The sequence below is a fragment of the Anaerobacillus sp. QJM3NY_32 genome (assembly GCF_056173645.1).
The window spans coordinates 1,322,352-1,380,022 of sequence record NZ_CM149684.1; the positions used below are offsets into that span (position 1 = coordinate 1,322,352).

Genomic DNA, 57,671 nt, shown 5'->3' on the forward strand with positions numbered 1-57,671 from the left:
ATCGAAACGGTTTGGGATTTGTTTAGAGACGAAAATATTCAAACGATCATGCCAAAAGTTGAGGAGCATGTATTAATGGAATTGGAAGAGGATCAAGTCGGAGCGAAGCATCGTCAAACGTATCGGGAAGGAAAAAGACTTGAAACTTACATGGTTGAGACGATCGCCTACGAGGATCGAGAAGAATATAAAGAGAAACGGATTAGTTTTGTGTTAGGAAAGGCGTTTGAAATATCGCTTGGTTTTATACTAGAAAAAGTGAGTGAAAGCGAAACAAAATTCATTTACGAAGGTCAAAATAAAGGCGTGAATTTTGTGGGGCGCGCCATGCTTAAGCTAAGCCGTCAAAAGGATCAAATGAATGTTGTTCAGGAATTTATGGACCGAGTGGAAAGTGAAGCGATTAAACGAAATGAGGTCCAGATTTAATCCGGGTAGTAATTATTGAGACCTTTTATTCAATTTGATACTAAGTGGAAGAGGAGAATGGAGTAAAATCGGCATAATTTTAATCTTTGTACTATCGTAAAGAAGTCAGTTAGTATGAAAGCCGCCAAGGCAAACTGGGCGGCTTTTTTCAATGGTATTGGTGCTCATTATGTGTTTGAACGTTCGCAAGCTTCAGCCACTCTCACAAAATACCCTTTTACTAATTCATCGAGCGTAGCAACGGATTTTTGGTCAAGCGTTCGATCGTCCCTCAATGAACAAAGAACGCTTTCAATGAGAAATTCTCGTGACTTCTTAGAATGAAGAAACTCATCCTGGATAAAATCTAGAAGTTCTATTGATTTTGTGTGTTTCTCGTTCAAGCCCCTCTTCAGGGTTGCGATTGTTTGCTGAAGTTTTTCTTTAAAATCTTCATCGGAATTCGTCGCATTTGGTAGCCAGGTACTCATTTGTTCAGGTTTGTTCAGCTGTTCTCCTGCAGCAGCGGCATCGTTAACGATGTTCACGATACGTTGGACGCTATAGTGTACAACGGGGGAAATGTCTACGCTCGGACCGTTTGCAATCGAATAGTACTTGACATTGTGATGAAGTACGCCCAGAAACATGATCGCCCCATCAAGTAGATATGGTCGCTTATCCTCGCCGAATAGCTCAAGAAAACGAGTGAATACCCACTGAATCATTCTCTTTTGTCCTTCTTTAAGGAAATCCTTCAAATCCTCATCATTCGAGACAAACACTTCTTCAAAAAGTGTAATCAGCTTGTTTTTCTTATTCGTATTCATTTGTAGTTCAATTTGTTTAATAAAGATAGTAAGGTCAGCACGATCCTGGCCGATCATCAATTCATCCCGGCTTGTTTCCATTGAGCCATAAAGGGCTTTGAAAAGAGCAATTAATAACTCATTTTTCGATGAGAAGTAATTGTAGAACGTGCCTTTTGAAATGCCGCTATATTCGAGTATGTCTTGAATGGATGTTGCCTGAAAGCCTCTTTCAATAAAAAGCTGATGCGCCATCTTAATAACGTGCTGTTTGCGATCGTTCATTCTATCACCTTTTACTTCGTTATATTTACATGAAATTTATTGTTGTACTTCCGGTATAAAATTGATCATACCTTATTTCTTGATTAGAAACAAATCCTTTCAAATCAGGAAGAAATAATGATTGCAAAAGTTGAACTCATGGTATATGATATTAGAGATTTGAACCGATGGTATAAATAATTGAACTGAAGGTATATGGGGGAATGATGATGAGTCAATCAGTGAAAGAGACGCCAAAACCTAAGTACGGCATTCTTGCGATTCTGATTGTTGGTGCTTTTATTGCGTTTTTAAATAATACATTGCTTAATATTGCGTTGCCATCGATTATGGCAGATTTACAAATTGAAACGGCTACGGTTCAGTGGCTTACAACAGGATTTATGCTTGTGAACGGTATTATGATTCCGGCAACGGCATTTCTTATTGAAAAATATTCCGTGCGTCGCTTATTTCTTGTGGCGATTGGATTATTTACAATTGGTACAGTTGTTGCGGGGATGGCGGAGATCTTCCCGGTTCTACTTGGGGGAAGAATGCTTCAAGCTTCAGGTTCGGCGATTATGATGCCGCTCTTGATGAATGTCATGCTCGTTAGCTTTCCAATTGAAAAAAGAGGGGCGGCAATGGGTGTTTTCGGTTTAATTCTCATGGCGGCGCCAGCAATTGGTCCGACGCTCTCTGGTTGGATTATTGAAAACTACGATTGGAGAATGCTTTTCCATTTCGTGACGCCAATTGCTATTACGATTTTCCTACTTGGTTTCTTCTTGTTGAAAGATAAAAAGGAAAAGGTAAACATTCGTCTCGATCTCTTTTCACTGATCTTATCAAGTATTGGTTTTGGAGGTATTCTTTACGGCTTTAGTTCTGCAGGGAATAAAGGTTGGGATAGCCCACAAGTTTACTTAACGATTGGAATTGGGGTTATTTCTCTGACGACGTTTATTATTAGACAGTCGAAACAAGAACGACCAATGTTGAATTTTTCGATTTTCAAATATCCAATGTTCGCTCTTTCATCTTCCATTACAATGGTTTTAAATATGGCGATGTTTTCAGGAATGCTGTTGCTCCCGATTTACGTGCAAACCATTCGAGGCATTTCACCACTTGATGCAGGATTGATGATGCTTCCAGGGGCACTTGTGATGGCATTTATGTCTCCAATCACAGGTCGCTTATTTGATAAAATTGGCGGACGCATTTTGGCGACAACGGGTCTAGCTATTACAGTTGTCACAACATACCTGTTTAGTACATTGTCTATGGATACGACGTATAACTACATTATGATTCTTCATGCTGTGCGCATGTTCGGAATGTCAATGGTTATGATGCCTGTATCAACGAATGGATTAAATCAGCTACCAGCTCGTTTCTATCCGCACGGTACAGCGATGAACAATACGTTGAATCAGGTAGCGGGCGCTATAGGGACAGCGCTTCTCGTTACGATTATGTCTAACCGAACAGAATCCGCTGCAGCTGATCTTGCGAGGGAAGCAGCGACGAGCGGAGCGGTAGATCCTACGATGCAGCAACAAATTGCCATGCAGGCGATGCTTGAAGGGATTAACTTTGCCTTCTTTGTTGCTACATTTATTGCAGGTCTTGCGTTTGTGCTCTCATTCTTCATTAAGCGCGCTGGCCGTGAAGAAGTGAAGCAGCCGATAGTGCCAGAATCCAAGCCAGTTGAGCTTGTGACAAATTCATAATGAATCAGCTACAAAAACGGATGAAATCCCTAGGGATCTCATCCGTTTTTATTCGTTAGAAGAAGCTGTTTTGGTTTTATTATGATAATGCTTTTTGGCTTTTGTCCGATTTCCGCAAACCTCCATCGAGCACCACTTGCGCTTTCCCTTCTGGTTGACGAAATAGGCAAGACAGTTTTCACTTTCGCACGCTTTTACCTTATCGAATATACCGCCCGCTTCATGATCAAGCATCTGATAGGCAATGAGTGAGAGTAAACCATTCGTTCCCCCTTCTGTAGGGAGGGGTGTGAGTTTCTTGTCATCGATTGTAAAGGACAGTGGAGCCGCTTTTGTTACATTACTTAGCATTTCGAAAAAATCGGCTTGAGAAAAGTTCGAAGCGAAATATTTACGACACTGATTCCGGAAGTGTTGAATGTCGTTTGTATGAATAGTGTCCTTCTTTATGAATTCTACTTGTTTCTCGTTTAACAAACCCTTGTTTTCCATTAATGTGATCCACTGAAAGACGTTCTCTTCTGTTAATAGCAGATCGGTAGGGTTTTGATTTTGTATTTTTAATGTGTTCATTAAGTTAATAAATAAGAAATTAGAAAAATGGGAAAAACTCGTTTCGAGTATCATATTGAAACACACCTTTTGCTTTATCGTTGACAACGATTATAACATAATGTAGTATTCTAACCACTAAATTAGTTTTTAGTAGTTATAAAAACAAAGTAAGAGGAGAGATATAATGGCAGTACAAAAAGTAACGGACCAAAACTTCGAAGAAGAAACAAATCAAGGACTCGTTCTAGCAGATCTAGGAGCGCCCTGGTGTGGCCCATGTAAAATGATCGCGCCAGTGTTGGATGAACTAGATGAGGAACTAGGCGAGCAATTAAAAATTGTCCAACTTGATGTGGATTCAAATCCAGAAACAGCAAGAAAGTATGACGTGATGAGCATTCCAACATTGCTTTTCTTTAAAGATGGCGAACTTGTTGAGAATGCGGTTGGATTTCGAACAAAAGAAGAATTAGCAGGTATTGCTAAAAATCACGGCTAACTTACTAATAGATAAAGCAGCTGCTCTTATGAAGAGCGCTGCTTTTATTTTTGATTCCGTATGAACTTAATTAGATTTCATTAATTAATATCCTGAGTCCCATAACCTGTTATGGTGAGATTCACGTCTACATTAACAGTGAGGGCAGGGAAAATATCTTCCCAATTTTTCTCGTGTTCCTTCCAATATCGGGGTTGTTTGATTTTTACCCAAGTTCCAATTTTTAGAAAATCGAGTTGTTGTTCTTCCTGTGCGATGGAAAGAACGCGTTCAATGTCTTTCTTGACGACTTGTTGCCCCTTTTCTTGGAGTGGCATTTCCCATCCTTCTTTGAAAACGTCGCGTTCTATCTCCCAATCCTCCGCAAGTCGTAAGGAGCTATCTACAATAATGTCGACGGTTAGCTTTCCGTTTTCTACATTTGGCTTGACGGTTGTGTTCGATTTCATTATCTCAAGGACCACTTGATCTTCTTTAGACTCTCCTGTTTCAATAGTAACGAGCCCGCCCTGAACTTCATCTGTGACCCATTTTAATCCTCCAACCTCTTCTGGTGAAAGCCAGCCAACTAATTTTTCGTTTTTATTTGATATAATCCCGGCCCCAAGCAACCTCAGTCTATTATCATGGATTCCTACTTCAGGAATGACGAAGCTTGCACCTGCTGTAATACTATTGGAGGCTTCTCCGAATTTAAGATTATCCAAGACGTAAAGGCTCCGATCTTTGTTTTGAGTGAGCTCCTTCAGCTGCACAGCAGGAAACATTTCTTTAGTTGGTTCGACATCTAGAATCGAAGCGGCGGGCTCCCTTGAAATAAATAAGGAAACGGTTCTCCTAAATTCATGATCACGCAAAAAGAAGCTGATGAGTTGCTTGATCGGTTCTTTTCGTAGAAGCTCTTCCGAGAGAACCATTGATTTGAGATGTGTATAGTTAGGTGGTCGATCAGTTTCAAGTGAATTTTCTCGAATCACTTCAAAGAAATTATTCCCATTTAAAGTAATGTTCTGATAGGGTTGATCTCCAGTCGTACCGGTCTCTGTTCCCTGAATATTATTTGGAACGACGTATTGATTAGTTAAGGCAAACACTTCCTCTTTTTCTTCATGGTAATCAATTCCAATCGCCATGATCATGCCGAGATCTTCAATTTCGTTACTATCCCAGCATGCCGTAAGTAGGATGAGTGGAAGAACAGCTAGAAATAAGAAAATTCTCTTCATTGAGCAGTCCCCTTTCCAAACGAGAGCGCTAGAAGCAATAGGGGGAGCGCGATGAGAGCGGTGTAGGATAAATAATTCACGTATGTCCCGTATGAAAATAGTTCAGTAATGCCTGATGGTAATAACGAGAGCATCAGAATGATGAACCCAATAATCATAGTCATAGGGAGAGTGTTTTTTACCTGAAACGTTTTCCTCATGCCAAGCACTGCCGAATAGTAATAGGCGGCTAAAGTCGTGAAGATCGTAATGATCCATCCGAATAGGAAGAGAAGTTCGAATCGCTCAAAGAAGAATCCCTGAAACTCGATTGCTTTTGCCATTTCAATTGTCGGAAATGTAATGACTTTTAGCTCCTCGATACTAAGGACACCGATGTTCAGAATGAAGAAGAGGACATAAATCACACAAACACTCCCAATGCTGATGCTGAAAATGGTGAGCATTGGTTTCCATTTCGAAAACGTAAATTTACCTGACAACACCATGATCAGCTCATATCCTACAAATGAAAAAAAGGTTGTATGAGCTCCTTTTAATATTTCGATTCCATCAAAATAGAAGATGGGGCGTAAGTGGGTTGGTTCAATATTTTTGATACTAAGAAGAGTTAAGACAAAAAACATAAATAAGATGATTGGAAAGTACAGTTGAAAAAATAGCATGATATTGGAAAGTCCGCTTGATACAAGATACATACACGAAACGACAAGTACGAGTAAGACAACAAACTTGGGCGTTTTATCAAGCAGGTAGTAATTCACAATCTCGGCCATTGTTCGAATGATGTAGGATGAGATCGCAATCATATAGGCAACAAAAATGAGGTTAATCCCTTTGCCGATCCATTTTCCAGTTAGTTCAGTTCCTATATCAAAGACTGTTTTCATAGGGAAGCGCTTAATGAGCATAAATAGAAAAATCGCATTTATAAATGCAATGCCGGCTCCTAAAATAACGCTCATCCACATGTTAGATTGACCGACGACTGCTGCGGTTTGTCTGGGCAACGTGACAATTCCGACACCGACGATCGTTGATATAATGAAAATGATGATTGGAAGGGAGGTATGGTTATTTTTCATGTAGTTTCCTATCCTTCTTTCCCACACGATAATAAAGACGTACAAACGAATCTTTCCAGCTTTTCAGCTGAATCGGCGCAAATGGCTCCATGTATGGCGTTCCGAAACTTCTAAGTTTAATTAAATGAGTTGTTACGATGAAAATGGCGATTAGCAAACCGTATACACCTAGTATGGCTGCAGAGAACAGGAAGAAAAAACGAATGGTTCTTAACGCCAGGCTGAGCTGGTAATTCGGAATCGCAAATGAACAGATCGCTGTGAATGAAATGACCATGACCATCATTGGACTAACGATGCCCGAACTTACCGCCGTTTCACCGATAACAATAGCTCCTACAATACTAACTGTAGATCCGATGGGTTTTGGTAATCTTACACCTGCCTCCCGTAAAATCTCGATCGTAAGCTCCATAATAAAAGCCTCAATAACTGATGGGAAAGGTACCCCTTCTCTTGTTTTAGATAAAGAAACGGCTAGACTAGTGGGGATAAGACCATGATGAAATGAGACTAAAGCAATGTAAGTTGCAGGCAATAGTACAGAAATAAGTGCAGTAAAATAGCTTAATAATCGAATAAATGAAGCGGGAATCCATTTAAAGTAGTAGTCGTCAGGTGTTTGAAGAAGCATGTTAAGCGTTGTTGGGGCAATCAGGACAGTGGGAGAGCCGTCTGTCATAATTGCGACACGCCCTTCAAGTAAGGCGTTTGCTACCTTCGTTGGATGCTGTGTTGATGTTAATTCGGGAAAGACTGACAGCGGATTTCGCTCAAGGAGCTGTTCAAGTATCCCTGCATCAGTTATATAATCTGCATTAATTTCGTTTATTCGTTCTCTGGTTTCTTCAATTAATTTTCGATCTGCTTTTCCTTGCAAATAAGTTAAAGAGATGTATTTCACAACGTCTTTTCCAATCAGATGTTGTTCAAATAAAAGATCGCTTGTCTTTAAGTGCGCACGTAATAATGCTTTATTGTCTTGAAGGCATTCTATAAAACCATCCCTAGGCCCGCTAATCGTCGGTTCATTGACCGGTTCATCAGGTGAGCGCTTCACAGAATAGGTCGTTTTCACAGCGTAAACAGTGTCGATGTCTTCCTCACGAGCAATAATAACGGTGCATCCATCCATGAGGTGCCTTGAAATGAGGCTATTATCTTCAATGTTGTTAATCGCAGCCATAGGAATAAGATCAGGAAGATCAGCTGCGCTAATCTTTGTTTGATCGTCTGAAATGGTAAGAAGTGGACTAATGATCGTCTTTTGGATGACCATTCGATCAGAAATATCGTCAAGATACACAAGTGTCAGTGTGAGCCCATCGAGTTTAACGGTTTTTAGCTTGAGGTCTTCGGTGTTATGAAACTCCTGTTTTATTTGATCCTCAAGCAATGAGGAGGATCGTGGAAAACGCCTTCTTTTCATATCAACATCACTCCGAAAAGTTATCTCCCTTTATCATTAACGGAATTGGAGAAACTATCCGTTCTTTCCATCATCTATTGAAAACTCTGTTAGGATATATGACCAATTTGTTATTTTCAATTTTCAAACATGGTACGATTTTGCATATTGATACAGCTTTGAAAGAAGGGGATAGTGTGAAGAAACGACTTGTCGTAATCGGAAACGGCCTTGCTGGAATTCAATTTCTTGAACGCTTGCTATCGAGAAAACCGTCAAGTTTTGAAGTAACCGTCATTGGAAAGGAGCCTGCTTATAAGCGATATCTTTTATCGCGCGTTCTACAGAAGGAAATACCCTTTGAAGACGTCAAATTGGAGGATGATGGTTGGTATCTAAAGCGTGGGGTACGTTTGTTTAAGAATGAAACCGTTGTGACAGTTGATCCCCTCGTACGGCATGTGAAAACCGATCGAGGTCGAAAAATGACTTATGATCTTCTCGTATTTGCAACAGGTAGTCATCCGCATCTCCTTCCCGTTAAAGGAGCAGGGAAGGAGGGCGTGATGACCTTTCGAACGATTGAAGACTGTATGACATTAATGAACGCTCCAAATCATTACCAAAAAGCAGCGGTCATTGGAGCGGGTATCCTTGGTTTAGAAACGGCGATGGGACTCGTTCAACGGGGAATAAAAACAACCGTAGTGCATCATCAGCCGAATGTGATGAACAGACAGCTAGACCGGCTTGCGTCTGAAATGCTTCAGGAAGATTTAGAACGAATGGGTATCCAATTTTCATTAAGTAAGCGAGCGAAGGAGTTCATTGGAACGTCGCATGTAGAAGGAATTCAATTCTCCGATGGAACGAGTCTGCCAGCGGATCTTGTCCTCATGTCTGTTGGAGTAAAATCAAATATTGAACTTGCTAAGAAAAGTGGGCTAGATGTTCACCGTGGTATTCTTGTGGATGATTATCTTCAAACGAGTGATCCATCGATTTATGCTATTGGAGAGTGTGCAGAACATCGTGATATGACATACGGTCTCACTGAACCGATTATTGAGCAAGCTGAATATCTTGCAAGAACGCTCGCAGGATATCCAGAGCCGTACACAGGCTCAATCATGTCTACAACCTTAAACATTGAAAGCGTAAAAGTGTTCTCAACAGGGCATGTTCTTGAAACAGAGGAGACAAGAACTTTTCAATGGATTGACCCGATTCGACACATTTACAAAAAAATTGTGACCTTACATGGACGAGTGATTGGAGCGATTCTTTATGGTGATACTTCAGAGGCAGCTTTAATAGCAAAGCTTGTGAATAGCCATGCTCCCGTTTCTGAAATTCCAACCAATCAGCTATTTCCAGAACCAAAAATAACGCGCAATACGTTAGCCCTTGTCCCTAAAGATGGGAGATCATCTAAAACGGCGCAAAGCTAATGATGCATGTGTAAAAAACATTGATTGGGAGGATGTTTCTGATGCCGGTTCATGCCGTAAAGATCCACGTGGGAAGAACGCGTGATTTTACCCCTAATTCTAGTCGAGCGATTGATTTACTCCAGCTTTCGATCGCCGTTATTTGCTTGTCGGATGGCACGTTCCATGCTATTCACAATCGTTGTCCATATGGTGGAACGGTTGTGAGTGGGAAGGTTTGCGATCATTCTATAATTTGTACAAACCATGACTGCCGAATTGATGTTAGGACAGGTAAACTACTTTCACCTCATAATGGCGAGGTAGAGACATTTCCGATTGAAATAGAAGATGGCTTGATCTACGTAACGCTTGAGTGATTTGTAGTTGATCATCTCATTGAGGTGCTGTACGCTCTATTTACGTATAAGTGAAGGAGATGGTACAGTCGTGGACTTATTGAACAAAACCATAGCGGTTACCGGCGGACGAAAAGGGGAAGAAATGCGCGCACTTATCGAAAAACAAGGTGGAAAAGCGCTCATTCGACCTGCACAGGGGACTGTTTTTACGAATGAAGATCATGTCGTTCAATCTTTACGAGAAATAATTGAAAACCCCCCAGATATGTTGATTTATACGACTGGTATGGGAGAAAAAAGAATGGCTGAGCTTGCGGAATTAGCTGGGCTAGAAAAAGAATACAATCACTTGCTTCGCTCGATTCCAATCGCCGTTCGCGGTACGAAAACGCTCCAGCATTTTAAACAAAAGGGCATTACGCCACAAACGGTGGCGGATCGTGGAACGATGAATCAATTGGAGAATGCCTTAACGATTGAGAATCAATCGGTTGTTCTCCAAATGCATGGTGAAAATGTGCCAGGGTTTATTGAGTCGCTTGAAGCTGCGAACAATGTAGTTACGACAATTTATCCATACGAGCATACGCCTCCAGAGCAAGCGGTTCTTCAGCAGTTAATTGAGGAGATAGAAAATGGACAGCTTGATGCGGTGGCGTTCACAAGCGCCATCCAGGTACGGTACTTTTTTGAATATGTTGATAGGGTTAAGAAAAGAGAAAGGATCCTAACTTCTTTAACAGAAACGATTCTTCCTGTAGCTGTCGGAGAAGTAACAGAAGAGCATCTAAAAGCTCAAGGAATCGAGCATGTTCTCACACCAACTACACCACGTATGGGCGCGATGGTGATGGAAATGGCTAAGTATTATAGAAATCTAGCATCATCATAAAAAACGCCGCCATCCTTTCAATAAGGGTGGCGGCGTTTTGCAATTTAATCATTTAGTTCGTTTGATCTGCTAGTTTTACGAGAACATGTGCCATATGCTTACGTTCTTCTTCGTTTGCTACGTTCCAAAGCTCGTTGAGTACTTTTTGTTCACGGTTACGCGGATCTTCATGCTTGGCAAGATAATCTCCAACGCGCTTAGCACCTTTTGATAGTCCTTCTTCACCAAGACCGAGCTTCTCACCTTTGTTTACTTGATCTCCAAGATAGTCTTTAAACGATTGGAAGTTCTGCATGATGTCTTCTTTCTTATCCTCGCTCATGTTAGCTACTGCTTGTTTTGGATCTTTCTCTGCCATTTTCATTCATCTCCTTTTTGTTAAGTACATAGGGTATGTAACCGGAATTGAGAGGTAATAAACTCATTAAATGGCTTGTGAGCACATTGGATGTGCTGACATGTTTTTAGTGCATATCCAGAGAACTGTCAAGCTGAAGGTTGAAAGAAAAAGGCTATGTAAATGAACGTTGTTGATTTTTGGCTCATTTACGCTCTGTGATGACCAATCACTTCGAGCAAATTCATTTGCTCAGGCGATTGGTCATCACAGAGCGACCTTTCAGCAGAGCTGAAAGGCGAGTGAGATAAAGACTTCACTCGAATGAGCCAAAAATCGAGAATCCACAGCATAAGCGAACAAAGCTAAGAAAAAAGAAGAGTGGTATTCACTCTTCATTCATCATTCATCGTCTATATATTCCAGTAAATCTCCAGGTTGGCAATCCAGAGCCTGACATAGCGCATCTAAAGTCGTAAACCGAATGGCTTTTCCCTTTTCATTTTTTAGAACCGACAAATTCGCTGGTGTAATCCCAACAAGTTCAGACAATCGGTTCAGCGACATTTTCCGCTCTGCCATCATGACATCTAGTTTTATTCGAATCATCGTAAATCGCCTGCTTTATTGTTAGATTGTTTGTTTATTTTCTTCCACAGCGCTAACCGCAAATTTAAGAGCAGAAGCGATGAGAAGAAGAACGACGCCGCCTATGATGGTGTCGAGATAGGCACCAGTAGAAAGACTAATTTGAGCGTTGGTGATTTTCAGTAGATCGAGAACTTTTAAAGCTAATCGTTCTTCAGTATAAGTTGATAAGGTCCCCAAGAATAAGATTGTATATCCTAATTTTGATATAAGAGAGACATTTTCGTATAGAAAGAGATTTTCTTTGTAAATATTCATTAATAGTTTTTGAAGAAACCATAAAAATAGCAACAATAAGCTACAAAAAGCAGTTGTTGAAACAAACGATAAAATTAAGAAAGAACTATTATTGAACAGCTCTGGTTGCTTATTAAAGGAGAGATCAAAGTAAGTAAATATAGGTTCATATACACCGAATGATTTTTCAAAACTACTTCCAGAAAACCAAATTCTCGTTATATGTTCCATTGTGGTAAAAATAGTTAAAAAAGCAATTAGGTAAAACAAAATCAAACAAATCCTAGACAATAGCTTAAAACCATATTTCCATTTCATCGTAAAACTCCTTTATAGATTATTTCAGTGTGGCTTATCTAAGATCTTACTATAAAAACATCCCTTTATCGATACTTTTTTATTGATAAACAATAAAAATATATTGAAACTAGAAAGTTTAACTGTTATTTTTGATTTAGGAAATATAAGGAATATCATTTAAAACATGGAAGTGGAAGTATGTGAGTTTCTAATTTAGGAGGTAAACAATGTGACAAATGTAAAAAGAAATGGACTTGTGGATGCATTAAGAGGATGGAGTCTTTTCGGGATATTGTTAGCAAATCTATTAATCTTTCAATATGGGATATTTGGAAAAGAGGAGATCTCGTTTTTTAACCTGTCACCAGTAGATTATGGTGGCTATTTTGCCATTAAAGTCCTTATAGAAAATTCATTTATGCCGATCTTTACATTTCTATTTGGGTATTCTTTGATATTGATGAGAGATCGTTTGAGGCAAAGAGAGCGACGAGTAAAATGGCATTTATTTCGGAGGTTTTTGGTTTTAATTGGTTTGGGTGTGCTACATAGTACTTTTCTATGGGAAGGCGATATTCTTTTCCTTTATGGGATGATGGGCATGCTGCTTCTTTTCTTTGTTAATCGAAAGCGGAAAACGATTCTTGTCTGGTGTGTGATCCTGTTCTCAATCGTAACGTTTGTTAGTTATTTAGGAGGCGGGGAAGAAGTGCCTCTAATGAGTGAAGCGGAGATGACTGTTTACATGAACGATATGGTGAACATTTATAGCAGTGGGAACTATCAAGAGATCAAGAATCATCGGCACAATGTTGATCCAATGGAGTTAAGTGTGGGGGAAGAGATTGCTATGATGCTCTTCGTTCCTATTCTCCTTCTTCCTATGATGCTTTTGGGGATGTATGCAGCACATGCTCGTTGGCTCGCTCCAAGTAAGTTAAAACGGTTTTGGTACGTGTCAGTTCTTTTTATTCCGCTTGGTCTTCTCTTAAAAGCCTCATTGTATTTATCGAGGGAGATTAGTGGGGTACCGGATATGAGTTTAATCGGGGGAAGTGTGCTTGCAATTGGATACATCGGTTTATTTGGGTACATATACTGCCGTACTCAAGGAAGTCAATGGATGAGAGGATTTGAAAGTCTTGGGAAGCTATCTCTGTCCAATTACATCTTACAAACGATAATTTGCACAACGATTTTTTATGGCTATGGGATTGGTTTATTTGGAAAGACGGGCGTGGTGGTTTCAATTTTATTCGGAATCATTCTATTTATCTTCCAAGTAATAGGAAGTACGTTCTACTTGAAACATTTTAAACAGGGGCCGCTTGAGAAAGTGATGCGTTTGTTAGTTTATTTGGAAAATCCTTTTCGAAGGAATCAAAAGCGTCCGATGAATGATGAAATCAAAGTAAGTTAGAGGAGTGGCAGTATGTCGACAGAAATTAGCAATCCAAACCGCCAGTTAGCAAAGGAGGCTGTGCGTGTATGGACGATAAATGCAATCATTGGAAACAGTATTGGTTTTCTTGTCTTGGGTCTTCTTTTTTATCTTGATAATCGGTTCACCTGGTGGGGATGGGTAAGGTGGCTATTAATGATAGCGTTGATTATTACGATAGTCATGACGATGTGGGATGTTTTTATTCATCCTAAGTTGAAATATAAGTACTGGCGATATGAAATAGATGAAGAGTACTTGAAGCTTAGACATGGGGCAATCAATGAAGAGCATCAGCTTGTGCCAATGAGCAAAATTCAAGCGGTTGCCACTAGTCAAGGTCCCCTATTAAGGAGATATCAGTTATATGCGCTATCGATTGAGACGATGGGTTCATCACATATGATTCCAGCGTTACCTAAAGAAGAAGCCTTTCAATTGCGGAATGAAATTGCCCGATACGCGAAGGTGAAGGAGGAGGGGGAATGAGATCTTTGCAAAGGTATTCCCCATGGCTACTCTTATTTGATACGTGGAAACTTGGAAAGAGCGCTATTTTCTTTCTAGTCTATTTCTTTCTGATCAAAGGTGGTTCAGATTCCTTTTTCTTTGAATACGGACGCCCCGCAGTCCTTATTCTACTTGGATTATCGCTCATTCGGATTGCACTGAAATGGTTATCGAAAAAATATCGTCTTGATGACGCATTCCATCTTCATGAGGGGATCTTTACGAAATCAAAACGAACGATTCCGTTCTCGAAAATTGAAAACATAAACGAGCACACGTCTTTCTTTCATCGCTTAACTGGGACCACCTCCTTGACCTTTGAAACGGGTATGAGGGGAGATGAGGCAGCGGTAGAATTTGATGTTGTTTCACGAAACCATGCTGAGGAGTTGAAACGGTATGTTTCACTCCAATCAGTAGAAGACTCTGAAGCAGGGCCAATGATTGAAACAGTATCGGAAGGAAAGGAAGACAAACAGCAACCAGATCGGATTGTTCATTTTCGGGCTCAAAAAAAAGATTTGGTTAAAGCTTCGTTTACATCTTTAAGTTTTCTTTTCCTTATACCTGTTGTTGGAGGGTTTTATACTAAACTTGACGATATTTTCGGTGTGGAAAAGGATGCGGAAGGTTTGATTGGCTTTCTTCTTCAGTCAGGTTGGGTGATCGGCACCATCGCCTTCGCTGCTGTGATCATATCCATTGGTTTTGGTCTAACTCGTACGTTTCTGAAGTACGGTGGTTTTGAAATTTTATCAGATAACGAGCGGATCTACATTCAAAAAGGGGTTCTTGACACTACGAAATTTTCGATATCAAAACATCGCGTTCAGGCGATCGAAATTAATCAAACATTTCTTAAACGTTTGTTGGGCCTTGCGGAGGTGAAGTTAACGAGTGTTGGTGAGTCACGAGCGGAAGAGGAAAAGCTTGAAAGCAACTCACTCTACCCATTTCTACCTGTTCAACGAGCTTATGAGATGATCGAAGAACTATTGCCAACGTATCAGGTGACAGAAAAGATGGATCGATTGCCACGATCTGCCCTCTGGATTCGCGAACTGCGACCAAGTTTTCTGTGGATGATTGGAACGGGATTATTGTGGTACTTTAAGCCGGATGTTCTGAATGTCCCCTGGTGGATTTTCTCAGTATTGCTTCTTGTGATCGTCGGTCTTGTGAGGTACTTCGATTATCGCAATACGAAATATACTTTAAACGCTTCATTCGCTCAATTCAAAACGGGAGGGTTGTCCACTTCTTTATTTGTATCAAAAAGAAGTAAAGTGATTGAAGTTAATGTAACACGAGGCTTTATTCAGAAAATAGCTGGACTTGCATCAGTTGGGATGATTAACCGATCAAAGCCTGTTCATCATTCGGGAATTGATGATGTGCCGCTTGAAATAGCCGGTTCTTTTTATAAATGGTATCTAGCTAGAAGAGATGAAATAGATTTGGTTAACAAATAGAGGGGAGAAACAATGGGTGGATTTCAGTAGTTATCTAGTTCCTATTGAGGTAAACGTTGATTCAAATTACTACTTCTTCAAAGTGGGAGAAAAATGGGTACATGGGTACAAAATATATTTATAACATTGAAAGCGCTATAACAAAAAGTCTAAATATTACCTTTTCCTTTACCTGAATGATAGGATAGCAGTATCAATTAAACGAGGTGATTGCTTTGAAAAAGATTAAACTAGGTACGAGTGATTTAGAAGTTGGCGAGATTTCACTAGGTTGTATGCGCATGAACGAACTTAGTGAGAAGGATGCAGCTTACGTGATTGAGAATGCGATGGATCATGGAGTGGATCTGTTTGATCATGCTGACATTTACGGTGGCGGGAAATCGGAGGAAGTATTCGCAAATGCGATCTCTGCAAACGATGATCTTCGTGAGAGAATGAAGATCCAAACGAAGTGCGGTATTCGTAAAGGCTTTTTTGATTTTTCGAAAGATCATATTCTTGAATCGGTTGATGGAAGCCTAAGTCGACTAAAGTCTGACTACGTTGATACGTTGCTTCTTCATCGCCCGGATGCCCTATTTGAGCCTGAGGAAGTAGCTGAGGCCTTCTCTCGTTTGAAAGAAAGCGGAAAGGTGCGTCACTTCGGCGTAAGTAATCAAAATCCGATGCAAATGGAACTGCTGAAAAAGTATTTGAAGGATGACTTAATCATCAATCAGCTTCAATTGAGTATCGTACATACGCCAATGATTGATGCTGGATTTAATGTGAACATGCAGAATGATCCAGCGGTCGTTCGCGACAGCAACATTCTCGAGTACTGTCGTTTGAACGATGTTACGATTCAAGCGTGGTCTCCATTCCAGCACGGCATGATTGAAGGGCCATTTGTCGGAAACGACGCATTTCCAGAAGTAAATGCAAAGCTTCAGGAACTTGCTGAGAAATACAATGTGACTGATTCAACGATTGCGATCGCATGGATTTTACGTCACCCTGCTAACATTCAGCCTGTTGTAGGCACGATGAATACAGAACGATTAAAAGATATTTCAAGAGCTTCTGATATGGAGCTTACGAGAGAAGAGTGGTATGAGCTTTATCGTGCAGCTGGAAATAAGCTTCCGTAAGATAAAATGATTGTTAGTTTTAGAGCGTAATTCTGATGAAAAGGAATTGCGCTTTTTTAGATTTTCTATGTTACTTAACAGAAAGAGGAGAGTTAATGATCAGGGGAATTACTTTTGAGGTGCCAAATAAACGGGGTTACACTCTGAGGGATATATTGGCCCCAATCGATGTGTCAGCTTTTAATTGGCTGATCGAGAATGAAGAGGCTTACTATGTAGTTGATGATGAGTTAGGTGAGCCGCTGTTTAATCATAGAATCTTGCATTTGGAAGGTCAGCTTCTTCAAAAGAAAATAGAAGAACAGATGTCCTATGTGATTTTTGCTGCTCTAAAAGCTTTTCCGAAAGGTTCGGTACCTAAGGAATTAGAGACGTATAACGATTTTAAGGAAAGCGATTGCGAGCTTGTTCTACTTATCGTTGATGGCACTTTTGTTACCGTATATTGTAAAGATAACGTACTAAGTGAAACGTTATTCTATCATGCTAAAAGAAAGGGATACCTGGACGTAGCCTATATAACTGATGAAAATGATGAGAGAACAGGACTTTCTGTATGGTAAGAACGAAAGCGTAGTACAAAATAACGATAAACAAGCTAGAATTCCTTTAGTAAAAGGCGTTCTGGCTTGTTTTTTATATGGAGTTTTATTTATGGACGAGTATCTCGACCGGACATTTGCCATGGAGAGCCAAAGGTACATTTTAGGGTTTTAGCTTCAAAAACCTATCCCTTTTGACGCGAAATGAATATAACTATACAAGGTGGGACATGCAAAAGCTTTTTACTAGATTAAGAAAGGCGGCTAGATATGTCATTAGGCATAGGAATACCCATATTTGTGTTCGTCGTAACAATGATGGTCATATTTTGGAGACCGGGTGGGATAAATGAAGCGTGGCCAGCCTCGATCGGAGCCCTCATCATCTTAGTAACTGGAACTGTGTCCCAGGGAGATATAGCAGATATCCTTAGTAAAATAAGTGGCGCATCCATTACGATTATGGCGACGATTGTCATGGCTGTTATATTAGAAAGCTTTGGTTTCTTTCACTGGGCAGCTGCAAGACTAGCTGTACTATCGAAGGGATCGGGCTATCGTTTATATTGGTACATTCAGTTACTCTGTTTCTTAATGACCCTTCTTTTCAATAACGATGGGAGCATCTTAATTACAACTCCAATCTTAATATTGCTACTGAAAAACCTTCGTTTAAAGCCACATCAAATGATTCCTTATTTGTTAAGTGGTGCACTCATCGCGACAGCTTCCAGTGCTCCGATCGGTGTGAGTAACATTGTTAATTTGATCGCTTTAGAAATTGTCCATATGACGCTTTATATGCATACGGCCATGATGTTTGTGCCTGCAACATTAGGATTGATCTTTATGTCATCATTTATGTTTTTCGTCCTGAAAAAGAAGCTTCCTAAAGAACTTCCGGGCGCGGCTTATGACATTGAAGAGATGTTCTTTTCGAAGCATTTTCATCCGTTAAAAGGGAAGATTTCCGTAGAAACGAAAAAGAAACGCACGCAGTTTATGATCAAGCTTCTCCTATTTGTTTTCATTATGCGCTGCCTTCTCTTTGTTGCTTCTTACTTCGCGATCCCAATTGCGTTCGTCGCGGTTCTTGGATCAGTCGTATTACTAGTGTGGAGGTGGTATGCACTCGGCACAAATCCGATTGACATTATTAAAAAGACCCCGTGGCACATCTTAATCTTTGCTTTCTCCATGTACGTGATTATCTACGGACTTCATAATGCAGGGTTTACCGCGCTACTTGTGGACATGTTAAATCCGATCGTTAATCAAGGATTGTTAGCAGCGAGTTTCATTATGGGAGGGTTGGTCTCCGTTCTTTCCAACCTTTTTAATAACCACCCGGCTCTTATGGTTGGAACAATTGCGTTAACGGAAATGGGGTTAGACCCGATCACATTAAAAACAATTTACCTAGCCAATATTATCGGAAGCGACATGGGGTCATTGCTATTGCCAATCGGAACGCTTGCATCCTTGATTTGGATGCATATTTTGAGACAGTATCATATCAAAGTGACGTGGAAAGATTACATGAGCGTATCTTTTATCGTCATCCCTCTAACGACTGTTTTTACACTGTTTCTACTATTCTATTGGGTGCAGCTGATATTTGGGTAAGAATCTTGGAGAGGAGCCTGTTTGAATGGATCGACTAGTTAATTTATTAGGAAAACATGTGGAAGTGAAAATTTCTGGAGGCACAACGTTTATCGGCATTCTAACCGATATTGGACCAGACATTCTCGTCCTTTTCAACGGGGAAAATTATCTCTACTTACCGCTGCTGCATGTTCACAAAATATATCGCTATACGAAATCAGATGTGATCGAAAGTCCAAGTACATCTTCGCTATCTGATGACATCGATTCGATTTCGTATCGGAAAATACTCATGAATGCGAAAGGGATTTTTACTGAAATTTATGCGACAGGAAACTTATCTTTCCATGGATATATTACGAACGTCTTGAGTAATTACATCTCATTTTATTCCCCAGTTTATAAAACAATGTATCTTCCATTAAGTCATATAAAGTGGATAACCCCATACAGTCAAAACAATACACCCTATACTCTTTCAAACGAAAAACTACCTGTTAATCCATCCAAAATCCCATTGCTTCGATCGTTTGAAGAACAGCTAAAGAAAGAAGAAGGGAAGCTCGTTGTGTTTGATGGTGGGAGTGACCCGAATAAAATTGGCTTATTAACAAAAGTAGAAAATAATTTCGTTGAGTTGGCTAATGCCAGTGGAGAGACTGTTTATTTAAGATTAAACCATATTAAATCTGTGCAATTGCCTTAAGGGGGTCAGGTTCGTACCTGGCCCCTTTTGTTCGTTTAGAAGACAAACTTCCTATGATGGATGGTCTAGTATGAGGGGAATGAATAGGAATTCCCCTTTATTACCTACGAAATAACTAGATAATTTTTCCATAAATGAGTCGTTCGTTTCAAGGTAACCACTCTATAAATCCAGAAATCCTTAAGTGAAATGACTAAGGAGGGATTTGTGTGAAGGGAAAGCGATTGATGAAGCAGCTTCTGCAGGGGGTTGCTGCAGGTAGTTTATTAATGGGGCTTGCGCTACCGGCAAGTGCAGCTGAGCCTGATACGAAGGAATTAATGCTTGATGGGAAGGGGGCTTACGTTCCTACTGATTCGCCTAGCGTTCAATTACCGAAGCAGCCGTTTCAGCTTCAAAAACCATCGAAGCAAGAAGGCGTACTTGGCCCAACAAAGCCTTCGTATGTGATGGATGTGGATTATAATGCCAGGACGCACAAAGTAAAAGGAACGCTTGAAGTAACGTTCAAAAACAACATCAAAAACAATTTAAGTGAGTTATACTTCAACCTATGGGGAAATGCGGAAACATTTGAAGAGAATGGCGGAAGTATGGATGTTTCCAAAATCAAAGTAAACGGTAAGAAAGCAACGTTTGAGGTAAACGAAACGGCACTACATATTCAAGACCTTTCGCTACCAAAAAATAAAAAATCAACCGTTACGATGAACTTCCAAGTGAGTTTACCAGAACAGCAGGATCGCTTTGGCTGGTATGGCGATACCGTTTCAATGGGGAACTGGTTCCCGATCTTAAGCGTTTACGATGATGAAGGCTGGAATGTCGATCCGTATTATCCGTACGGTGAAGCGTTCTATTCTCTCTCTGGAAAGTATGATGTCACCGTAACGACTGATAAGGAACAAGTTATCGCGGCAACAGGAGAAGAAGTTGGAAAGCCTGTTATTAAAGGAGATCAGGCGACGCATCGCTATAAGGCAAAGGATGTTCGCGACTTTGCGATGGAAATGAATCCGAATTATCGTGTCATTTCTTCGAAAGTAAATGGCATAAAAGTGAATGTCTATTATTCTAGTGAACACGCGAAGTATGCTGCGTCCCTACTCGAGTCTGGTGTTGATAGCCTCGCACTATTCAGTGAGAAATTCGGTAAATATCCGTGGCCAGAGCTTGATATCGTGACGATGGAAGGCTGGTTTGGTGGCATGGAGTACCCTCAGCTCGTGATGATTAGTCTTGCAGGAGATCGGCCGCTTGATTGGGCGAAGTCAGTGAATGCTCATGAAATTGGACATCAGTGGTTCTACGGAATTATCGGAAACAACGAATATGATGAGCCGTGGCTAGACGAATCATTCGCAAGCTTTGCGGCGGCACTTTATGATGGCGATCTAGATGAGCTAGATGTCGCTCCTCATCCGGATCAAGATTATCACCTATCCAGTCAGATCGCAGACTTCACTGCCCGTGCTGATGAAGGAGGGATCAGCGCTTATTATTATATGATCTATAACTATGGATCAAGTACGATCAACGACCTTCGTCAGGAGCTAGGAGATGAGACTTTCTATGACGCAATGCAGCGTTATTTTAAGCAACAGAAATTCGGCATTTCGACTACTAGAGACTTTATTTCTTCAATGGAAAAATCAACGGATCGGGATTTGATGCCGTTCTTCCGAGATCATCGGGTGTATTTATCCGATCAGGAATAAAGTAGATAAGGAAAACCCTCCCATCAACATGGGAGGGTTTTTGCTTTTAGCTGACTCAAGCTTTGTACTAGAATGAATCTGTACGCTTAAAAACTATTGTTGCTGATTGTGAGCTTAGTTTCATCAATAAAGGAGGAGCAAATGAACATCATTTCAGGGCAAGAAATCGAACAAAACCTATCTATGCAAGAAGTAATCGAATCAATTGAAACGTATTACTTAACAGAAGAAGATCAAAAGGAGAAGACACCAGAGCGAATGCATGTAGAAGATGGCGACAATACGTTTCTACTTATGCCCTCATTCTACGGGGACTACCAGGCTACAAAACTAGCGGGCGTTGCTCCTGACAATTGGAAGCATGGGAAAGAAACCATTCACGGAATGATGATCTTAAATGATCGCAAGACCCTTGCGCCATTGATGTATTGTGATTTTATGAAAATCACAGCTCTTCGCACAGGAGCATTAGGTGGGCTTGGAATGAAATACTTATCAAGACCAGACGCGACATCACTGGGCATCATTGGCCTCGGTACGCAAGGATGGAGTCATCTTCAAGCGGCCGTGGCGGTTCGACCGATTGAGAAGGTGTACGTGGCAAATCGAAGCAAAGAAAAAGTAGCGTCGTTTATAGAAAAAGCTAAAGAAGCGTATCCTCACTTAATGGTAGAAGAGGTTCAGATTGAAACGTTAGTCAAACAGTCAGACATTGTCGTCACAACGACAACATCAACGAAGCCTGTGCTACCTGATCTTGAAGCTTCAGAGTGGAATGGTAAATTGGTAGTGGCAGTTGGATCCTTTAAACCAGCGATGCAGGAGCTTCCGGATTCATTTCTCAGGTCTGCTGACGCTCTGTATGTTGATACGCGAAGAGGCTTTCATGAATCCGGCGATTTAATCCGTGCGCGGGAACTCGGCAGGCAGGAGTCTGTTTCTCTGGCGTTAGAAGAGATCATTCAACAGAATCATCGACCAGACAATCTGAATGAAAAAGGATTACTCTTTAAAACAGTGGGCATCGCGATTTTTGATTTGATCGTGACGAAGGCGCTTTATGAAAAGATGAATGCAAAGTGAAGATGAGAGCGACAGTGCCTGGAAGGGTACTGTCGCTTTTTAAATAGATTTAAAGTTTCAGAAATTCACCAGACTTAATCGCATGTTCTTCAATCGATCCCTTCGGTAATTCAAGAGTGGTCTTTGCCCCTTTAACCGGTGCTATAAAACCCCAGGGTTTAAGACTTTGAACAACCTTTACAACCTTGTTCTCTTCGTTTAAAAAGACAACATCGATCGAAAAGAACATAAAACACATGTGAATGGAATTGCAAGGCGTGATCAGAAGCGCCTCGTGTTGAAGAGGCGTTTTTCGAAACATGAGTCCTTTTAGTCTTTTTATAAAAGTATCAGCCTTCAGCACTCTCAGTGGAAGTGTTCGATATAGTGTACCTTTATTACTCTCCAACATGACTATTCTCCTAAATTATGACGTTATCTATACTATAATAGATGTCTATTTAATACTCAATAACGAATATATTACTATAAAAATTGTAAAAACAAGAAAAAATCTAAAAAAGGACTTTACAAATTCTCTATAACGAACTATTATGTAATTAAGGTTGTTCGATAAAAAGAACAAGTTAATAATTAATAGACACTATAGTGAACAAAATCTTACTTTAGATAATGTTCGCCGTTTTGAAAGGGGGAACCAGAGGATGAAAAGAGTCAGCTGCTTTCTTAGAGCAAGAGGAGGTTAACTGAAGTCACTTCGCGATCATCTATTGTAACTGGTTTCTACTACTAAACAGTTTCTTGAATGCAGGTATTTATGATTTCTTAAATATAACGACTAAAACAAAACTCTAAGGGGGAAATAAGAATGTTGAAGAAAATGGGACAATTCGTAAGAGAAGAAGAAGGACAAGGTATGGCGGAGTATGGATTGATTTTGGCTGGGGTAGCGGTTGTGGCTATTGTTGGGATTAAAGCGTTAGGTATTAAGATTGATGAAGTGATAGACACTGTAACTGGAAAGTTATAAGTAAAATCATGGCCCCACTTACCCAAGTGGGGCCAAATTTAAAAGCAAAGAGGGACTGCGATGCTATACAGTATCCTGGGCATTGTTTTACTCATTTCATTTATAACGGATGTGCGCAAACGACGCATTTTAAATATCGTTACATTCCCTGCAATGGGAATTGGTTTATTTTACTACACGTTAACTCTTGGTTGGAAAGGTTTTCTATTTAGTGGTGCTGGACTTCTTGTCGGATTCGCACTTCTTCTGATTCCATATTTGTTAGGGGGAATGGGGGCGGGAGATGTGAAGTTGCTTGCGGCGATTGGCGCCTTAACGGGCACTTCGTTTGTTCTTCACTCTTTTTTTTATACAGCATTAATTGGTGGAGTAATTGGTCTTATTTTAATTATGAAAAGAATGGAGTTTTGGAAGTTCATCAAATCTCCAACCTATACGCTATATTCTTTGATGAATCTGAAAGGTTATAAATTTAATAAAGAAAGCAATCTAACCTATCCTTACGGCGTAGCCATTACGTTCGGAACCTTGTGTGCTGCTTTTTTAGGAGGGATGACATGAGGTCTGAAAAAGGTCAATCAATGGTAGAGTTTGCGCTTGTCCTTCCAGTTCTTGTAATGCTTTTGTTTGGCATTATCGATTTTGGTCGTATTTTTCATACGTATCTTGCGATTGACCATGCAAGTAGAGAAGCGGCAAGGACGGCAAGCATCGGAGAGAACGATGCGACGATCGTCTCTACGGCAGTTTCGAGCGCCTCCAGTATACACCTCACTTCTGGTCAGGTAGCGGTTTCACCAGGTGGTGCGAAATCTTCAGGAAGTGATGTGACTGTTACGATCACCTATCCGGTTCGTTTTCTTACACCAGTTGTTTCAAGCGTAACCGGACCGATTACCTTATCCAGTTCAACTGTTATGAGGGTTGAGTGATGAAAAAGACTCGCTTCTTTTTCACGAATGAAAGAGGGAATGTGGCCGTTATGCTAGCGCTGAGTTTAACCGTTTTACTTGGCGTAACCGCTATGGTCATCGATGTTGGGCGACTATATCACGAGAAAAGAATTCTTCAAAACGCGATGGATGCAGCGGCACTTTCCGGGGCTCAAGGATTGTTAACGAGTGAGGTAAGTGCTGCTTCTATTGCAAAGGAACTTGCTAGTAAAAATACATTTCCAGTCGACGATGGTGATCTAACGATTACAAGTCAGTCGATCAAAGTATCAAAACAGTCGATTGTTCCGATGACGTTTGCACGTGTATTTGGGATCCAAGAAGCTTCAGTCAAAGCTTCAGCCAAAGCTGAGGTCGGTTTGTTGAAGTCTGCTAAGCGCGTTACACCTATTGCGATCGAACATACCGCTATTCCGAATGAGACAGAGTTAAAATGCGAAAATACTGGAAAGCATCACGGGAACTGTGGGTACCTTGATATCAACAGTAATGGGGCAAGCGGTTTAGCTGAGAATATCATCAACGGTGTAGAGCTTGAAGTTGGGACGAATGTCCAAACAGAACCCGGGCAAAAATGGGGGCCAGTCAAGAACGCGATTGAAACACTCATTAGTAAGGATGCTGGAAAAACAAAATGTCAGGCAGCGGCCACAGCAGATTATTCCTGTGCGCGTATCGTTATCATTCCGCTTATTGATTCATGGGATGGCGTGAATGGAAAGTCGACGGTTAAGGTTGTCGGATTAGCAGCTTACTGGATTGACCGATTAAATGAACCGAAGCGAATTGTTGGCAAATTTAAAAAGGTTGTTACTACTGGAGAAATAGGCGGCTCTGGGCCGGGTAATTTATATGGCGTGAAGCTGGTTGAATAGGTTGAAGAGAAGTGAGGGAGAAGGGTATGAAAACAAAAAGAATTTGGATGTGGTCCATCGTATTTGGAGCATTCGCAACAATCATTGTGTATGTTGCCCTATTCACGAATCTAACTACAGACGCAGAAACTGAGGTTAAGAAAGTAGAGGAACCTGAGGTTGCGGCAGAGACGACGATTTCGAAGCGAGAAATACCGAATTCAATGGTTGAAGTGAGCGAGGGACATCGCGCGATCTCGCTAAATGTTGAATTAGCGAGCGGAGTTTCAGGTTATGTACAGCCGGATGACTTCGTTGATGTCATTGCTTATGAAACAAAGATTGATGAAGAAAAGAAGGAATTTAAATCTGCGGTCCTTATACTGCAAAGTGTAAAAGTACTAACGTCAGGTAAGGCGCCTGACACCATGGAAGAAGCTCTCCATTATGAAACAGTCACTCTTGAAGTCACACCTGAGCAAGGAGTGAGCTTAAGTCTAGCCGCTAAGGATAAGGACGGATTTTACCTCATGTTACGGAATGGTGAAGATGATGGAACAGTGAAAGAAGGACTAAAAGAAACAAGACAGGTTTATAAGGAGAATGAATGACAATGGACCTAAACTGGTATTTTTACTCTGACACAAATGCGCGTGCAGATGAATTAGAAGCGCTACTTATGAAGAAGAGTCATACTTTAAAAAGCTTTCAACTGTTAGAGGATCTTTTTCATCAGCTTGAGCGAATGCCTCATTCTATTCTTTTTCTTAAAGCTAATACGACTTACAACGTATATGATCTTTGTCAGGAAATTTCAGTTAAATTCCCTTCCACCTATTTGATTATTATCGTACCTGAAAATATGGAAAATACTAAAAAAGCGATGCGAGTTGGAGCTTCAAATATGCTAACGTATTCTTCTGATTCAGAAGAGGTCAATGAAGTGATCATCCAAGCACAAACATTTGTGAAACAACGTGCTGACCAGAAAGGAAACACTCATCCTCATCTCCAAAAGAAAAATAGTCGAGTGATGTCAATATGTAGTTCTAAGGGTGGGGTTGGTAAAACCACATTATCTGTCAATCTAGCAAATGCTTTTGTGAAAGACGGAAAGAGCGTAGTGATTTTAGATGCGAATTTTCAGTTTGGAGATGTTTCGATGTACGTGGACTTGAAGCCGAAAAGGTCGGTTTATGAATGGGTAAAGGAGGGGGTTGAGCGAGAACGCTATGGAATTGAAAATTATTTAACGCATCATTCAAGTGGTGTTGCCATTCTTTCCACACCTCCTAGACCGGAATTTTTTGAGATCATAACCGAGGAGCATCTGGAGCTTGCCGTTAGTGAACTACGTAAAAGCTATGACGTTATTCTGATTGATACCCCTACGTACATTTCCGAGATTCATCTCAAAAGTCTTATGCTGTGTGATGATATTCTCTTAGTCACAACGGGCGATTTACCAGTACTAAGAAATACGAAACTTTACTTGGATATGCTGGAATCCCTACAACTAAATGAGAAGGTTAAGATTATTTTAAATAGAGACTCCAAGCACCGCGTCATAGAAGCGAAGCGAATGGAAAGCATTCTTCAAGAGCCAGTCTATGTTTCGTTGCCAGACCAAGGAGTACACATAGCTACAACGATTAATGAAGGTCTTCCACTAGTGATGAAAAATGGGCGGAATGCTTTTTCTAAAGGTATGTTCATCCTTGCGCTTCAATTAATACCTGTTAGTAGTGAAGTAGAGAAAAAGCCAAAACGATTCGCTCTGAGTCGATGAAGGGGGAATTTCGTTGTCACTTTTCAAACGATATGCTGAAGAAGAGTCATCAATAGTTGAAGAACGAAAAGAAGTGCCGATCGTGAATACGGTTGAATACAAGCAAGTAGAAACGAAATTGCAAGCTTTTTTGCTAGATGAACTAAAAAAGCACCAGTTTCAAGCTGAAGAAGAATCGAAGAAAATTCGAGAGTGGGGGAAGCTCTTTTTAGATAACGAAGCTGAAAGGCTTACCTTTGAAGAAAAGAAACGAATACTTGAATCAGTAGAGCACGAATTGCTCGGGTATGGGCCGATTACGCCTTTATTGGAAGATGACACTGTTTCAGAAGTGATGGTGAACGGGGCGGAGGCCATTTATTATGAACAGTATGGAAAATTGAAGAAAAGCTTTCTAACTTTTCGCGATGATGATCATTTAAGTCGTGTGATCGAACGAATTGTTTCTCCTCTCGGAAGAAGAATCGATGAAAGCTCTCCGATGGTAGATGCGCGACTTCCTGATGGATCACGTGTAAATGCCGTTATTCCACCCCTTTCCTTGACAGGGCCGTCCCTTACGATAAGAAAATTCTCTGCTACGCCTCTTCAAATGCACGATCTCATAAATTATCAGACTCTAAGTGAAGACATGGCGGAGTTTCTAGAAATTTGTGTTCAATCGAGATTAAATGTTTTTATTAGCGGGGGAACCGGCTCGGGAAAGACATCAACACTTAATGTGCTTTCTTCCTTTATCCCGAATGATGAGCGAATTGTAACGATTGAAGATGCAGCGGAGTTGAACTTATCTCAGGAGCACATTGTTTCATTAGAATCGCGGCCTCCTAATATTGAAGGCAAGGGGGAGATTTCGATTCGAGAGCTTGTCCGGAATGCGCTGAGAATGCGACCTGATCGAATTGTTGTTGGTGAGGTCCGTGGGGCGGAGGCGCTTGATATGCTTCAGGCGATGAATACAGGGCATGACGGCAGTCTTAGTACAGGACATGCCAATTCACCAAGAGATATGTTGTCACGACTTGAAACAATGGTGCTGATGGCTGGGTTTGATTTACCTTTACGAGCCATTCGAGAGCAAATTGCTAATGCACTGGATCTTATTGTTCAACAGGCTAGAATGAAGGATGGATCGAGGAAGATCACCCGTATTACCGAGGTGATTGGTATGGAAGAAAACATCATTGTTCTTCAAGATTTGTTTGTTTATAAGGAAACGGGACGAAACAGCGATGGTAGCGTAGAAGGGCATTTTGAAACAACCGGGGTAAGACCGAATGTATCAGAACTTCTTGAACAAAATGGCTACAAGATTTCATCATCTTGGTTTAAAGAGGTGTGGTGAAATGAATGATTGGGTTCTCCTTGTAGTGATTTTTGTTTCAGTGACCTTACTCTTTTATTTGATTTCCAAAGGGGTTATGAGAAAGAAAAAAACCAATGAGCGTATTAAGAGGTTTATCCCACAGGCCGTCGCTGTCACTGAGGTTAAGGAAAAGCAAAAGAATGAAACATTTAGAAAATGGATTGGTTCATTTGCAAAAGCATTTTCTGGCATACAGTTTAGCCAAAAAACAAAGAAATCTCTTGAACAATCGGGAAGTTCATTAAAAGCAGAAGAGTTCTTTGTTATTCGCATTTTAAGTGCGATGGCAGTGGCTGGATTGCTCTATGTCCTTGGTGTACCATGGTTTGTTAGCATTCTATCGCTTTTGATCTGTTTTATTATTCCTGGTATCTATATCACGATTAAAGCAAAGAAGAGAATCAAGCTACTATCCTATCAGCTTGTTGAGGCGCTTGGTACGATGTCCAACTCGATGAGGGCAGGGTTTAGTTTCGTGCAGACGATGCAACTCATTGGGAAGGAAATGCCAGATCCGATTGGTCCAGAATTTGATCGTACTGTTCGTGAAATTGGAATGGGTATACCTATGGAAACCGTGTTTCAAAGCCTGTTAGAACGTTTACCAAATAAAGAGCTTGAAGTTGTTATACAAGCTATTCTCGCACAACGTAAAAGTGGTGGGAACCTGGCGCAGCTTATGGATACGATGGAAGATACTATTCGAGGGAGGATCCGGATTCTCGAAGAACTAAAGACGCTGACGTCACAAGGAAAGTTATCATCCTGGATCATTACTGCTCTCCCTCTTGTGATGGGAATCTACCTCTATTTTGTAAGTCCTGAATACCTTGAACCAATGCTTACCTATCCATTGGGCTGGTTTCTTCTAGTAACAGGGGCGATTTCACTATTCATCGGATGGTTTTTAATTCAAAAGATTGTTCGGATTGAGGTGTAACCAATGATTGCTATTCTGTTTATGCTTTGTACGATGGTTTGTTTCGTATTGTTTATTGCTGCCCTTCTTAAAACCGTTTATCGAAAAGAACTTGCTCTTGAATCTCGCGTTGAGCACTATTTTGGCAAGGAAGAAAAAATTCAACGTAAAACCGAAAAAAGAGAAAGTGGATCTTACCATCCACTACTTCGTAAATATTGGGGAATGGGTATTGAACAGGTGAGTAAAACATTTGCAAGAAAGGATCGAAAGAAGTTAGATATGCTCCTCCATGAGGCTGGATATGGAAACCGTTCGGCAGTTGAATTCCGACTTATTCAACTTCTTCTCAGCATCGGTGGAGGGTTCTTAACTTACTTGCTTATGGTGCCTGTGACGGATGGAAATGCTTCTATGACACTTGTATTAGCACTTGGGGTTGTTTTCTTATTTTATCGATATCCTTTGTTTTACCTAGCGAAGAAAAAAACGCAGCGCGTTAAAATAATCGATATGGAAATGTCCGATTTCTTTGATATGGTAAGTCTACTTCTTGAAGCAGGCGTAGGACTTGAAGGGGCGATCAAAAATGTATGTGCAAGAAAGTCTGGCCCACTTGCGGATGAGTTTAGTCAGGCATTAGATGAGATGAAGCGAGGGAAATCGCGACGAGAAGCATTTTATAATCTGAAAAAACGTGTTCCTTCAGATTATTTTCAAAGTGTGATGATGTCGATTATTCAAGCCGATCATCTTGGAATCGGAATGTCAAAAGTTATTAAAAATATTACGGCACGCATTCGTGAACAGAGACGTGAACGAGCACGCGAGCAAGCGATGAAAGCTCCAGTGAAAATGCTCATACCTATGGTTCTCTTTATTTTTCCACCCCTCTTTATCATTATCCTTGGACCGATGGTAGTGAAAATCGTCGTGGATGGCTTTGGTTAAGAGAAGACGAACACCTCCATTTCTACTGCAATGCGAAAAAATCACCTTTCCTAAACGACGCTTCCATTTGGAGGTGTCTATTTTTGTATGTAGTAGAAAAAATACGAATACAAAACTTCAAAATGATAAAATGGAAATAAGAAATTTCATCGAGGTTTGTATTTTAAGGAGGACAATAAATGCAACAGATTAAACAAATTGGCAATCGCTTTTACTATCAAACACCAGTTTCCGAAACGGACCGACCGATTCTAGGAATGGTGATTGGAGATAGAAAGTCTCTGATGATCGATGCTGGGAATTCAGAGGACCATGCTCGTTATTTTCTAAAAGAACTATCGGAAAAAGGATTCAAGGAACCGGACATGGTCGCGCTCACTCATTGGCATTGGGATCATATCTTTGGACTATCAGCGCTGAAAGATGCTGTCTCCTTATCCTCGCATCAGACGAAAGAGGAAATTAGTAAGCTTATTCCATTAGGATGGTCTGATGATGAGTTGGATGAGCGGGTGAAAGAAGGCACTGAAATTGAATTTTGTGCAAATGCGATCAAGAAGGAATTTGTGGATTCTCGAGACATTACGATTACGCTACCAGATGTAACGTTTGGTGAGAAAATGGAGATTGATCTTGGTGGTGTCACGTGTATTCTTCAGCCTGTTGGGGGCGATCACGCGGCTGATTCGGTTGTGATTTATATGAAGGAAGAGAAAATCCTTTTTCTTGGAGACTGCTTTTATCCTGATATTTTTTCAGAAAAAGTCAACTACACTGTTAACATAACAAATCGACTGCTTGATCAGTTAGAAAGCTTTGAGGCAGAATGGTTCATCTTATCACACGGGGAGGCAATCTCTAAGGAGGATTTTAAGAACGAAGTGAACCTTTTACGTGCTGTTGCTTCTATTACTGAGGAGTGCAATGGTGATGTTACACGTATGCAAAAGTTGTATGAGCATAACGTTGGCAGAGACTCACGCGAAGAGGAGCTTGAAGTGATTCAAGAATTTGCTAACGGGTATACGATGTAAAAAGCGCTAGTTGGAATGACTTTCTTCAAAGAACGGAGTGGGATGTATGGCAATCATTCATGTAGAAAATGCTTATTACACACGTGAGAAACAGATGATTTTATCCGATATTTCTTTTTCCGTAGAGAAAGGCCAGCATCAGGCCATTATCGGATTAAATGGATCAGGTAAAACGACACTACTTCAGTTAATTCACGGCTCGATCTGGCCACTGCTTCGCTATGATCCCGTCGTTGAAGTATTGGGGTATCGTCTTGGAAAAACTGATTTGAGTGAACTTAGAAAATCTATTGGCTGGGTGAGCAACGCTTTCACTGAGCGTATCTCTCCGATGCAGGAAGTGACAGATGTTGTGATTAGCGGGAAGTTTGCCTCAGCTGGACTTTATGAGCAGGTGACGGAACAGGAAGAATCGCAAGCGATGAAGATGATGCAGGAATGGGGTATTGCTCATTTACGCGGTAAACCTTTTCGAATTTGCTCTCAAGGTGAGAAGCAGAAAGTCCTGATAGCGAGAGCTTTGATGTCTTCGCCAAAGCTTCTTATTCTAGATGAACCGTGCAACGGACTTGATCTGTATTCACGCGAACAGTTATTAGCTCAGGTTGAACGCCTTGGAAAAGAGGAAGAGGGTCCAACCATATTGTATATCACTCATCATATTGAGGAGATTTGTCCCGTATTCACTCACGCTATGATTATGGAAAATGGTCGAATTGCAGTGAATGGCAAGAAGAAAGATGTGTTAACAGCTGAACATCTTAGTAAAAGTATGGGCGTCCCTTTAGAAGTGACGTGGAACAGAGAGCGACCTTGGGTTCAGGTGATTTCAAATGAGATGAAGCCAGCTTATCCATCTGCATAAGGACCGTGTATCTCAAAAATGGCCAAATTCGTTCATCGTCAAAAGGAGGTATGTATTGAAGGATTTTGCTTCGCTAACCCATAAAGAAATTGCGATTCGATATACGGTATTGACGCTGTTTCTATCGTCTACCATTTTTATAGTGAGTTACGACCTTCCACTCTGGGCGTATGTCATATGCATGCTTCTATCGATATTTGGTATTGCGGTGAACTTGTTGAAATGGAAACGTGGGAAAAAAGTTAACGTCACATTTAAAGATCATGTCATTCGCTCCTGCGTTTTTTCTTTCATAGCTTTTCTCTTGTTGGTGCTGCCTTTTGACTACTCCAGTTGGTTGATGATTCTTATGATTCTATCTCTTGTCATGGCGAATACGATTGATTTCATGCGCATGCGGAATAGGATACAAGAGGGACAACGGCAGGGATAAAAGACCTGAATCATTTGGATTATTTTTCATGAAGATGGCTGGTGTTATCGCCATTTAGTTAATTGAATGATGATAATTTTCTAATAATATATTGACTTTTATTCGATCTCGAGATAACATTTGAACCAATCATTGTCATATACAATTTGATAGCAACATTTCTTATCAAGAGAGGTGGAGGGACTGGCCCTATGAAGCTTCGGCAACCGATGAGATGATCCTTCATCTCATACTGTGCCAAATCCAGCAGGTTTATCCTGAAAGATAAGAAGACTGGCTTCGTACTTACAAACCTTTCTTCTTATGTTTTGAGAAGAGAGGTTTTTTGTGTTGAATGGGTTAGGGGGAATGCAGACGAATTAATTTGCTATTAATTCCGAGTAAACTACTTTAATTACATTGAATTAAATTTGAGTATTGTGAGGTGGATAGTATTGCAGTTACAGGTTGTGAATAGCCCTTTTGACAAAGAACAAACGGAGCTTTTAAATCGTCTCTTACCAACATTAAATGAGACGCAGAAAATATGGCTGAGCGGATACCTTTCCGTACCAGGTAGCTCTGAAGCTGCGGCAGCTACTGAGACGGTTGCTCAAGGTGTTTCTGCTTCAGAAGCATTCTCTAAACAAGAAGCAAAAACACGTGAGCTTACGATTCTCTATGGCTCACATACTGGCAATTGTCAGTCACTAGCGGAATCTTTCTTTGAGCGATTGGAAAACGAGAAATACAACGTTACCCTTTCATCGCTTGATGATTTTAAGCCAAAGTCGCTTAAAAAAGTAGAAGATTTATTATTGATTACAAGCACCCACGGAGATGGCGATCCTCCTGATAATGCGTTAAGCTTCCATGACTTTGTTCAAAGTAAGAGAGCCCCTGAATTAAATGGTCTCAGATTCTCAGTCTTATCACTTGGTGATAGCTCCTATGAATTTTTCTGCCAAACCGGGAAAGATTTTGACAAGCGCTTTGAAGAATTAGGTGCAACAAGGCTCTATCCTCGTGTAGATTGTGATCTTGATTTCGAAGAGCCGGCAGAAGAGTGGTTCGAAGGCGTGACGGGAGTATTGAAAGAAGATCAGTCTACGAGAGAATCGACTTCTGAAACAAAACCTGATGAGTCGAATCAGACGTATTCCAGAACGAATCCATTCAAAGCCGAAATTCTTGAGAATGTTAATTTGAATGGACGTGGATCGAATAAAGAAACACGGCACATTGAGCTTGATCTTGAAGGATCGAACCTTGATTATGAGCCGGGTGATAGCCTTGGTATTTACCCGGAGAATGATACTGCTCTTGTCCGTCAGCTAATCGATGAACTGAACTGGAAGCGAGAAGAACAGGTTATGGTGAACAAAAAGGGTGACGTTCAGCCACTTGAAGAAGCTTTAACGAAAACATATGAGATTACGAGTCTCACAAAGCCATTGCTCAAGAAGATTGCAGAGCTGACATCAAGTTTTGAGCTTAAGCGCATGGTTGAAGCGGAAGGCGAAGAACTAAGAACATACCTTTACGGTAGAGATTTAATTGATTTGGTGAAGGACTACGGACCGTGGACCGTCTCGGCACAGGAGTTTGTAAACGTTCTGCGCAAAATTCCGGTTCGTCTTTATTCGATCGCAAGCAGTTCAAAGGCAAATCCAGATGAAGTTCATCTCACAATTGGGGCACTAAGGTATGATGCACATGGTCGAGCTCGTACGGGCGTATGCTCTGGCCAATGCGCAGAGCGCTCACAAGCGGGGGATACACTCCCAGTATATGTGCAGCGAAATCAAAACTTTAGACTTCCGGATCATCCTGACACCCCTATCATTATGATAGGCGCAGGTACTGGCGTAGCGCCGTACCGGGCATTCTTACAAGAGCGAGAAGAAAGTGGCGCAAGTGGAGAAACGTGGCTATTCTTTGGTGAACAGCATTTTGTCACAGACTTTCTTTATCAAGTCGAATGGCAGAAGTGGTTGAAAGATGGGGTGCTTTCTCGTATGGACGTGGCGTTTTCTCGTGATTCAGAAGAGAAAGTGTATGTTCAGCACCGCATGCTCGAGCGAAGTAAAGAACTATACGAGTGGCTGCAAGAGGGTGCGCACGTCTACGTATGTGGAGATGAAAAGTATATGGCAAAAGACGTTCACGTGGCACTCGTTAACATCTTAGAGCAACAGGGGAATTTCAGTGAGTCAGAAGCAGAAGCTTATCTTGCAGATCTACGTAACGCGAAACGCTACCAGCGCGATGTGTACTAAGCGCATCAGGGAAGGAGATTGATCATGTCGAAAAAGACGGTAACAGAAGACGGCAAACCGAGTGAAATGGAGAAAATCAAAGACGAAAGTGATTACTTACGCGGATCGCTTGTGAAAAGCTTTGCGGATCCCATCACCGCTTCCATCCCAGACGCAGATACAAAACTATTAAAATTTCATGGGAGCTATATGCAAGATGATCGCGATATTCGTCAGGAGCGAAAACAGCAGAAGCTTGAACCAGCTTATCAGTTTATGGTTCGAGTGCGACTACCTGGTGGAGTAGCTAACCCAGAGCAATGGCTAGTAATGGATGATCTTGCGAATCAATACGGAAATGGGACGTTAAAGCTAACGACGCGCCAAACGTTCCAAATGCATGGGATCTTAAAGTGGAATATGAAAAAAAGCATTCAGGCAATGGACCAGGTTCTGATGGATTCTCTTGCGGCATGCGGTGACGTGAATCGGAATGTGATGTGTAATGCCAATCCCTATCAATCGGATATTCATGCCGAGGTGCATGGATGGGCACGGAAGTTAAGCGATGATCTCTTACCGAGAACGAGAGCGTACCATGAAATCTGGTTAGATGAAGAAAAAGTGCTTGATCGAAAAGAAGAGGAAATTGAGCCGATGTATGGCCCACATTACTTGCCAAGAAAGTTTAAGATTGGGGTCGCTGTCCCTCCATCAAACGATGTGGATATTTTCTCACAAGATCTTGGCTTTATTGCGATTCTTGAAGATGGCAAGCTACAAGGATTTAATGTCGCGGTAGGCGGCGGCATGGGTATGACGCATGGAGACACAAGTACGTATCCTCAGCTATCCCGAATGATTGGATTTTGTACACCCGAAAAGATTGTTGATGTTGCTGAGAAAATCATTACAATTCAGCGGGATTATGGCAATCGGTCAGAGCGGAAGAACGCTCGTTTCAAATATACGATCGATCGAAGAGGACTCGACTGGGTTCGGAACGAATTGAATAATAGACTGGGCTATGAACTAGAAGAAGCTCGTTCTTATCACTTCGATCATAATGGTGATCGCTATGGATGGGTGAAGGGTGACGGCAAATGGCATTTAACGCTCTTTATCCAAAATGGTCGTATTGTGGATTTAGAAGATTATCAGATTATGACAGGGCTTCGTGAAATTGCAAAGGTTCACGAAGGAGATTTCAGACTAACGCCGAACCAGAATCTCATTATAGCGAATGTATCAGAAGAAAAGAAAGCAGAGATTGATGAGCTTGTGGCAACATACGGTCTTACAGATGGGAAACAAAATTCAGCACTGCGCCGTAATTCGATGGCTTGCGTGGCGTTCCCAACATGCGGTCTAGCGATGGCAGAAGCAGAGCGATATTTACCTTCTCTCATTGATAAGATTGAAGAGATCGTGGATGAAGCGGGACTGAGAGAAGAAGAAATCGTGATCCGCATGTCAGGTTGTCCAAATAGCTGCTCACGTCCGACGCTTGGGGAGATTGCCTTTATTGGGAAAGCACCTGGTAAGTACAATATGTACATGGGAGCAGGGTTCGTTGGGGATCGTCTCAGCAAGCTTTATAAAGAAAACATTGGCGAAGAAGAAATCCTTGCGTCATTAAAACCGATTCTATTTAACTATGCGAAAGAAAAAGAGGTAGATGAGCATTTCGGTGATTATGTGATTCGAGCAGGATATGTTGAAGAAGTGCGATCAGGACTTGATTTTCATAGCTAGTTATATCGAAATGAAGCCCGAAGTTCATCAGCGTGTGAACTTTGGGTTTCAACACGTCTTTTACTAAATTGTCGGAGGTGCTTCAATGCCATATAGTATGGTTTGTCATTTATCATGTCCAAAGTGCAACGAGACATATGATTCAGATACGATTCAACAGCTTTGTGTTTGTGGTTCACCACTTCTTGTCGAATATGATCTTGATGAGGTGAAAAAGTGTCTTACAAAGGAAATGATTGCCGGACGAGAACAGTCGCTCTGGCGCTATCATGAATTACTTCCGGTTAAAGAAGAAAAGAATAAAGTTAGTTTTGAAGAAGGGATGACCCCTTTCCTGCCACTACCATCCCTTGGTCAGAAAATGAATCTCTCAAACTTATACATAAAAGACGAGGGAATGGTGCCGACGGGTTCATTTAAAGCTCGGGGAGCGGCAGTCGGCATTTCGAAGGCAAAGGAGCTTGGCGTTCAGAACCTTGCGATGCCGACAAATGGAAATGCTGGAGCTGCCTGGTCACTTTATGCAGCAAAGGCTGGGTTGGACGCTCATATCGTTATGCCTGTTGACGCACCTGAGATTACGAGAAAAGAAGTGAGTATTTCTGGTGCTCATCTTTATCTAGTCAACGGGTTAATAAGTGACGCTGGTAAAATAGTTGGTGATCTCGTGAAAGAGCAAGGATTTTATGATGCATCTACCCTAAAAGAGCCCTATCGCATTGAAGGTAAAAAAACGATGGGGTATGAAATAGCGGAACAGCTGAATTGGGAGCTTCCTGATGTAATTCTTTATCCAACAGGCGGTGGCGTTGGTCTTATTGGGATCTATAAAGCGTTTCTTGAGCTTCAGAAGCTTGGTTGGATTAAGGATCAAAAGCTTCCAAGATTAGTTGCTGTGCAATCGGAGGGGTGTGCCCCTATTGTGAAGGCATTCGAAGAAGGAAAAACTGAGTCTGAGTTCTGGGAAAATTCAACGACGCATGCGTTTGGTATCAATGTACCTAAAGCGATCGGAGACTTTCTTGTATTGGATGCGATCTATCAAACAGACGGGTGTGCCGTTGCTGTTTCTGAAGAAGATATTCGAATCTCTCAGCGAGAAGTTGCTGCGTTAGAAGGGCAATTTATTTGTCCCGAAGGAGCGAGTACATTCGCTGCTGCGGAAAGATTAAGGGAACGAAATTGGATCAAAGAAAATGAACAGGTTATTTGTTTAAATACGGGCCTTGGTATTAAATATCCAGATGCTTTTGAAGTAAATGTGAAAACAATGGAGACGAATGAAAGAATCAACGTCTAATATCTTAGCCATACCAAAGGTAATGCACCACTCTGAGATTTTCTTAGAGGGGTGCATTTCTATTTAAGCTAAATATTGTTTTGAAGTGAAAAATTCTTCTTCCATTAACACGTAAGGGTGAGTTTCCATCAAAATGTTAATGAGGTAATCAGGCATTCTTTCTCCATCGTATGCACAAATAAGAGGGAAGGAAAGATCGTTAACTGCTTCGTCTACAATTTTTTCGAAGTCTTCTATAAGGTGAAGAGGGTCTTCCATCGAGGCCCATTCCACATGTGCCCATGAGCGGAAGGAGAGATTAGATTCCACATAAGGTTGAACGGTCTTTTTGAAATATTCATGAATAGCAGGAGGATGATAACTGCCGCTAGAAAAGTAAAAGTCGAAGCTGTTCACTCTGTGGACAAACTTCATTTCGTTAGCCGTTAACCTTGAGGTTAATTCTTTCTCAATCATCGGATACAGGCGATCATTTTCGATTAAGATGACGTAATCTCCGTTCGCGACTCCTTTTTCAGTATAACTAACGACTTGTTCGAGGTAATTCTTCATCCCATGGTAGGCATAAAGCACATGAACACTTTTTTGCTCCTCGAACAGCTGATTCATCTTGCTAGTCAAGTGATCACCCCTTCGTTTTCTTCTACTTTTATTTTACTACAATTCTTCGAAGAGATACATGGCGGTATGAGTAGGCATGAGGTTTTTATTTCGGTAAAGGTGAGAAAGATGGTGCGATATGAAAAAAAGCCAGATTCTGTGTGAGAACAGAATTTGGCTTTTATCCTTTACGTTTAATCAATTGGATCGACGGATTTTCCGTATCGAAGAACATCGAATACGGCCATCCCATCACTAGGTCTGCCATTGTCATTACGGAAGGGCATAAGTGAGAAGAAAATAAAGTAGATAGAGAAATATGTGAACTGATAGAAAAACAGCGTTACAGGTATTGTGTTTGAGGTAATCAAGTAGTTAATGATTAAAATCACAATGAGATTAAATAGACTGCCACCTAAATAGATCGCAACGTGTGCCCACGTTTTGTTGTAGGTTAATTCTTCGTATTGGCACCAGCCTTCCATGAAATACTTTCTTCTAATTTCCAGCGGTCCTATATGAAAGAGCGTGCGTCCTGTACCGATGCAAAATTTCACTTTGCCTCCAAATAGCCGCGCTATGAGCACGTGACCCGCTTCATGGACAAGAGTGACAATTGGTAGAATAATGAAGAAATTCACAAAGAACATGGGAATATCATTTAAAGTAAACATGGTTATACCTCCGAGATGTAAGTATCAACTAAAGTTTGGTATGACTATAAAAAGGAACGTTCCCGATTTACTCGTTTCCTAACTGATTTTCGATAAGAAACATGAAACGGTAATAAAAGAAATGCTTTTGATACATCTTTACTTGTAAGGGCATAGCAGTAATAAGCTTTCGAAATTTGCGATTGTTGAACTAAGGAAAATAAAAAGGAATTAACGAAAGGGCGGAGTAAATAGTAAGTGAAAGGTGAAGAAATAAAGGGGGTATTTTGATGTATGAACTGAAAACGAAAGAAACGGATAACAGTGTGATTGAATTCATCGAAAGCGTTGATCATCCAAAGAAGCGGGAGGATGGCTATCGTTTGTTAGATCTTTTTACTGAAACGACAGGGTATGAAGCGAAAATGTGGGGACCAAGTATTATTGGGTTCGGAAGTTATCATTATAAATACGCTACGGGACATGAGGGGGATGCACCGCTCGTTGGATTTTCTCCTAGGAAGGCTAAGATTAGTTTGTATCTCGCTCAAGGAGAACCAGAGCGCGAGGATGCTTTAGCTCGATTAGGAAAACATACAACAGGGAAGGCCTGTGTTTATGTAAATAAGCTTGCGGACATTGATCTTGAAGTACTTAAAGAGCTAATATGTCAATCAGTCGAATATTTGAAAAAGCTGTACCCAGAAAAATAAGGTAGATATTGCATAGTAAGGCGGAAACATAATAATTTATATTGCTAGAGAGAATGGTACGATGAGCCAATTGGTGAAATATCAACATAAGGGTCAGGCGCAGATGTGCCTGACCCTTATGTTGGTTTCAAAACCTTTAGATTATTGTGCTTGCACGGTTTCAAGCGCTACTGCTTTAATGTCACCTTCTTTTGATTCTGAGACGAAAGAAAGTCTGTTTTCACCAGTATGATATACATGCAAATATTCGTTATCCAGTTCATTAAAGACGACCTCATCAGGTTCTCCAAATTGACAAACGACATCTGTGTAAGGGATAGCGGGTCCTTCTGATAACGCGTTATAACGTAAATGACTTACCGTTTCGTTTGCAGTTAAGTAAGCGTACTTTTCATCATAGAATCCAGGTGTTCCTTCATAGAACGTTTCATCATAAGTCATCTCTGGCTTTATTTTCTTTAAGGCTTCTTCAGACATTCCAAGAAAAATGGAGGCATCCTTCAGGTGACCTTGCTCTGCAAAATTCAGTAATTCTGAATGGAACGGAGCTTTTTCACAGGAAGTAGGGGTATTCTCGGCTGATGTTAATGGTTTTTCATCTGTCATCGTATAATCACCATTAAACCCAACAGCTGCGTCATGGTAACTAAGACAGGCTTCTTCAATAAATGTAATGACGTCATTCGTTCGAATAAACGTACCGGAACAAGACGGATCTTCCGTATCCTCAAACGTTGCTTCATCACCGTTTATTGTAGCTGTACCATTCAATTTCCCAACATCCGATCCACTACTTACGTCGATCGTAAACTGAAAGGATTCCTTCGTCACGTTTGATATGCTTAAATTCCCCTGATCGAACGCAGGATCAATATAAAGTGCTTCTTTCCATTCAGAAGAACTTTCTTCGTTCGCTGCTTCATCTTTCGGATTGGATTCCAGTTCAATTCGAGTGTATACGCCTGTAAAAGAAGCGCTATTCTCATTCATTGATTCACACGCTTCACTCGTATCGATGGCTAATCGGTCCTCCTTCCAACCAAACGAGGCTTTGCAAGCATCGTTATCAGGGTGTGTGAAATGAGCCATTTCTCCGTCGACTTCAGCAGTTCCTGAAAGCTCTCCAACATTTTGACCATCATAGGATTGAAGCATAAACGTAAATGAAGTAGAAGCTGAATCTGTTATATCGAGACCCCCATGGATTTCTCCATCTTTCTCCCACTTGTACGTGCCATCTTGAAAAAGAATGTCTTTTTGTACGGTTTCCTCTGCAGACTTGTCCACCGTTTCTTTCTCCGCTTCTACCTTTTCCGATGAGTCAGAAGTAGTTAAGAAGTTACATGACGTGACGATGAGTAATAAGATAAACACCAATACGTGACGAAGCGTTTTCATAAGATTCCTCCCTACTGAAGTAAGTTGATGCCATCATTATACATAACGTTCCGTAAAAGAATGGGATAATGGTGTCGAGCGGGGAAAAAATTCCTTGTCTAGTTTAAGCGAATTCTTTTGTAATTTAGTTGACCATTTCCGGGGAAATGAATGGAAGAAGTCGAATGCAACATTACTTTTCGTTCCGATGGGGAAGAATGTGTTGAAAATAGGGAGCAAGGTATAATATCTAAATATTCTATTGCCAATTGAGCGAGTGGACGATTATGATGAATTTAAATGAGACAAGTTCGTCATGTCATAACAACTGGTGGGATGGAATGAAAACCTTAACAAAACAGCTCATTCGTTTATTTGAATCAGTTCATGGAAGTATTTTAAGAAAATCTGTCATGATTTTTGTTTTCATTCTAGTTATTCCAACGTTAATGATCTATCAGCTGATCATCAACTATGCGGAAGAGATGATTGAGCAGGACATTATTAGTGAAAATGTCGCGAACACGGAAAGTATCGTGAAGCGCGTAAATAATGAAATTTCCAGTGTTGTTTTACAGCTGCATTTAATGGCAGGAAATGGAGAAGAAAACGAAATTAACGCGGAACGTATGTATGAGCGATCCAGACAGGCGATTGCCCAGAGCTCTATTATTCGGTCTATCTATTATCTAGATGACACTAGTAACGTCATATTTGAATCTCCTTTTGCCCCTGAGCTTGAAGGTGTCTCCTATCACTATCCAGAGTTTGATCGAATTCAATGGACGCACAATTATGCTGTTTCTAGTGTTATTCAAAATTTTAGCGGTGAGGATATTGTTTCGGTGGGGATTCCAGTCTTTGACGACAAAAATGATTTTCAAGGTGCTTTAATTGCAGAATTTAGTCAGGATTATTTATCTGAAATCGTCAGAAATATCAGCATGAGTGAAGGACATTTTGGGATGATGGTTGATCCAGAAGGAATTGTCGTGGCTTCTACTAATGAACAATCAATCGGATCAGCTATTTCAAGTGATCTGCCTTCTGAGCAAATATTTGAGGAAGTTTCAGGGGTTGCACGTTCATCTTATGGAGGGGATCAGAGCATCATCGCTTATCAAACACTGCGTGATGAATGGGGTCTCGTTTACGGAGTGTCAGAAGATATTGCCTTTGCCCCCGTTCGAAAACTATCGCTAGTGCTTACGTTATCTTTTCTCGGGATTCTCATTCTTTCTTTCTTTTTCATCGTTGCCGGTATTCGAAATATTGTTTATCCCATTATTCGATTAACAGATTATGCAAAGGATTATAGGAAGAAGGTTTTTTATCAGGAGCATGATCCATCTCAAAATGTCCGAAAAGATGAAGTGGGAGAATTGACTCGAACGATCATTTCCGTCGGCAATAGTAATTATGAGAAGCAGCATCAGCTAGAAGAAAGTGAACGCTACTTAAATGACATGATTGAAGGAATCCCTTATGGCATGATTACGATTAATGATCACGCGATCGTAACGCATGTGAACAAACAATTCGAAAACCTTATTGGGTTTAGTAGAAATGATCTCGTCGGAAAGTCATTATCAGAACTTCCAATTAAAAGTACAGATGAAGACTTTATGTTGTTAAAAGCCTTAATCTCTGAGGAACCTAGCATCGAATGTGAAAGCTACATTATCGACGCAAAGGGAAGGCGTCACATTGTGAATATCGCTACGTCTCGTTTCTACAATGCTCAGAATGAAATTATTGGCAGCATTGCTGTGCTACAGGATATTTCACAAATGAAGATGCTAGAGTCACGGTTGAAACAAAATGATAAGCTTGCATTGATAGGGCAAATTACCACGGGTATTGCTCATGAAATCAAAAACCCGCTTGCGATTTTAACAGGATCTTCTGAGATGTTAAGAGAAGAAGTGGAGGAAGCCAATAGTTCAGAAGAGATTCTTGAATTATCGCGTGATATTGATCAAGTCGTGAAACGAATGAAGACGATTGTGAATAATTTCTTGAATTTTGCAAAAGTGAACAAAGCCGATGCTCGACCAATTCAGTTGAAGAAAGTGACTGATGAAGTCCTACATCTAGTGAGATTTAAGCTAAAAGAATTAAATATAGAGGTCGTAAAGCACTATGAGACAAGCGGAGACCTCGTCGGTTTCTATGATGAGTTAATTCAAGCCTTTTTAAATATCATTCTTAATGCAACAGACGCAATGAAAGAGGAAGGAACATTAACCGTTACGATTGAAGAGGACGAGAAATATGTTCATGTCGCTATCGGAGACACAGGAACGGGCATTATGACGAGTAATCTTGAATGGCTTTTTGATCCATTCTTTTCGACTAAGGAAAAAGGGAATGGACTTGGATTAACGATCGCGAGAGATATCATTAAAGAAAATAATGGCGATCTTACGGTTGAGAGCGTAGAGGGTGAGGGGACAACAATTCATTGTTGGTTCCACCGATAGAAAAGGGGTGGCGTTATGGAGAGAACCGTTTTGATCGTAGATGATGAGATGCAGCTTGCGAAGCTAATCGGCAGGAAATTAACGAAGGCAGGCCTATCGTCAGTTTTGGCTCATACGGGAAGTACTGCTATCGACTTATTTAAAAGAAAAGAAATGGCAGTCGTGATTCTGGATTATATGCTACCAGATATGACGGGTCTTCAAGTATTGGAAGAAATGAAAAGGCTGAAGCCAGATGTGCCGGTCATTATGATGACGGCTTATGGAAATGTCGAGAGTGCTGTCGGGGCAATGAAACTGGGCGCCGTCGATTATTTGAACAAACCGATGGAGCTCGAAGAAGTAAAAGAGTTGGTTATGAAACAACTCGATACAAAGGTAGAGGCTCCGCCAAAAGAAAACGATCCATTTGTATTTCAAAGTCCTGAGATGAAGCGTGTGATGGCATTTCTAGGTCAGGTGAAGGATACGGATGCAAGTATATTAGTGCTAGGTGAGAGTGGCGTTGGCAAAACGGCTCTTGCTCATTGGATTCATTCAAATAGTTATCGTGGGGCGGGCCCAATGCTATCGATTAACTGTGCGGCTATACCTGAGCACCTTCTTGAAAGTGAGTTGTTTGGCTATCAGAAGGGAGCATTTACGGGAGCTGCAACAACGAAAATCGGAAAATTTGCTGCTGCAGATAAAGGGACGATTTTTCTAGATGAGATTGGAGAGATTTCTCCTTCCATGCAAGCGAAGCTTCTTCATGTCATTGAAGATAAAAAGGTGATGCAGCTAGGTAGCAATGAATATCGCACAGTAGATGTACGAATCATTACAGCGACGAATAAGGATTTAAAAAAATCCGTTGCGGAAGGTACGTTTCGTGAGGATCTTTACTATCGTCTAAATTTAATCGAAATTGAGATCCCTCCCCTACGTGAAAGGATGGAAGATATCCCCCTTTTCATTCAATCACAAATGAAGAAATTAAATGGAAAGTATAAGAAACAAATTTATATAGCAGAGGAAAGCATCAACCTTCTCCTCCGTCATACGTGGCCAGGTAACATTCGCGAGCTACTCAATATGCTTGAACGCATTCATATCGTAAAACGAGAAGGAACAATTATGCCAGAAGACCTTGCGCATGCATCTCTTATGTCGATACCAAAAGATGAACCAGTAGGATCACAGGACTTCAGTGGAAGTCTTTCCGAGGTGCTAGAAGATATAGAGGAAAAGATGATTCGACAAGCGCTTGGAGAAACAAATGGCAACCAGACGAAAGCAGCAGACCGACTTGGAATTGCCAGGCATACGTTAATTTACAAAATGAAAAAAATCGGCATCAGTCTATGAGAAGGTTTCTTCTAATCGTTGGATGCCTTACTTTCCTTATTTCTTGTCAGTCAAAAGAAGAAATAAAGCAGGAAGATGCGAAAGTGAACGCTCATCTGACTATTAAACTTGGATCCAAAGCATTTACCGAACAATACCTTTTAATGAAAATGACTGCCCTTCTTTTAATGGAAGAAGGATTTGATATTGAAGAAATGCGCTTTCTTGATAGTCCTTCCATTCGTGATGCATTTGAAAACAAAGTAATTGATTTGTATTGGGAATACACGAACACTGCTAAAACGATTTATCATAAAAGTGGTCCAGGTTATGATTCGCTCGAAGCTTATGAATCTGTTAAAAAAGAAGATGAAAAAAGCGACATTATTTGGTTAGAGAAAAGTGATTTTAATAGTTCATGGGGGCTCATCATGAAAGAGTCCTTTGCTAAGCAGCATCAACTTGATTCGGTCAGTGATCTTGTCACGTATATGAGCAATCAGGAACACCCATCATTAAAAATGGCGACAAATGACGAATATTTAATAAGAGAAGACGGTCTCAGTCATTTAGAAGATGTGTATCAATTTTCGGTGAACAAAGATCAGCTTCTTGCGGTTGATTCAGAATTGCTGAGTCTCGCTGTAAAAGAGTCTCGAGTACAGGTAGCTGTTGGAATGATCACAGATAGTCGCATTGAAGACTACCACCTCGTTGTATTAGAAGATAATCGCAAAGCGTTTCCACCATATGATGCTGCTCCAGTCGTGCAACGGAAAATGATTGAGCAATATCCAGAGATTCAAGAGCCACTTGAAAAGCTTTCTGCTTCCATTACAAACGAAGAAATGATTAGTCTAAACTATCGAGTGGACGTTTTGCACCAGGATGTAGGAAAAGTCGCGAAGGCTTTTCTACAAGACCAAGGGTTGTTAAGAGTGGACTAGAGGGTAGAGCTTCCAAGTGGCTCTTTCATCATCAAAAAGACAGCATCCTCCTTCTCTCATGGAAGGCTTACTTTGTGGTAAGCTGTTGTTAGATGTTGATTATGATAGAAAGGTAGTTGAGTGATTCTGGACTTTATATCAAATAATATTGTGTTGCTTGGCATCGCCTGTATTATTATTGCGCTGCTATTAGCGAAATTCACAAAGAAGAAGTAAGGCGCTGTTCAATGGAACAGTGCTTTTTTTGTGTGAAAATGCGACACTGTAGGAATTTTCTACAGTTAAAGTGTAGTATTTTTCTACACTTTTAGTAATTGTGGGGAACAATTCGCACTGTTATAAGGATTTAAAAGTTGGCACAATACTTGCATTATATAACAGTGAGAAATTCAAGTTAGATTCAAGGAGGATTTAATGTACTTTTAAACTTATTGTTCGCGTGAGTGTGAATGTCCTTAACGTATAGCGAAATGAAAACGCTTTAATTGATTTAGCATAAACATTATTTGTTTCTATCGCATTCAGTCAGTCTCGGGTAGATCCAACCGCCTATTCGTGAAAGAGGGTTTTCAGATGAGATATGAGCAAGATGAGTTTGGCACTGTCAAGATTCCAAGCGATGCTCTCTATGGGATCCAGACAGTTAGGAGTACTGCAAATCTAAGCTTTTCAGAAAAAAAGCTTACAGATTATCCTGATTATGTGAAGGCACTAAGCATTGTAAAAAAGGCTGCTGCGCTTGCAAATGGTGAGGCGGGAGTGCTACCGAAGCGAATTCAGGATGCCATTGTTACAGCATGTGATGAGCTTATTAGCGGAAAGCACGTAGAACATTTTCCAGTTGATCCTTATCACGGAGGAGGTGGTATTGGATCGAACATGAACGTGAATGAAGTAGTATCGAATCGAGCGAATCAAATTCTTGGATACGAGATTGGTAGCTACGAAGAAGTGCAACCCAATGATCATGTGAACGCTTCCCAATCCACTTCGGACGTTTGTCATACGGCGATTCGTCTTACGATTGCAAGGCAACTGGAGAAGCTCCTTGCTGTTGTGAGATCGTTGCAACAAAGCATAAGAGAAAAAGCGAATGAGTGGTCGGATGTAATGACCATTTCGCGCACCTGTTTACAGGATGGAATGAGGGTACCGCTCGGAGATTCGATGTCAGGTGTTGTGGCGTTACTTGATCGCCGCATGGAGTCACTACAAAAAGCTACAGAACAAATGGACCGCATTAATCTAGGAGGAACGGTTATCGGTTCTGGGATTGGAGCGTCTGAGGGATACCGGAAAAACATTTTGCATTATTTAAGGGAAACGACGAGTCGGAACGTAATGTATCGTGACAATTTATTTGATGCAGCTCAGCATCTTGATGACCTTGGAGATGTATCAAACGAGCTGAGGCAGCTAGCTAGTGGTTTGATTAAATTCGGAAAAGATCTACGCATTCGCGCTTCTGGTCCTGAAACAGGTTTTGGAGAACTATCGCTACCGGCAGTACAGGCGGGCTCATCGTTCTTCCCTGGGAAAGTAAATCCAGTAATACCTGAAACGCTCATTCAATGTTGTTTCAAGGTACTTGGGTGTGATCGTACTGTCCAGGCAGCACTAGAGCATGGAGAGCTTGATCTTAACGTGTTCGAAGGCGTAGCCGGGATGGCGATAATAGATGCGATCCAAATGTTGACAAATGTGCTGCCAGTTTTCGAAGAACGTTGTGTAAAAGGAATAAAAGTGAATGAAGCAACTTGCAGAGATTATGCAAACACCACAATTCCGCTAGTTGTTGATTTAAAAGAACGCTTTGGTTATGAAGCTGTCTTAAACGCAATGAAAACAGATGGTAAAGATGGGTTACTTCAACTACAAGCAAATGGGGGATATTGATATGAAAAACATTCAAACGAAATTTGAAGGCATTAAGCAGCCAAAGTTAGAGTGGGCGAGTCATTGGCTTGAGAAACCAAAAAAGCTTTATATAAATGGACAGTGGGTGGAAAGCAGTAGCGGAGAAACGATTGAATCCATTAATCCTTCGACTGGAAAACGAACTGGTTCAATCCATAGCGCCAAAAAAGAAGACGTCGATCAAGCAGTTTCGGCAGCTAGAGAGGCGTTCGATCATGGCACATGGAAAGAAACAACGCGAAAAGAAAGAGCAAGGATTCTACGCGAGATTAGTGCTCTTATTATTGAACACCAGGATGAGTTAGCAACGCTTGAGTCTCTAGATAATGGAAAGCTTTATACGGAAGCTTATAACGATGATGTTCAAGAAGCATCAGATCTCTTCCAATATTACGCGGGATGGACGGATAAGTATTATGGAGAAAACAATCCGGTGGAAGGGAATTTCTTAAGCTATACAACGCGAGATCCGATCGGCGTTTGTGGTCAAATTGTTCCATTTAATTTTCCAATTGGTATGGCTGTATGGAAGCTATCGCCAGCGCTTGCGATGGGGAATACGGTTGTTTTGAAGCCTTCTAGTACGACATCTTACTCAGCGATTCGTCTCGTTGAAATCATTCATGAAGCGAAGCTATTACCGCCAGGCGTTCTAAATCTAATTCTTGGTAAAGGCTCGATTGGATCTTACATTAGCACGCACATGGATGTTGATAAAATTTCCTTTACAGGAAGCACGGAAGTTGGGAAAAAGCTCGTTCATGACTCAGCGGATTCGAACTTGAAGCCAGTCACACTGGAGCTAGGAGGTAAGTCACCAAATATTATTTTTGCAGACGCACCAAATCTTGAAGGGGCGATTGAACGTTCATTCTATGGGTTGTTTACCCATAAAGGCGAGAAGTGTTCTGCACCAACACGACTTTTTGTGGAGCGCCCAGTTTATGATGAGGTAGTTGAAAAAATCGGTGAATATGCAAGCGTATACAAGTGTGGTGATCCATTTGATCCTGAAAGTGACCAGGGACCACAGGTTTCAGAGGCTCATATGAACAGTATTCTTCATTACATTGAAAGTGGAAAACAAGAAGGGGCACGGCTTGTCGCCGGAGGAGAGCGTGATATTGAGGGTGAGAAAGCGAATGGATTTTATATTAAGCCAACTATTTTCGCTGACGTGACAAACGGTATGACGATAGCACAGGAAGAGATATTTGGACCTGTCCTTTGCATCCTGCCATTCGATTCGGAAGAAGAGGTTATTCGAATGGCGAATGATACGATTTATGGTCTTGCTGCTGGTCTATGGACGAATGATGTCTCTCGAGCGCATCGCGTAGCGAAAAAGCTTGAAGCTGGTATGGTATTCGTAAACAAATATGGCTGCTACGACTTTGCTAGTCCATTTGGAGGCTGGAAACAAAGTGGTTGGGGCAAAGAATATGCCGTGCACTCGCTTCAATCGTATACAAAAACAAAAGCAATCTGGGTTGCTTACTAAAAGAGCGGAGGAAAGAGTATGAAAATGAAAGCGGCTGTAATGACGGGTCTAGGTGCACCACTTGAAATTCAAGAAGTGGAGTTAGCTTCACCGAAAGCAAATGAAGTCCTTGTAAAAATTGCGGCGACTGGGGTCTGTCATAGTGACCTCAACGCCGTACAAGATCCATCGACCCCGTTCCCAACCATTCTTGGTCATGAAGGCGCTGGTACAGTTGTTGAGGTAGGTCCTAACGTCAAGACGGTTAAACCTGGTGACAAAGTAGCGCTAAGCTGGGTTCCCTACTGCGGGACGTGTGAGTTTTGTGTCACTGGTGCTATTCATCTTTGTGAGTCAGCCTTTGGCCCAATGTTTAACGGTACGCTTCTCGATGGAACTTCTCGACTTAGTAAGGATGGTCTTCCGCTTTTTCATAATTCTCTTCTTTCGACATTTGCTGAATATGCCGTCGTTCCTGATATGTCTTGTGTGAAATTACCAGATGCGATGCCGCTGGCTCAAGCATCGCTGATCGGATGTGGCGTTGCCACTGGCTATGGCGCAGCGGTCAATGCCGCTAAAGTAACTCCCGGTTCAACCGTTGCTGTGTTTGGCATCGGAGGTGTAGGGGTGAATGCGATTCAAGGTGCGAGAATCGCCGGTGCTTCGAAAATCATTGCCTGTGATATGAAGCCAGCGAACCTTGAAATCGCGAAGCAATTTGGGGCTACACATACTGTGAACGTGAGCGAGGGGGATGCACCTGAAATGATTCGTGCGATAACGAACGGATTTGGTGTTCATTATGCGATCGACTGCTCAGGACATACAGCTGCTACCGCTAACGCCTGGAATGCAACTCGTAAAGGGGGAACGATTGTAGTTGTTGGTGCATTTCATCCTGAAATGTCACTTAGTCTGCCTGCGGGTGGTTTTCACCGAGTTGGAAAAGTGATCAAAGGAAGCTTCTACGGAGATACCCAGCCATATCGTGATTTTCCTAAAATTGCTGAGCTTTACCTCGATGGTAAGTTTATGCTTGATGAACTTGTAATTAATCGCGTTTCCTTGGATGAAATCAACCAGGCCTTTGACTCATTTCATGATTGCAACTGCGTGAATGTAGGTCGATCTGTGATTGATTTTCAAAGAGAACCGGTGATCAATGCAGAACGTTATACAGAATTGATTTAAGGTGTAAAAGGCCGTTCGATTACAATGCGGACTCGTCCAAAGAGAAATATCAAAAAAAGGTGGATGCAGTCAAGAAACAACAGTTTTACTTGCGGTAACGGTTAATTGAATAATCTCATGGGAGGGGTTCATGTTATGAAGAGTTTTAAGCATCCGGTTTTTTGGCCACCGTTTCTTCTATTACTTGCAGCTGCCATTGTTAGTTTTACAAATAAAGAGGCCTTTATTTCGACGGCCACTAATATGAACAACTGGGTGATTGCCAATCTTGGCTGGCTATTTAGTATCGCAGGGTTATTAATGGTCGTAGCCTGTGTTGCTGTATACTTCTCACCACTAGGAAATATCCGAATTGGCGGAGACAAAGCGAAGCCGATGTTGAAACCAATGACTTGGTTTGCCATCACCTTAACGACTACGATTGCGGCAGGTCTGACGTTTTGGGGAATTGTTGAGCCACTATACCATGTATCGGCACCTCCAGAATCGCTTGGCATTGATCCGAATAGTCCAGAAGCAGCCATCTTCTCACTTTCTACAATGTACTTGCATTGGACGATTACACCATATGCGATTTACTGCTTACCAGCGATCGTCTTTGCATTTGCTTATTATAATATGAAAAAGCCTTTTAGCTTAAGTTCAACATTAGCTCCCCTATTCGGTAATCGCATTTCGGGTAAATGGGCGAATGTGATTGATGCTCTTTGCCTTTACACTCTTGCTCTTGGGATGGCGGCATCGATGGGAACGAGCTTATTAAACCTTGGCGGTGGCGTTAACTACATTAGTGGAATTGCGAGTTCGCCAACCTTATGGGCTGCGATTGCCATTGCGTTAATGGTAACGTTTATAATTTCAGCGTCTACAGGTTTAATGAAAGGGATTCGAGTTCTTTCCAATATCAATATGAGACTTTTTATAGGTATTATCATCTTTATGTTTATCGTGGGACCAACTTCTTACTTATTAAATTTAGGAACAGAATCAGCGGGGAATTATTTTACGAATTTCTTTAACAAAAGTCTTTTCACGGGTGCATCTGCTGGCGATCCATGGCCACAATCGTGGACGACGTTCTACTGGGCAAGCTGGTTCTCATGGGCAGCGATTACGGCTTTATTCCTTGGAAGAATTTCATTTGGCTACAAAGTGAAACACATGATTATCGTCAATTTTGTTCTACCGGCATTTTTCGGAGGATTATGGATGACGATCTTTAGTGGAACAGCAATTAACATGGAGATGACGGGTGCTGGACTTGCTAATATCATGAATACAGTAGGTGCAGAGGCTGCTCTCTATGCGGTATTTGATGCTCTACCACTTGCTGCAATTGTGATTCCGATTTATGTGTTTATCGTCTTTATATCCTTTGTTACTGCAGCTGATTCAAACCTTGCAGCCATGGGTGGTATTTCTTCAACAGGAATTACACCTAGTAGTCCTGAACCAAGCGTGCTCATAAAAGTTGTTTGGGGGATCACAGTAACGCTAGTAGCGTGGATTATGATCAGCTATGCGAATATTGATGGAATTAAAATGTTAGCCAATCTCGGTGGTGTTCCGGCCCTATTCTTATCCCTATTCGTTCTCGGTTCTCTTATGAAAATCATTCGTAATCCTAAGAAATTCGAGAAGTTTGATGAGTCAGAAGAAGTTGGAGGATTAGAAGAACAAAAGCCAAAAGATAAAGCTGTATAAACGTAAAGAACAGACAAACCGTCTGTTCTTTTTTACTTGAATGGACTACCGCGTGAATGAATCGTGCTAAACTAGTAGTATAAGAAGAGAGGAGTGAAGGCAAGTGGGGAAATGTACAATCGATCACTCGTACGGAGACGTTATGACAAAGCTTGAGACCCAGTCACCTTATATGCCAGATGAACTTGTGCAGGATACATATCGCTTCTTACAACAAACAATTACACAAGAAACATTGAACGAACTGTTTCACCTGTTGAAGAAATATGATCTCGCTTCGGAGGAAGTGCGCCAAGAACGGAATGCCGGGCTTCAAAAACTGATGAGGTAAACGGTTCAAACTTATATTCGATTTTTCTACGAAAACTTCATTCATTCCGCGCTATTTCAAATAACTTTTTTAACGAGATTGATACAGCGGCTCTCAAATTTGATAAATGATAAGCTAATCAATAGTAACTTATTTACTAGTACAGAAAGAAGTGAAATGCAATGACGACTAAATTATTCTATCAAGACCCATACATAACAACCTTTACCGCTGAAAAGTGGGAACAGTTCACAGATGATGCGAATCGCTCTTACGTTGTTCTAGATCAAACGGCTTTTTATCCAACTGGTGGAGGTCAGCCATATGATAGTGGAACGATTAATGGTGTACAGGTTCTTGATGTAGAAGAGGTAGATGGAGAAGTCCGTCACTATGTTGACGGCAAGCTTCCTGAGGCAGAACATATTCACGGAGATATCAACTGGCCTCGAAGGTTTGATCACATGCAACAGCATGCAGGGCAGCACATCCTTTCGGCAGCTTTTGAAGACCAACTTGGATATAGTACGGTGAGCTTTCATCTAGGTCAGGAAGTTTGTACGATCGACCTTAACGTTGCCACTCTTGATGATGATGAAGTTAGAGCAGCTGAAAAATTTGCGAATAACGTTGTTCAGCAGAACTTGCCGATTGAAACGAAGTGGGTAAGCGAAGAGGAGCTGGCGAATTATACCCTTCGAAAGCAGCTAGCCGTCTCGGAAGACATCCGTCTTGTAATGATTCCAGACGTAGACTATAGCGGATGCGGAGGGACACATCCTTCTTCGACAGGCCAGGTACAGGCGATATCTATTTTAAAAATAGAAAAGCAAAAAAAACAAATGCGCGTCCATTTTGTTTGTGGCGAGCGAGTAACTGATGAACTTCGGAAGAAACAGGGAATCATGCTTGGGCTCACGAACGCTCTTAGCGTTCCTCAATCACATTTAGTAGAAGCGGCAGAACGAGTGCTCCTTCAGTCGAAAGAATATGAAAAAACGATTGAAGAGCTAAATGAAAAACTACTTTCTTATGAAGCAAAGGAATTACTTCATGGTGCTGATACCATTCATGACCAAAAAGTCGTGCAGATGATTTCCAAACAACATGGAATGAAAGAACTGCAAAAACTAGCGAAGATGGTGCTGAAAGAAGATCCGCATGTGATCGTCTTTTTCATAAGTGAGGGAGAAGATAAGCTACAAATTGTTTGTGGAAGAGGAGAAGCTTTATCTTATGATATGAACCTTAGTTTAAAAGAAGTTCTTCCATTCATTAATGGAAAAGGTGGAGGAAAGAAAGACTTTGCGCAGGGCGGGGGAGAACCGGTTCGTTCTGCAGAAGAGGTTTTGATTGAACTTGTGAAAGTAACGCTACATTAAAAAAACGAGCGCCCCTAAGCATTGCTGGGGCGTTTTTTCTATTTTGGTAAAAATATGAATATAACTCTTGTCATACAAGATAGCTTAGCATATACTACATATATACCTTGCTTTACAAGGTAGCTGAATGATTTCTATAACTCTTGTATAACAAGGGTTATAGGTTGGAAAGATTGGTGAAGCACATGCAAACAACTCAAATGTTAAAAGGAATCATTGATGGCTGTATTTTATCCATTATTAGTGAAGGAGAAGTATACGGATATGAGCTTGCCTCAAAGCTTGATGATTATGGCTTTGAAGCATTTAGTGAAGGGACGATTTACCCGATCCTTATCCGTTTACAGAAAGATCAGCTCATACAGTCAACGTTAAAGAAATCAACAGCAGGACCGAAGCGGAAATACTACGCGTTAACGAAAAAGGGAGAAGAAGAATTGAAGGGTTTTAAGAAGCGGTGGATTCATTTAAGCACAACCGTAAATCAGATTTTAAACAAGGAGAGTGAATGAGGAGATGACGAAAGAAAGCGAGAAATTTATTCAAGATATGCGTATTTATCTGATTACGAAAGGAGTAGGTGAAGAGGAAATCGATAGCTTCTTAATGGAAGCAGAAGATCACTTAATGGAGGGGGAGCGCGACGGAAAGACAGCGAAAGATATCTTTGGAAAGGATCCGAAAGCTTACGCAAAAGAACTGATTGATTCGATGGATCAGTCGCCACATGATAATCGGAAATTAATTGCGCGTATGATTGCAGGAGTCTTTGGTATCTTTTTAGTATCGCAGTTTATAGATGGAAATACATCATATTCTTTAATTGAAATCATCGGTTACCCTATTTCAACGATTGTATGGTTAGTTGCTCTTATATGGGCCCTTCGGATGACTTCTTTCCATACAGGTGTAAAGAGCTTTCTGATTGTTTATGGCATCGTTATGGTTCCAATGATCTTTACCGTAGGGGTTACGATTCTTCACATAGAATTTGGCAGAGACGTGTTGTTTCTCAGTCAACCAGTTGCTTTAACTGTAGGCGGTATCATTATAATTGGTCTAATTGCTAACTTCAATTCTCTTATTGGTTTGTTATCGAGTCTTGTCTTAATGCTGATTCTTTTTGGAGCTCAACTGCTGTTTAGTTTGCTTCATTTGGAAAGTTTCGCATGGGAGATGGGCGCTTATGTTATTAGCGTCGTTGGGCTTATCGTGATGATGAGTTTTCGGAAGCAATTGCCTAAGACGATCATAAAGGGATAGAGAGTTTGAAGAGAAAAAGTACATGACACTTAATAAAATGACCAATCATTAGGAAACGACTGGTCATTTTATTTTAGTAGGAAGCTTTTCTATACCGTTTTCTGTTGATCTACTTGTCGATGATCGGGAGTGCTGGATTCGTTCAGCTTTTTAACATTAAAGCTATGAAGAACGATGCCGACAATGATGAGGGCAATGCCAACCCATGCGATGTAGGTAGGAAGTGGGCTCGATAGAAGCAGTCCCTCTCCTGCGATCACAAACAATACCTGTGTTGACTGAGTCGCTTCAACAGAGGCAAGCTTTCCCTGGTGAAGTCTGACGCGATCTGTTGCGATAAAAAATAATGTTGTGGCAATAACGCCTGAACAGATGGCAACGATCAGCGATTGAGTGAGCTGTTCTCCTGAAGGAATGCCAACCTTATTCCAGGCGATAACACTTAAAATAATCCAGAACGGAGTGCTCCCAAGCGTCATGCCTAACACTCGTTGAAAGGTATCGAGTCGTCCATCACAAAGCTCCATCATCTTTCGGTTTCCGAGTGGATAAGCAATTGCTGCAAAAAGGACAGGAAGAATGCCAACCATCACTTCGTTTACAGTCATTTCATTTGCTTTTTGCCACTGAATTAACATGACACCAGCAAGAATCACGATGGAAATAAGGAGGGCTTTTGTTTGAATGCGGTGCCGTTTTTTTATCGGTCCATTAGACGTTTGAACGGTTGAGTAAAAAAGAGGAGCAACGATAATTCCACCTACGATCGTCATTTGCCACGTTCCTGCCACTAGCCACCCTGCGCCATAAGCGGCAGCATAGGTTAAAGGGGCATAAAATAAAACGAATCCAACAAAACTCCAGAGTAACCACTGAAAAGGGTTCCTTCGCATTTCAATAAAAACTTGTTTCATATTCCGTCTAACGAGTACAATTAATAGAAGAAAAGGAATCATGAAAAGGAATCATGAAAAGGAAGCGGAGGGAGGAGCTCCACATCCAGCTTCCTCCGGCTAACTCCATTGAACGATTCAAAATAAATGTAACTGCAAAAAACATTGAGGCGAGAATACCGATCGCAATTTCCCTCATATTACTTAAACACGCCCTTTGTTAAGTATAGTATATTATGTTTTGTGTATATTATAATATACTATAGGGTGTGGTGGAAATATACAAGAGAAAGATAATGGAGAGGATTTATTAGTGGATGAAAAAAAGATAACAGCTGCAGAAAAGCTTGCTCAGCAGGTTGGTATGACGTTAAGAGCCATTCGAAAAAAACGTGAGATAAGCTTGCAGGATCTAGCAACGTTAACAGACGTGAGTAAGCTTACGTTAGGTAAAATTGAGAGAGGAGAGGCGAATCCTTCTTTAACGGTGATATGGAAAATAGCGAATGGTCTTTCCATCCCGATCTCAAGTCTACTAGCAGAAAAGGAAGAAGTCGTCATTTCAAGGAAAAATGAGGGCAATAAAGTATTGAGTTCAAATGAAGCTTTAACGTTAGAACCCATGTTTACAGATAGTGGCTATGGCTCTCTTGAAACGCACCGTGCTTTTTTAGAACCTATGGGAGAGTATTACGCAGATGCTCATCAAGAAGGGGTCATTGAGTATGTAACAGTGATGGAAGGAAAGGCAACTGTACAAGTTCAGGAACAAACGTATGAATTAAATACGTATGATTCGATTAAGTTTAGAGCGGATCAGAAGCATGGTTACTTAAATCTTCACAGCGAAGGTGCTGTCTTACATTTCGTTATGATCTATACAAACGCATAACATAGAAAAAAGCCACAGCAGTGGCTTTTTTCTTGCGCTTATTTATTATAAACAGCTAAGCGGTCGATAAGCTGTGAACTTTCCTGGTTAACACCAGTCACTTTCACATCGATCTCGTTTTGTCTGAATTTCATGATGGCTTTATCAACGGCGCCAACACCTGAGTCATCCCAAACGTGAGCATCTGATAAATCAATCTCGACCGTTTTAATACCTTCTTCTTTATAATTAAAGCTATTCACAAAGTCAGTAACAGATGCAAAGAACAGCTGACCATGAATGTGGTAAATCTTTTTCTCCGCGTATTCGTCGATCTTTTCTTCAACGCGTACTTTTGAAATCTTAGAAGCGAAGAATAAAGCACTTAGAATAACACCGGCAAGTACACCTTTTGATAAATCATGCGTTGTGACAACAGTAATGACGGTAACGACCATCACGGCTGCGTCAGATCGCGGCATTTTATGAAGATTTTTAATGGATGACCAATCGAATGTTCCAATGGATACCATAATCATAACGCCAACTAGAGCTGCCATAGGTATTTTAACGAGTAAATCGTTTAATACTAAAATCAGAATCATTAAGAAAACGCCGGCAACGAAAGTGGATAAGCGTCCACGTCCACCTGATTTCACGTTAATAACGGATTGTCCAATCATCGCACAACCAGCCATTCCTCCGAAAAATCCGGCTACA

56 protein-coding genes, 1 pseudogene and 1 riboswitch (2 of these 58 cut by a window edge) are annotated in these 57,671 nt (G+C 41.0%); of the genes and pseudogenes, 43 read left to right on the forward strand and 14 right to left on the reverse strand.

Annotation, left to right across the window (positions count from 1 at the left end; translation table 11 throughout):
- On the forward strand, positions 1-429 hold the 3' portion of the coding sequence (locus AC0VYH_RS07145; protein WP_194220919.1) for an SRPBCC family protein. It extends 39 nt beyond the left edge of the window; the window shows 429 of its 468 coding nt (coding positions 40-468); the start codon falls outside the window, past its left edge; its stop codon occupies positions 427-429.
- Between the two features lie 167 nt (positions 430-596).
- Here the strand turns inward: AC0VYH_RS07145 and AC0VYH_RS07150 are convergent, their stop codons facing one another.
- Positions 597-1,502, reverse strand: coding sequence for a TetR/AcrR family transcriptional regulator (locus AC0VYH_RS07150; protein ID WP_475373568.1), 906 nt, complete (start codon positions 1,500-1,502; stop codon positions 597-599).
- 209 nt (positions 1,503-1,711) lie between these two features.
- Here AC0VYH_RS07150 and AC0VYH_RS07155 point away from each other — a divergent pair, with 209 nt between their 5' ends.
- Entirely contained in the window at positions 1,712-3,220 is a 1,509-nt protein-coding gene (locus AC0VYH_RS07155; RefSeq protein ID WP_194220921.1) for a DHA2 family efflux MFS transporter permease subunit, read from the forward strand.
- A 48-nt stretch (positions 3,221-3,268) separates the two neighbouring features.
- On the opposite strand, the gene AC0VYH_RS07160 is transcribed toward AC0VYH_RS07155, so the two are convergent.
- Positions 3,269-3,847 carry a CGNR zinc finger domain-containing protein gene (locus tag AC0VYH_RS07160; RefSeq protein WP_475367007.1) on the reverse strand — a complete coding sequence of 193 codons (579 nt, stop codon included), beginning with the start codon at positions 3,845-3,847 and terminating at the stop codon, positions 3,269-3,271.
- Positions 3,848-3,959: 112 nt separating this feature from the next.
- Between AC0VYH_RS07160 and trxA the strand changes: the two genes are divergently transcribed.
- The gene (gene trxA, locus AC0VYH_RS07165) at positions 3,960-4,274 is read left to right on the forward strand and encodes a thioredoxin (RefSeq protein WP_194220923.1); all 315 of its coding nucleotides are present in this window, start codon (positions 3,960-3,962) and stop codon (positions 4,272-4,274) included.
- Positions 4,275-4,354: 80 nt separating this feature from the next.
- Here the strand turns inward: trxA and AC0VYH_RS07170 are convergent, their stop codons facing one another.
- Genes AC0VYH_RS07170 through AC0VYH_RS07180 form a run of 3 tightly spaced genes read right to left on the reverse strand, consistent with a single transcriptional unit; the run spans position 4,355 to position 8,014 of the window.
- Positions 4,355-5,500 carry a Ger(x)C family spore germination protein gene (locus AC0VYH_RS07170; RefSeq protein WP_475373569.1) on the reverse strand — a complete coding sequence of 382 codons (1,146 nt, stop codon included), beginning with the start codon at positions 5,498-5,500 and terminating at the stop codon, positions 4,355-4,357.
- A complete protein-coding gene (locus AC0VYH_RS07175; protein WP_475367009.1) occupies positions 5,497-6,585 on the reverse strand; it encodes a GerAB/ArcD/ProY family transporter in 1,089 nt (362 codons plus the stop codon). Before AC0VYH_RS07175 ends, AC0VYH_RS07170 begins: the two co-directional genes overlap by 4 nt.
- Positions 6,575-8,014, reverse strand: a complete 1,440-nt coding sequence (locus AC0VYH_RS07180; RefSeq protein WP_475367010.1) for a spore germination protein — start codon at positions 8,012-8,014, stop codon at positions 6,575-6,577. Before AC0VYH_RS07180 ends, AC0VYH_RS07175 begins: the two co-directional genes overlap by 11 nt.
- Before the next feature lie 176 nt (positions 8,015-8,190).
- Here AC0VYH_RS07180 and AC0VYH_RS07185 point away from each other — a divergent pair, with 176 nt between their 5' ends.
- The 3 genes from AC0VYH_RS07185 (at position 8,191) to AC0VYH_RS07195 (ending at position 10,677) form a co-directional block, all read left to right on the forward strand.
- Positions 8,191-9,444, forward strand: a complete 1,254-nt coding sequence (locus tag AC0VYH_RS07185) for an NAD(P)/FAD-dependent oxidoreductase (protein ID WP_475373570.1) — start codon at positions 8,191-8,193, stop codon at positions 9,442-9,444.
- A 41-nt stretch (positions 9,445-9,485) separates the two neighbouring features.
- Positions 9,486-9,803, forward strand: coding sequence for a Rieske 2Fe-2S domain-containing protein (locus tag AC0VYH_RS07190; protein WP_475367012.1), 318 nt, complete (start codon positions 9,486-9,488; stop codon positions 9,801-9,803).
- Between the two features lie 70 nt (positions 9,804-9,873).
- On the forward strand, positions 9,874-10,677 hold the full coding sequence (locus tag AC0VYH_RS07195; protein ID WP_475373571.1) for a uroporphyrinogen-III synthase: 804 nt from the start codon (positions 9,874-9,876) through the stop codon (positions 10,675-10,677).
- Between the two features lie 52 nt (positions 10,678-10,729).
- Here AC0VYH_RS07195 and AC0VYH_RS07200 read toward each other — a convergent pair whose 3' ends face one another.
- The 3 genes from AC0VYH_RS07200 to AC0VYH_RS07210 all read right to left on the reverse strand — a co-directional run bounded on the left by AC0VYH_RS07200 (position 10,730) and on the right by AC0VYH_RS07210 (position 12,217).
- The gene (locus tag AC0VYH_RS07200) at positions 10,730-11,035 is read right to left on the reverse strand and encodes a DUF3243 domain-containing protein (protein WP_226612230.1); all 306 of its coding nucleotides are present in this window, start codon (positions 11,033-11,035) and stop codon (positions 10,730-10,732) included.
- 381 nt (positions 11,036-11,416) lie between these two features.
- Complete coding sequence (locus AC0VYH_RS07205; RefSeq protein WP_194220932.1) at positions 11,417-11,623, reverse strand: helix-turn-helix domain-containing protein; 207 nt, start codon at positions 11,621-11,623, stop codon at positions 11,417-11,419.
- Positions 11,624-11,644: 21 nt separating this feature from the next.
- On the reverse strand, positions 11,645-12,217 hold the full coding sequence (locus AC0VYH_RS07210) for a hypothetical protein (protein WP_475373572.1): 573 nt from the start codon (positions 12,215-12,217) through the stop codon (positions 11,645-11,647).
- Between the two features lie 211 nt (positions 12,218-12,428).
- On the opposite strand from AC0VYH_RS07210, the gene AC0VYH_RS07215 reads away from it, so the two are divergent.
- From AC0VYH_RS07215 to AC0VYH_RS07255, 9 genes are all read left to right on the forward strand, one after another.
- Complete coding sequence (locus AC0VYH_RS07215) at positions 12,429-13,619, forward strand: DUF418 domain-containing protein (RefSeq protein WP_475373573.1); 1,191 nt, start codon at positions 12,429-12,431, stop codon at positions 13,617-13,619.
- Between the two features lie 12 nt (positions 13,620-13,631).
- On the forward strand, positions 13,632-14,129 hold the full coding sequence (locus AC0VYH_RS07220; protein ID WP_475373574.1) for a PH domain-containing protein: 498 nt from the start codon (positions 13,632-13,634) through the stop codon (positions 14,127-14,129).
- A complete protein-coding gene (locus AC0VYH_RS07225) occupies positions 14,126-15,622 on the forward strand; it encodes a PH domain-containing protein (protein ID WP_475373575.1) in 1,497 nt (498 codons plus the stop codon). The genes AC0VYH_RS07220 and AC0VYH_RS07225 overlap by 4 nt, the downstream gene beginning before the upstream one ends.
- 215 nt (positions 15,623-15,837) lie before the next feature.
- Positions 15,838-16,755 carry an aldo/keto reductase gene (locus AC0VYH_RS07230; protein WP_475368752.1) on the forward strand — a complete coding sequence of 306 codons (918 nt, stop codon included), beginning with the start codon at positions 15,838-15,840 and terminating at the stop codon, positions 16,753-16,755.
- Between the two features lie 95 nt (positions 16,756-16,850).
- On the forward strand, positions 16,851-17,318 hold the full coding sequence (locus AC0VYH_RS07235; RefSeq protein WP_475367019.1) for a DUF2691 family protein: 468 nt from the start codon (positions 16,851-16,853) through the stop codon (positions 17,316-17,318).
- Positions 17,319-17,567: 249 nt separating this feature from the next.
- Positions 17,568-18,923, forward strand: a complete 1,356-nt coding sequence (locus tag AC0VYH_RS07240; RefSeq protein ID WP_475367020.1) for an arsenic transporter — start codon at positions 17,568-17,570, stop codon at positions 18,921-18,923.
- Positions 18,924-18,948: 25 nt separating this feature from the next.
- Positions 18,949-19,611: a DUF2642 domain-containing protein gene (locus AC0VYH_RS07245; protein WP_475367021.1), complete on the forward strand. Its 663-nt coding sequence runs from the start codon at positions 18,949-18,951 to the stop codon at positions 19,609-19,611.
- A 209-nt stretch (positions 19,612-19,820) separates the two neighbouring features.
- Positions 19,821-21,329, forward strand: coding sequence for a M1 family metallopeptidase (locus tag AC0VYH_RS07250; RefSeq protein WP_475368753.1), 1,509 nt, complete (start codon positions 19,821-19,823; stop codon positions 21,327-21,329).
- Positions 21,330-21,470: 141 nt separating this feature from the next.
- Positions 21,471-22,412: an ornithine cyclodeaminase family protein gene (locus AC0VYH_RS07255; RefSeq protein WP_475368754.1), complete on the forward strand. Its 942-nt coding sequence runs from the start codon at positions 21,471-21,473 to the stop codon at positions 22,410-22,412.
- 49 nt (positions 22,413-22,461) lie between these two features.
- Here the strand turns inward: AC0VYH_RS07255 and AC0VYH_RS07260 are convergent, their stop codons facing one another.
- A complete protein-coding gene (locus AC0VYH_RS07260; protein ID WP_475368755.1) occupies positions 22,462-22,803 on the reverse strand; it encodes a DUF192 domain-containing protein in 342 nt (113 codons plus the stop codon).
- Between the two features lie 417 nt (positions 22,804-23,220).
- Here AC0VYH_RS07260 and AC0VYH_RS07265 point away from each other — a divergent pair, with 417 nt between their 5' ends.
- The 15 genes from AC0VYH_RS07265 to AC0VYH_RS07335 all read left to right on the forward strand — a co-directional run bounded on the left by AC0VYH_RS07265 (position 23,221) and on the right by AC0VYH_RS07335 (position 37,838).
- Positions 23,221-23,382, forward strand: a complete 162-nt coding sequence (locus AC0VYH_RS07265) for a Flp family type IVb pilin (RefSeq protein ID WP_194220944.1) — start codon at positions 23,221-23,223, stop codon at positions 23,380-23,382.
- Between the two features lie 60 nt (positions 23,383-23,442).
- A complete protein-coding gene (locus AC0VYH_RS07270) occupies positions 23,443-23,943 on the forward strand; it encodes an A24 family peptidase (protein ID WP_475367024.1) in 501 nt (166 codons plus the stop codon).
- Positions 23,940-24,314 (forward strand): TadE/TadG family type IV pilus assembly protein, encoded by a 375-nt coding sequence (locus AC0VYH_RS07275; protein ID WP_194220946.1) that lies wholly within the window; start codon positions 23,940-23,942, stop codon positions 24,312-24,314. Before AC0VYH_RS07270 ends, AC0VYH_RS07275 begins: the two co-directional genes overlap by 4 nt.
- A complete protein-coding gene (locus tag AC0VYH_RS07280) occupies positions 24,314-25,210 on the forward strand; it encodes a pilus assembly protein TadG-related protein (protein ID WP_475367025.1) in 897 nt (298 codons plus the stop codon). The genes AC0VYH_RS07275 and AC0VYH_RS07280 overlap by 1 nt, the downstream gene beginning before the upstream one ends.
- Positions 25,211-25,236: 26 nt before the next feature.
- A complete protein-coding gene (cpaB, locus tag AC0VYH_RS07285) occupies positions 25,237-25,800 on the forward strand; it encodes a Flp pilus assembly protein CpaB (RefSeq protein ID WP_475367026.1) in 564 nt (187 codons plus the stop codon).
- Positions 25,797-26,978: a CpaE/TadZ family protein gene (locus AC0VYH_RS07290; RefSeq protein ID WP_475368757.1), complete on the forward strand. Its 1,182-nt coding sequence runs from the start codon at positions 25,797-25,799 to the stop codon at positions 26,976-26,978. Before cpaB ends, AC0VYH_RS07290 begins: the two co-directional genes overlap by 4 nt.
- Before the next feature lie 13 nt (positions 26,979-26,991).
- Positions 26,992-28,323: a TadA family conjugal transfer-associated ATPase gene (locus AC0VYH_RS07295; protein ID WP_430241329.1), complete on the forward strand. Its 1,332-nt coding sequence runs from the start codon at positions 26,992-26,994 to the stop codon at positions 28,321-28,323.
- A gap of 1 nt (position 28,324) precedes the next feature.
- Entirely contained in the window at positions 28,325-29,284 is a 960-nt protein-coding gene (locus AC0VYH_RS07300) for a type II secretion system F family protein (protein WP_475373576.1), read from the forward strand.
- Between the two features lie 3 nt (positions 29,285-29,287).
- Positions 29,288-30,214 carry a type II secretion system F family protein gene (locus AC0VYH_RS07305; protein WP_430241332.1) on the forward strand — a complete coding sequence of 309 codons (927 nt, stop codon included), beginning with the start codon at positions 29,288-29,290 and terminating at the stop codon, positions 30,212-30,214.
- Between the two features lie 179 nt (positions 30,215-30,393).
- Entirely contained in the window at positions 30,394-31,248 is an 855-nt protein-coding gene (locus AC0VYH_RS07310; protein ID WP_475373577.1) for an MBL fold metallo-hydrolase, read from the forward strand.
- A gap of 46 nt (positions 31,249-31,294) precedes the next feature.
- Complete coding sequence (locus tag AC0VYH_RS07315; RefSeq protein WP_475367030.1) at positions 31,295-32,113, forward strand: ABC transporter ATP-binding protein; 819 nt, start codon at positions 31,295-31,297, stop codon at positions 32,111-32,113.
- A gap of 55 nt (positions 32,114-32,168) precedes the next feature.
- Entirely contained in the window at positions 32,169-32,546 is a 378-nt protein-coding gene (locus AC0VYH_RS07320; RefSeq protein WP_475373578.1) for a hypothetical protein, read from the forward strand.
- A 159-nt stretch (positions 32,547-32,705) separates the two neighbouring features.
- Positions 32,706-32,817, forward strand: a riboswitch (SAM riboswitch).
- Between the two features lie 163 nt (positions 32,818-32,980).
- On the forward strand, positions 32,981-34,804 hold the full coding sequence (locus AC0VYH_RS07325; RefSeq protein ID WP_475373579.1) for an assimilatory sulfite reductase (NADPH) flavoprotein subunit: 1,824 nt from the start codon (positions 32,981-32,983) through the stop codon (positions 34,802-34,804).
- Positions 34,805-34,828: 24 nt separating this feature from the next.
- Entirely contained in the window at positions 34,829-36,538 is a 1,710-nt protein-coding gene (gene cysI, locus AC0VYH_RS07330; protein ID WP_475367033.1) for an assimilatory sulfite reductase (NADPH) hemoprotein subunit, read from the forward strand.
- 85 nt (positions 36,539-36,623) lie between these two features.
- Entirely contained in the window at positions 36,624-37,838 is a 1,215-nt protein-coding gene (locus AC0VYH_RS07335; protein WP_475373580.1) for a threonine synthase, read from the forward strand.
- A 63-nt stretch (positions 37,839-37,901) separates the two neighbouring features.
- Here AC0VYH_RS07335 and AC0VYH_RS07340 read toward each other — a convergent pair whose 3' ends face one another.
- Complete coding sequence (locus AC0VYH_RS07340) at positions 37,902-38,459, reverse strand: MEDS domain-containing protein (protein ID WP_404682635.1); 558 nt, start codon at positions 38,457-38,459, stop codon at positions 37,902-37,904.
- 173 nt (positions 38,460-38,632) lie between these two features.
- Complete coding sequence (locus tag AC0VYH_RS07345) at positions 38,633-39,112, reverse strand: site-2 protease family protein (protein WP_283152497.1); 480 nt, start codon at positions 39,110-39,112, stop codon at positions 38,633-38,635.
- A 269-nt stretch (positions 39,113-39,381) separates the two neighbouring features.
- Here AC0VYH_RS07345 and AC0VYH_RS07350 point away from each other — a divergent pair, with 269 nt between their 5' ends.
- Positions 39,382-39,804: a DUF1801 domain-containing protein gene (locus tag AC0VYH_RS07350; RefSeq protein WP_475367035.1), complete on the forward strand. Its 423-nt coding sequence runs from the start codon at positions 39,382-39,384 to the stop codon at positions 39,802-39,804.
- Between the two features lie 141 nt (positions 39,805-39,945).
- On the opposite strand, the gene AC0VYH_RS07355 is transcribed toward AC0VYH_RS07350, so the two are convergent.
- The gene (locus tag AC0VYH_RS07355; protein WP_475373581.1) at positions 39,946-41,202 is read right to left on the reverse strand and encodes a hypothetical protein; all 1,257 of its coding nucleotides are present in this window, start codon (positions 41,200-41,202) and stop codon (positions 39,946-39,948) included.
- A gap of 320 nt (positions 41,203-41,522) precedes the next feature.
- Here AC0VYH_RS07355 and AC0VYH_RS07360 point away from each other — a divergent pair, with 320 nt between their 5' ends.
- From AC0VYH_RS07360 to AC0VYH_RS07410, 11 genes are all read left to right on the forward strand, one after another.
- Positions 41,523-43,664 carry a sensor histidine kinase gene (locus tag AC0VYH_RS07360; protein ID WP_475373582.1) on the forward strand — a complete coding sequence of 714 codons (2,142 nt, stop codon included), beginning with the start codon at positions 41,523-41,525 and terminating at the stop codon, positions 43,662-43,664.
- Between the two features lie 15 nt (positions 43,665-43,679).
- Complete coding sequence (locus tag AC0VYH_RS07365) at positions 43,680-45,011, forward strand: sigma-54-dependent transcriptional regulator (RefSeq protein ID WP_430241350.1); 1,332 nt, start codon at positions 43,680-43,682, stop codon at positions 45,009-45,011.
- Positions 45,012-45,094: 83 nt separating this feature from the next.
- A complete protein-coding gene (locus tag AC0VYH_RS07370) occupies positions 45,095-45,937 on the forward strand; it encodes an ABC transporter substrate-binding protein (RefSeq protein ID WP_475373583.1) in 843 nt (280 codons plus the stop codon).
- Between the two features lie 573 nt (positions 45,938-46,510).
- Positions 46,511-47,833 carry a lyase family protein gene (locus tag AC0VYH_RS07375; protein ID WP_475373584.1) on the forward strand — a complete coding sequence of 441 codons (1,323 nt, stop codon included), beginning with the start codon at positions 46,511-46,513 and terminating at the stop codon, positions 47,831-47,833.
- 1 nt (position 47,834) lies between these two features.
- Positions 47,835-49,355, forward strand: a complete 1,521-nt coding sequence (locus AC0VYH_RS07380; protein WP_475373585.1) for an aldehyde dehydrogenase family protein — start codon at positions 47,835-47,837, stop codon at positions 49,353-49,355.
- Between the two features lie 18 nt (positions 49,356-49,373).
- Complete coding sequence (locus AC0VYH_RS07385; RefSeq protein WP_475373586.1) at positions 49,374-50,528, forward strand: Zn-dependent alcohol dehydrogenase; 1,155 nt, start codon at positions 49,374-49,376, stop codon at positions 50,526-50,528.
- 135 nt (positions 50,529-50,663) lie between these two features.
- A complete protein-coding gene (locus AC0VYH_RS07390) occupies positions 50,664-52,232 on the forward strand; it encodes a BCCT family transporter (RefSeq protein ID WP_475368766.1) in 1,569 nt (522 codons plus the stop codon).
- A gap of 103 nt (positions 52,233-52,335) precedes the next feature.
- Positions 52,336-52,563 carry a hypothetical protein gene (locus AC0VYH_RS07395; RefSeq protein ID WP_430241361.1) on the forward strand — a complete coding sequence of 76 codons (228 nt, stop codon included), beginning with the start codon at positions 52,336-52,338 and terminating at the stop codon, positions 52,561-52,563.
- A 161-nt stretch (positions 52,564-52,724) separates the two neighbouring features.
- Positions 52,725-53,924: an alanyl-tRNA editing protein gene (locus tag AC0VYH_RS07400; RefSeq protein ID WP_475373587.1), complete on the forward strand. Its 1,200-nt coding sequence runs from the start codon at positions 52,725-52,727 to the stop codon at positions 53,922-53,924.
- Between the two features lie 185 nt (positions 53,925-54,109).
- Positions 54,110-54,436: a PadR family transcriptional regulator gene (locus tag AC0VYH_RS07405; RefSeq protein ID WP_194222252.1), complete on the forward strand. Its 327-nt coding sequence runs from the start codon at positions 54,110-54,112 to the stop codon at positions 54,434-54,436.
- 4 nt (positions 54,437-54,440) lie between these two features.
- Positions 54,441-55,187 carry an HAAS domain-containing protein gene (locus AC0VYH_RS07410; RefSeq protein ID WP_475373588.1) on the forward strand — a complete coding sequence of 249 codons (747 nt, stop codon included), beginning with the start codon at positions 54,441-54,443 and terminating at the stop codon, positions 55,185-55,187.
- An 89-nt stretch (positions 55,188-55,276) separates the two neighbouring features.
- On the opposite strand, the pseudogene AC0VYH_RS07415 reads toward AC0VYH_RS07410, so the two are convergent.
- Positions 55,277-56,279, reverse strand: a pseudogene (locus tag AC0VYH_RS07415) (DMT family transporter).
- A 165-nt stretch (positions 56,280-56,444) separates the two neighbouring features.
- Between AC0VYH_RS07415 and AC0VYH_RS07420 the strand changes: the two are divergent.
- Positions 56,445-56,972 carry a helix-turn-helix domain-containing protein gene (locus AC0VYH_RS07420; protein WP_475369047.1) on the forward strand — a complete coding sequence of 176 codons (528 nt, stop codon included), beginning with the start codon at positions 56,445-56,447 and terminating at the stop codon, positions 56,970-56,972.
- 38 nt (positions 56,973-57,010) lie between these two features.
- On the opposite strand, the gene AC0VYH_RS07425 is transcribed toward AC0VYH_RS07420, so the two are convergent.
- A protein-coding gene (locus AC0VYH_RS07425) for a SulP family inorganic anion transporter (protein WP_475373589.1) crosses the window boundary here: on the reverse strand, positions 57,011-57,671 show its final stretch. It continues 791 nt past the right edge of the window; only the last 661 of its 1,452 coding nucleotides appear in the window; its start codon lies beyond the right edge, outside the window; the stop codon is at positions 57,011-57,013.

Coding starts and splice junctions, on each gene's coding strand:
- AC0VYH_RS07390 (WP_475368766.1), top strand. CDS start 50,664: ATGAAGAGTTTTAAGCATCCGGTTTTTTGGCCACCGTTTCTTCTATTA.
- AC0VYH_RS07350 (WP_475367035.1), top strand. CDS start 39,382: ATGTATGAACTGAAAACGAAAGAAACGGATAACAGTGTGATTGAATTC.
- AC0VYH_RS07220 (WP_475373574.1), top strand. CDS start 13,632: ATGTCGACAGAAATTAGCAATCCAAACCGCCAGTTAGCAAAGGAGGCT.
- AC0VYH_RS07335 (WP_475373580.1), top strand. CDS start 36,624: ATGCCATATAGTATGGTTTGTCATTTATCATGTCCAAAGTGCAACGAG.
- AC0VYH_RS07210 (WP_475373572.1), bottom strand. CDS start 12,217: ATGAAATGGAAATATGGTTTTAAGCTATTGTCTAGGATTTGTTTGATT.
- AC0VYH_RS07175 (WP_475367009.1), bottom strand. CDS start 6,585: ATGAAAAATAACCATACCTCCCTTCCAATCATCATTTTCATTATATCA.
- AC0VYH_RS07310 (WP_475373577.1), top strand. CDS start 30,394: ATGCAACAGATTAAACAAATTGGCAATCGCTTTTACTATCAAACACCA.
- AC0VYH_RS07315 (WP_475367030.1), top strand. CDS start 31,295: ATGGCAATCATTCATGTAGAAAATGCTTATTACACACGTGAGAAACAG.
- AC0VYH_RS07290 (WP_475368757.1), top strand. CDS start 25,797: ATGACAATGGACCTAAACTGGTATTTTTACTCTGACACAAATGCGCGT.
- AC0VYH_RS07190 (WP_475367012.1), top strand. CDS start 9,486: ATGCCGGTTCATGCCGTAAAGATCCACGTGGGAAGAACGCGTGATTTT.
- AC0VYH_RS07260 (WP_475368755.1), bottom strand. CDS start 22,803: ATGTTGGAGAGTAATAAAGGTACACTATATCGAACACTTCCACTGAGA.
- AC0VYH_RS07380 (WP_475373585.1), top strand. CDS start 47,835: ATGAAAAACATTCAAACGAAATTTGAAGGCATTAAGCAGCCAAAGTTA.
- trxA (WP_194220923.1), top strand. CDS start 3,960: ATGGCAGTACAAAAAGTAACGGACCAAAACTTCGAAGAAGAAACAAAT.
- AC0VYH_RS07385 (WP_475373586.1), top strand. CDS start 49,374: ATGAAAATGAAAGCGGCTGTAATGACGGGTCTAGGTGCACCACTTGAA.
- AC0VYH_RS07375 (WP_475373584.1), top strand. CDS start 46,511: ATGAGATATGAGCAAGATGAGTTTGGCACTGTCAAGATTCCAAGCGAT.
- AC0VYH_RS07270 (WP_475367024.1), top strand. CDS start 23,443: ATGCTATACAGTATCCTGGGCATTGTTTTACTCATTTCATTTATAACG.
- AC0VYH_RS07205 (WP_194220932.1), bottom strand. CDS start 11,623: ATGATTCGAATAAAACTAGATGTCATGATGGCAGAGCGGAAAATGTCG.
- AC0VYH_RS07405 (WP_194222252.1), top strand. CDS start 54,110: ATGCAAACAACTCAAATGTTAAAAGGAATCATTGATGGCTGTATTTTA.
- cysI (WP_475367033.1), top strand. CDS start 34,829: ATGTCGAAAAAGACGGTAACAGAAGACGGCAAACCGAGTGAAATGGAG.
- AC0VYH_RS07400 (WP_475373587.1), top strand. CDS start 52,725: ATGACGACTAAATTATTCTATCAAGACCCATACATAACAACCTTTACC.
- AC0VYH_RS07235 (WP_475367019.1), top strand. CDS start 16,851: ATGATCAGGGGAATTACTTTTGAGGTGCCAAATAAACGGGGTTACACT.
- AC0VYH_RS07345 (WP_283152497.1), bottom strand. CDS start 39,112: ATGTTTACTTTAAATGATATTCCCATGTTCTTTGTGAATTTCTTCATT.
- AC0VYH_RS07160 (WP_475367007.1), bottom strand. CDS start 3,847: ATGATACTCGAAACGAGTTTTTCCCATTTTTCTAATTTCTTATTTATT.
- AC0VYH_RS07255 (WP_475368754.1), top strand. CDS start 21,471: ATGAACATCATTTCAGGGCAAGAAATCGAACAAAACCTATCTATGCAA.
- AC0VYH_RS07200 (WP_226612230.1), bottom strand. CDS start 11,035: ATGGCAGAGAAAGATCCAAAACAAGCAGTAGCTAACATGAGCGAGGAT.
- AC0VYH_RS07225 (WP_475373575.1), top strand. CDS start 14,126: ATGAGATCTTTGCAAAGGTATTCCCCATGGCTACTCTTATTTGATACG.
- AC0VYH_RS07355 (WP_475373581.1), bottom strand. CDS start 41,202: ATGAAAACGCTTCGTCACGTATTGGTGTTTATCTTATTACTCATCGTC.
- AC0VYH_RS07280 (WP_475367025.1), top strand. CDS start 24,314: ATGAAAAAGACTCGCTTCTTTTTCACGAATGAAAGAGGGAATGTGGCC.
- AC0VYH_RS07240 (WP_475367020.1), top strand. CDS start 17,568: ATGTCATTAGGCATAGGAATACCCATATTTGTGTTCGTCGTAACAATG.
- AC0VYH_RS07180 (WP_475367010.1), bottom strand. CDS start 8,014: ATGAAAAGAAGGCGTTTTCCACGATCCTCCTCATTGCTTGAGGATCAA.
- cpaB (WP_475367026.1), top strand. CDS start 25,237: ATGAAAACAAAAAGAATTTGGATGTGGTCCATCGTATTTGGAGCATTC.
- AC0VYH_RS07170 (WP_475373569.1), bottom strand. CDS start 5,500: ATGAAGAGAATTTTCTTATTTCTAGCTGTTCTTCCACTCATCCTACTT.
- AC0VYH_RS07420 (WP_475369047.1), top strand. CDS start 56,445: ATGACGTTAAGAGCCATTCGAAAAAAACGTGAGATAAGCTTGCAGGAT.
- AC0VYH_RS07410 (WP_475373588.1), top strand. CDS start 54,441: ATGACGAAAGAAAGCGAGAAATTTATTCAAGATATGCGTATTTATCTG.
- AC0VYH_RS07265 (WP_194220944.1), top strand. CDS start 23,221: ATGTTGAAGAAAATGGGACAATTCGTAAGAGAAGAAGAAGGACAAGGT.
- AC0VYH_RS07150 (WP_475373568.1), bottom strand. CDS start 1,502: ATGAACGATCGCAAACAGCACGTTATTAAGATGGCGCATCAGCTTTTT.
- AC0VYH_RS07155 (WP_194220921.1), top strand. CDS start 1,712: ATGAGTCAATCAGTGAAAGAGACGCCAAAACCTAAGTACGGCATTCTT.
- AC0VYH_RS07245 (WP_475367021.1), top strand. CDS start 18,949: ATGGATCGACTAGTTAATTTATTAGGAAAACATGTGGAAGTGAAAATT.
- AC0VYH_RS07275 (WP_194220946.1), top strand. CDS start 23,940: ATGAGGTCTGAAAAAGGTCAATCAATGGTAGAGTTTGCGCTTGTCCTT.
- AC0VYH_RS07365 (WP_430241350.1), top strand. CDS start 43,680: ATGGAGAGAACCGTTTTGATCGTAGATGATGAGATGCAGCTTGCGAAG.
- AC0VYH_RS07305 (WP_430241332.1), top strand. CDS start 29,288: ATGATTGCTATTCTGTTTATGCTTTGTACGATGGTTTGTTTCGTATTG.
- AC0VYH_RS07300 (WP_475373576.1), top strand. CDS start 28,325: ATGAATGATTGGGTTCTCCTTGTAGTGATTTTTGTTTCAGTGACCTTA.
- AC0VYH_RS07360 (WP_475373582.1), top strand. CDS start 41,523: ATGAAAACCTTAACAAAACAGCTCATTCGTTTATTTGAATCAGTTCAT.